This is a genomic window from Streptomyces sp. NPDC015346, assembly GCF_043078785.1.
GTDB lineage: Bacteria > Actinomycetota > Actinomycetes > Streptomycetales > Streptomycetaceae > Streptomyces.
Genome location: NZ_JBIBTW010000004.1, coordinates 523,722 through 579,433, shown reverse-complemented (window position 1 = coordinate 579,433; position 55,712 = coordinate 523,722). Strand labels below are relative to the sequence as shown.

The 55,712-nt window shown below is 72.6% G+C and carries 49 protein-coding genes and 1 pseudogene (1 of these 50 only partly in view); 28 read left to right on the top strand and 22 right to left on the bottom strand.

The window, feature by feature from the left end; all coding sequences use genetic code 11:
• The first annotated feature begins 84 nt into the window (after window positions 1-84).
• On the top strand, window positions 85-1,122 hold the full coding sequence (locus tag ACF06X_RS17785) for an isopenicillin N synthase family dioxygenase (protein ID WP_392288179.1): 1,038 nt from the start codon (window positions 85-87) through the stop codon (window positions 1,120-1,122).
• Here the strand turns inward: ACF06X_RS17785 and ACF06X_RS17780 are convergent.
• Window positions 1,101-2,201: a citrate synthase 2 gene (locus ACF06X_RS17780; RefSeq protein WP_392288178.1), complete on the bottom strand. Its 1,101-nt coding sequence runs from the start codon at window positions 2,199-2,201 to the stop codon at window positions 1,101-1,103. The genes ACF06X_RS17785 and ACF06X_RS17780 overlap by 22 nt on opposite strands.
• 222 nt (window positions 2,202-2,423) lie before the next feature.
• Between ACF06X_RS17780 and pdxH the strand changes: the two genes are divergently transcribed.
• Complete coding sequence (gene pdxH, locus ACF06X_RS17775; protein ID WP_392288439.1) at window positions 2,424-3,080, top strand: pyridoxamine 5'-phosphate oxidase; 657 nt, start codon at window positions 2,424-2,426, stop codon at window positions 3,078-3,080.
• Window positions 3,081-3,105: 25 nt separating this feature from the next.
• Here the strand turns inward: pdxH and ACF06X_RS17770 are convergent, their stop codons facing one another.
• Window positions 3,106-3,984 (bottom strand): winged helix-turn-helix transcriptional regulator, encoded by an 879-nt coding sequence (locus tag ACF06X_RS17770; protein ID WP_392288438.1) that lies wholly within the window; start codon window positions 3,982-3,984, stop codon window positions 3,106-3,108.
• 148 nt (window positions 3,985-4,132) lie between these two features.
• Here ACF06X_RS17770 and ACF06X_RS17765 point away from each other — a divergent pair, with 148 nt between their 5' ends.
• The 4 genes from ACF06X_RS17765 (at window position 4,133) to ACF06X_RS17750 (ending at window position 8,615) form a co-directional block, all read left to right on the top strand.
• On the top strand, window positions 4,133-4,936 hold the full coding sequence (locus ACF06X_RS17765; RefSeq protein ID WP_392288177.1) for an ABC transporter permease: 804 nt from the start codon (window positions 4,133-4,135) through the stop codon (window positions 4,934-4,936).
• Window positions 4,936-5,928 carry an ABC transporter ATP-binding protein gene (locus ACF06X_RS17760; RefSeq protein WP_392288176.1) on the top strand — a complete coding sequence of 331 codons (993 nt, stop codon included), beginning with the start codon at window positions 4,936-4,938 and terminating at the stop codon, window positions 5,926-5,928. Before ACF06X_RS17765 ends, ACF06X_RS17760 begins: the two co-directional genes overlap by 1 nt.
• A complete protein-coding gene (locus tag ACF06X_RS17755; protein WP_392288175.1) occupies window positions 5,925-6,794 on the top strand; it encodes an ABC transporter permease in 870 nt (289 codons plus the stop codon). Before ACF06X_RS17760 ends, ACF06X_RS17755 begins: the two co-directional genes overlap by 4 nt.
• A gap of 447 nt (window positions 6,795-7,241) precedes the next feature.
• Window positions 7,242-8,615, top strand: a complete 1,374-nt coding sequence (locus tag ACF06X_RS17750) for a PAS domain-containing protein (protein WP_392288174.1) — start codon at window positions 7,242-7,244, stop codon at window positions 8,613-8,615.
• Between the two features lie 42 nt (window positions 8,616-8,657).
• Here the strand turns inward: ACF06X_RS17750 and ACF06X_RS17745 are convergent, their stop codons facing one another.
• From ACF06X_RS17745 to ACF06X_RS17730, 4 genes are read right to left on the bottom strand one after another with little or no spacing between them, the layout of a single operon-like run.
• Window positions 8,658-9,884 (bottom strand): ABC transporter permease, encoded by a 1,227-nt coding sequence (locus ACF06X_RS17745; protein ID WP_392288173.1) that lies wholly within the window; start codon window positions 9,882-9,884, stop codon window positions 8,658-8,660.
• Entirely contained in the window at window positions 9,884-10,711 is an 828-nt protein-coding gene (locus ACF06X_RS17740; protein WP_392288172.1) for an ABC transporter ATP-binding protein, read from the bottom strand. The genes ACF06X_RS17745 and ACF06X_RS17740 overlap by 1 nt, the downstream gene beginning before the upstream one ends.
• Window positions 10,708-11,787, bottom strand: coding sequence for a peptidoglycan-binding protein (locus ACF06X_RS17735; protein ID WP_392288171.1), 1,080 nt, complete (start codon window positions 11,785-11,787; stop codon window positions 10,708-10,710). Before ACF06X_RS17735 ends, ACF06X_RS17740 begins: the two co-directional genes overlap by 4 nt.
• Complete coding sequence (locus tag ACF06X_RS17730; RefSeq protein WP_392288170.1) at window positions 11,784-12,275, bottom strand: hypothetical protein; 492 nt, start codon at window positions 12,273-12,275, stop codon at window positions 11,784-11,786. Before ACF06X_RS17730 ends, ACF06X_RS17735 begins: the two co-directional genes overlap by 4 nt.
• An 88-nt stretch (window positions 12,276-12,363) precedes the next feature.
• Between ACF06X_RS17730 and ACF06X_RS17725 the strand changes: the two genes are divergently transcribed.
• Both ACF06X_RS17725 and ACF06X_RS17720 read left to right on the top strand, forming a co-directional pair.
• Entirely contained in the window at window positions 12,364-13,071 is a 708-nt protein-coding gene (locus ACF06X_RS17725; RefSeq protein ID WP_392288169.1) for a response regulator transcription factor, read from the top strand.
• 14 nt (window positions 13,072-13,085) lie between these two features.
• Window positions 13,086-14,276: an ATP-binding protein gene (locus ACF06X_RS17720; RefSeq protein ID WP_392288437.1), complete on the top strand. Its 1,191-nt coding sequence runs from the start codon at window positions 13,086-13,088 to the stop codon at window positions 14,274-14,276.
• 34 nt (window positions 14,277-14,310) lie between these two features.
• Here ACF06X_RS17720 and ACF06X_RS17715 read toward each other — a convergent pair whose 3' ends face one another.
• A complete protein-coding gene (locus tag ACF06X_RS17715) occupies window positions 14,311-15,078 on the bottom strand; it encodes an SIS domain-containing protein (RefSeq protein WP_392288168.1) in 768 nt (255 codons plus the stop codon).
• A 150-nt stretch (window positions 15,079-15,228) separates the two neighbouring features.
• On the opposite strand from ACF06X_RS17715, the gene ACF06X_RS17710 reads away from it, so the two are divergent.
• From ACF06X_RS17710 to ACF06X_RS17695, 4 genes are all read left to right on the top strand, one after another.
• Complete coding sequence (locus ACF06X_RS17710; protein WP_392288167.1) at window positions 15,229-15,921, top strand: metal-dependent transcriptional regulator; 693 nt, start codon at window positions 15,229-15,231, stop codon at window positions 15,919-15,921.
• A 593-nt stretch (window positions 15,922-16,514) separates the two neighbouring features.
• On the top strand, window positions 16,515-17,435 hold the full coding sequence (locus ACF06X_RS17705) for an alpha/beta fold hydrolase (RefSeq protein WP_392288166.1): 921 nt from the start codon (window positions 16,515-16,517) through the stop codon (window positions 17,433-17,435).
• Window positions 17,436-17,553: 118 nt separating this feature from the next.
• The gene (locus ACF06X_RS17700) at window positions 17,554-18,765 is read left to right on the top strand and encodes an FG-GAP-like repeat-containing protein (protein ID WP_392288165.1); all 1,212 of its coding nucleotides are present in this window, start codon (window positions 17,554-17,556) and stop codon (window positions 18,763-18,765) included.
• 146 nt (window positions 18,766-18,911) lie between these two features.
• Window positions 18,912-20,135 carry an FG-GAP-like repeat-containing protein gene (locus tag ACF06X_RS17695; protein ID WP_392288164.1) on the top strand — a complete coding sequence of 408 codons (1,224 nt, stop codon included), beginning with the start codon at window positions 18,912-18,914 and terminating at the stop codon, window positions 20,133-20,135.
• A gap of 55 nt (window positions 20,136-20,190) precedes the next feature.
• On the opposite strand, the gene ACF06X_RS17690 is transcribed toward ACF06X_RS17695, so the two are convergent.
• Complete coding sequence (locus ACF06X_RS17690; RefSeq protein WP_392288163.1) at window positions 20,191-21,702, bottom strand: serine/threonine-protein kinase; 1,512 nt, start codon at window positions 21,700-21,702, stop codon at window positions 20,191-20,193.
• Between the two features lie 245 nt (window positions 21,703-21,947).
• Here ACF06X_RS17690 and helR point away from each other — a divergent pair, with 245 nt between their 5' ends.
• Window positions 21,948-24,116, top strand: a complete 2,169-nt coding sequence (helR, locus tag ACF06X_RS17685) for an RNA polymerase recycling motor ATPase HelR (RefSeq protein ID WP_392288162.1) — start codon at window positions 21,948-21,950, stop codon at window positions 24,114-24,116.
• 139 nt (window positions 24,117-24,255) lie between these two features.
• Here helR and ACF06X_RS17680 read toward each other — a convergent pair whose 3' ends face one another.
• The 5 genes from ACF06X_RS17680 to ACF06X_RS17660 form a co-directional block, all read right to left on the bottom strand.
• Entirely contained in the window at window positions 24,256-24,711 is a 456-nt protein-coding gene (locus ACF06X_RS17680; RefSeq protein WP_392288161.1) for a subtilase-type protease inhibitor, read from the bottom strand.
• 322 nt (window positions 24,712-25,033) lie between these two features.
• Window positions 25,034-25,948, bottom strand: a complete 915-nt coding sequence (locus tag ACF06X_RS17675; RefSeq protein ID WP_392288160.1) for an endonuclease/exonuclease/phosphatase family protein — start codon at window positions 25,946-25,948, stop codon at window positions 25,034-25,036.
• Between the two features lie 115 nt (window positions 25,949-26,063).
• A complete protein-coding gene (locus ACF06X_RS17670) occupies window positions 26,064-27,728 on the bottom strand; it encodes a transporter (RefSeq protein WP_392288159.1) in 1,665 nt (554 codons plus the stop codon).
• Complete coding sequence (locus ACF06X_RS17665) at window positions 27,725-28,570, bottom strand: ABC transporter ATP-binding protein (RefSeq protein WP_392288158.1); 846 nt, start codon at window positions 28,568-28,570, stop codon at window positions 27,725-27,727. The genes ACF06X_RS17670 and ACF06X_RS17665 overlap by 4 nt, the downstream gene beginning before the upstream one ends.
• Window positions 28,571-28,640: 70 nt before the next feature.
• A complete protein-coding gene (locus tag ACF06X_RS17660) occupies window positions 28,641-29,306 on the bottom strand; it encodes a bifunctional DNA primase/polymerase (protein ID WP_392288157.1) in 666 nt (221 codons plus the stop codon).
• Between the two features lie 279 nt (window positions 29,307-29,585).
• On the opposite strand from ACF06X_RS17660, the gene ACF06X_RS17655 reads away from it, so the two are divergent.
• Both ACF06X_RS17655 and ACF06X_RS17650 read left to right on the top strand, forming a co-directional pair.
• Window positions 29,586-30,968 carry a transcriptional regulator gene (locus tag ACF06X_RS17655; protein WP_392288156.1) on the top strand — a complete coding sequence of 461 codons (1,383 nt, stop codon included), beginning with the start codon at window positions 29,586-29,588 and terminating at the stop codon, window positions 30,966-30,968.
• Between the two features lie 162 nt (window positions 30,969-31,130).
• Window positions 31,131-32,570, top strand: a complete 1,440-nt coding sequence (locus ACF06X_RS17650; RefSeq protein ID WP_392288155.1) for a hypothetical protein — start codon at window positions 31,131-31,133, stop codon at window positions 32,568-32,570.
• A 25-nt stretch (window positions 32,571-32,595) separates the two neighbouring features.
• Here ACF06X_RS17650 and ACF06X_RS17645 read toward each other — a convergent pair whose 3' ends face one another.
• Window positions 32,596-33,396: a class I SAM-dependent methyltransferase gene (locus tag ACF06X_RS17645; protein WP_392288154.1), complete on the bottom strand. Its 801-nt coding sequence runs from the start codon at window positions 33,394-33,396 to the stop codon at window positions 32,596-32,598.
• A 51-nt stretch (window positions 33,397-33,447) separates the two neighbouring features.
• Window positions 33,448-34,734 carry an ABC transporter substrate-binding protein gene (locus ACF06X_RS17640; protein ID WP_392288436.1) on the bottom strand — a complete coding sequence of 429 codons (1,287 nt, stop codon included), beginning with the start codon at window positions 34,732-34,734 and terminating at the stop codon, window positions 33,448-33,450.
• Window positions 34,735-34,915: 181 nt separating this feature from the next.
• Between ACF06X_RS17640 and ACF06X_RS17635 the strand changes: the two genes are divergently transcribed.
• Both ACF06X_RS17635 and purU read left to right on the top strand, forming a co-directional pair.
• Entirely contained in the window at window positions 34,916-35,362 is a 447-nt protein-coding gene (locus tag ACF06X_RS17635) for a hypothetical protein (protein WP_392288435.1), read from the top strand.
• A gap of 46 nt (window positions 35,363-35,408) precedes the next feature.
• Window positions 35,409-36,260, top strand: coding sequence for a formyltetrahydrofolate deformylase (purU, locus tag ACF06X_RS17630; protein ID WP_392288153.1), 852 nt, complete (start codon window positions 35,409-35,411; stop codon window positions 36,258-36,260).
• Window positions 36,261-36,293: 33 nt separating this feature from the next.
• Here purU and ACF06X_RS17625 read toward each other — a convergent pair whose 3' ends face one another.
• Entirely contained in the window at window positions 36,294-37,655 is a 1,362-nt protein-coding gene (locus ACF06X_RS17625) for a zf-HC2 domain-containing protein (protein WP_392288152.1), read from the bottom strand.
• A complete protein-coding gene (locus tag ACF06X_RS17620; protein WP_392288151.1) occupies window positions 37,652-38,233 on the bottom strand; it encodes a sigma-70 family RNA polymerase sigma factor in 582 nt (193 codons plus the stop codon). The genes ACF06X_RS17625 and ACF06X_RS17620 overlap by 4 nt, the downstream gene beginning before the upstream one ends.
• A gap of 242 nt (window positions 38,234-38,475) precedes the next feature.
• Here ACF06X_RS17620 and ACF06X_RS17615 point away from each other — a divergent pair.
• Window positions 38,476-38,841, top strand: a pseudogene (locus ACF06X_RS17615) (STAS domain-containing protein); the annotation flags it as partial.
• 118 nt (window positions 38,842-38,959) lie between these two features.
• On the top strand, window positions 38,960-39,493 hold the full coding sequence (locus ACF06X_RS17610) for an EF-hand domain-containing protein (protein ID WP_392288150.1): 534 nt from the start codon (window positions 38,960-38,962) through the stop codon (window positions 39,491-39,493).
• Window positions 39,494-39,538: 45 nt separating this feature from the next.
• Here the strand turns inward: ACF06X_RS17610 and ACF06X_RS17605 are convergent, their stop codons facing one another.
• On the bottom strand, window positions 39,539-41,059 hold the full coding sequence (locus ACF06X_RS17605) for a class I adenylate-forming enzyme family protein (protein WP_392288149.1): 1,521 nt from the start codon (window positions 41,057-41,059) through the stop codon (window positions 39,539-39,541).
• Window positions 41,060-41,192: 133 nt separating this feature from the next.
• Here ACF06X_RS17605 and ACF06X_RS17600 point away from each other — a divergent pair, with 133 nt between their 5' ends.
• The 4 genes from ACF06X_RS17600 to ACF06X_RS17585 all read left to right on the top strand — a co-directional run bounded on the left by ACF06X_RS17600 (window position 41,193) and on the right by ACF06X_RS17585 (window position 45,418).
• Entirely contained in the window at window positions 41,193-42,383 is a 1,191-nt protein-coding gene (locus ACF06X_RS17600; RefSeq protein WP_392288148.1) for an amidohydrolase family protein, read from the top strand.
• Window positions 42,383-43,573: an acyl-CoA dehydrogenase family protein gene (locus ACF06X_RS17595; protein WP_392288147.1), complete on the top strand. Its 1,191-nt coding sequence runs from the start codon at window positions 42,383-42,385 to the stop codon at window positions 43,571-43,573. Before ACF06X_RS17600 ends, ACF06X_RS17595 begins: the two co-directional genes overlap by 1 nt.
• A gap of 7 nt (window positions 43,574-43,580) precedes the next feature.
• Window positions 43,581-44,537 (top strand): acyl-CoA dehydrogenase family protein, encoded by a 957-nt coding sequence (locus tag ACF06X_RS17590; RefSeq protein WP_392288146.1) that lies wholly within the window; start codon window positions 43,581-43,583, stop codon window positions 44,535-44,537.
• A gap of 386 nt (window positions 44,538-44,923) precedes the next feature.
• Window positions 44,924-45,418, top strand: coding sequence for an ATP-binding protein (locus ACF06X_RS17585; protein ID WP_392288145.1), 495 nt, complete (start codon window positions 44,924-44,926; stop codon window positions 45,416-45,418).
• Window positions 45,419-45,632: 214 nt separating this feature from the next.
• Here ACF06X_RS17585 and ACF06X_RS17580 read toward each other — a convergent pair whose 3' ends face one another.
• Entirely contained in the window at window positions 45,633-46,571 is a 939-nt protein-coding gene (locus tag ACF06X_RS17580) for a cyclase family protein (protein ID WP_392288144.1), read from the bottom strand.
• A 99-nt stretch (window positions 46,572-46,670) separates the two neighbouring features.
• Here ACF06X_RS17580 and ACF06X_RS17575 point away from each other — a divergent pair, with 99 nt between their 5' ends.
• From ACF06X_RS17575 to ACF06X_RS17565, 3 genes are all read left to right on the top strand, one after another.
• Window positions 46,671-47,585 carry an SDR family oxidoreductase gene (locus tag ACF06X_RS17575; protein WP_392288143.1) on the top strand — a complete coding sequence of 305 codons (915 nt, stop codon included), beginning with the start codon at window positions 46,671-46,673 and terminating at the stop codon, window positions 47,583-47,585.
• A 342-nt stretch (window positions 47,586-47,927) separates the two neighbouring features.
• Window positions 47,928-48,977, top strand: coding sequence for a Zn-dependent alcohol dehydrogenase (locus tag ACF06X_RS17570; protein ID WP_392288142.1), 1,050 nt, complete (start codon window positions 47,928-47,930; stop codon window positions 48,975-48,977).
• A 45-nt stretch (window positions 48,978-49,022) separates the two neighbouring features.
• Window positions 49,023-50,237, top strand: coding sequence for an MFS transporter (locus ACF06X_RS17565; RefSeq protein ID WP_392288141.1), 1,215 nt, complete (start codon window positions 49,023-49,025; stop codon window positions 50,235-50,237).
• Here ACF06X_RS17565 and ACF06X_RS17560 read toward each other — a convergent pair.
• Window positions 50,201-51,172, bottom strand: coding sequence for a GlxA family transcriptional regulator (locus tag ACF06X_RS17560; protein ID WP_392288140.1), 972 nt, complete (start codon window positions 51,170-51,172; stop codon window positions 50,201-50,203). The genes ACF06X_RS17565 and ACF06X_RS17560 overlap by 37 nt on opposite strands.
• Before the next feature lie 148 nt (window positions 51,173-51,320).
• Between ACF06X_RS17560 and ACF06X_RS17555 the strand changes: the two genes are divergently transcribed.
• Both ACF06X_RS17555 and ACF06X_RS17550 read left to right on the top strand, forming a co-directional pair.
• Window positions 51,321-52,529 (top strand): MFS transporter, encoded by a 1,209-nt coding sequence (locus ACF06X_RS17555; protein ID WP_392288434.1) that lies wholly within the window; start codon window positions 51,321-51,323, stop codon window positions 52,527-52,529.
• 79 nt (window positions 52,530-52,608) lie between these two features.
• Window positions 52,609-53,961 carry an MFS transporter gene (locus tag ACF06X_RS17550; protein ID WP_392288433.1) on the top strand — a complete coding sequence of 451 codons (1,353 nt, stop codon included), beginning with the start codon at window positions 52,609-52,611 and terminating at the stop codon, window positions 53,959-53,961.
• On the opposite strand, the gene ACF06X_RS17545 is transcribed toward ACF06X_RS17550, so the two are convergent.
• Window positions 53,951-54,577 (bottom strand): flavin reductase family protein, encoded by a 627-nt coding sequence (locus ACF06X_RS17545; protein ID WP_392288139.1) that lies wholly within the window; start codon window positions 54,575-54,577, stop codon window positions 53,951-53,953. The two genes, ACF06X_RS17550 and ACF06X_RS17545, sit on opposite strands and share 11 nt — an antisense overlap.
• 56 nt (window positions 54,578-54,633) lie before the next feature.
• Window positions 54,634-55,712, bottom strand: partial view of a hypothetical protein gene (locus ACF06X_RS17540; protein ID WP_392288138.1) — the 3' portion only. It continues 76 nt past the right edge of the window; only the last 1,079 of its 1,155 coding nucleotides appear in the window; its start codon lies beyond the right edge, outside the window; it ends in the stop codon at window positions 54,634-54,636.

Below are 55,712 nucleotides of genomic sequence, written 5' to 3'. Positions count from 1 at the left end.
ACCGACGCCCACCCACCCCGGTCCTCCGGCACACACCCCGCCGAACGCCGACCGGGCCCCGTACACCCCACGCGGACGCACACCATGACCTATACGTCGCAGCTCCCCATCGTCGACCTCGCCGCCGCCGACCGCGGCCCCCAGGCCCGCCGGCTCCTCCACGCCCAGCTGCACTCCGCCGCCCACGATGTCGGCTTCTTCCAGCTCGTCGGGCACGGCGTCACCGATGCCGAGACCCGGGCGCTCACCTCCGCCATGCGGGCGTTCTTCGCGCTGCCCGAGGCCGACCGGCTCGCCATCGACAACATCAACTCACCGCACTTCCGCGGCTACACCCGCATCGGCGACGAGCGCACCGGCGGCGCCCGCGACTGGCGCGACCAGCTCGACATCGGCGCCGAACGCCCCGCGCACGTGCCAGGCCCCGGCGAACCCCCGTACTGGTGGCTCCAGGGCCCCAACCAGTGGCCCGCCGCGCTCCCCGAGCTCCGCCTCGCCGCCCTCAACTGGGTCGAGCGCCTCAGCGGGGTCGCCGAGCGGCTGCTGCACGAGCTGCTCGTCTCGATCGGCGCCCCCGCCGACTTCTACGACGACATCTTCGGCGCCCACGCCCACCCGCACCTCAAGCTGGTGCGCTACCCGGGAAGCGCGGGCGACGGCGCCGACCAGGGCGTCGGCGCCCACAAGGACTACGGCTTCCTCACCCTGCTCCTCCAGGACCACGTCGGCGGCCTGCAGGTGGAGCGGGAGGACGGGGTCTTCCACGACGTACCGCCGCTGCCCGGCGCGTTCGTCGTCAACCTCGGCGAGCTCCTCGAAGTGGCGACGAACGGCTATCTCCGCGCCACCAACCACCGGGTGGTGTCCCCGCCCGGCGCGACGGAGCGCTACTCCGTCCCGTTCTTCTACAACCCGCGGCTCGACGCCCGCATCGCCCCGCTGGCCTTCCCGTACGCCGGGGCGGCGCCCGGCGTCACGGCCGACCCGGCGAACCCGCTGTTCGCCGAGTACGGCCGTAACGAGCTGAAGGGCAAGCTCCGCGCCCATCCGCTGGTCGCGGCCCGCCACCACGCGGACCTGCTGCTGAACGATTCTGCGGATCAGCCCGCGATGTCGCGGTAACCCTCGATCTCCTGGACGTCGCGCCGGCCAGGGCCGATGTACCGCGCCGACGGCCGCACCAGCCGGCCCGTGCGCTTCTGCTCCAGGATGTGCGCCGACCAGCCCGCCGTACGGGCGCAGCTGAACATCGACGTGAACATGTGCGCCGGGACCTCGGCGAAGTCCAGCACGATCGCCGCCCAGAACTCCACGTTCGTCGCGAGGACGCGGTCCGGGCGGCGGTTGTGCAGCTCCTCCAGAGCCGCCTTCTCCAGCGCCTCCGCGACCTCGAACCGCGGCGCCGCCAGCTCGCGCGCCGTACGGCGCAGGACGCGGGCGCGCGGGTCCTCGGCGCGGTAGACGCGGTGGCCGAAGCCCATCAGGCGCTCGCCCTGGTCCAGGGCCTTCTTCACGTACCCCACCGCGTCGCCGGTCCGCTCGATCTCCTCGATCATGCCGAGGACGCGGGACGGGGCGCCGCCGTGCAGCGGCCCGGACATGGCACCCACGGCGCCGCTCAGCGCCGCCGCCACGTCGGCGCCGGTCGAGGCGATGACGCGCGCGGTGAACGTGGAGGCGTTCATGCCGTGCTCGGCGGCCGAGGTCCAGTACGCGTCGACGGCCTTGACGTGCTTGGGGTCCGGCTCGCCGCGCCAGCGGATCATGAACCGCTCGACGACCGACTGCGCCTTGTCGATCTCGCTCTGCGGCACCATCGGCAGGCCCTGACCGCGCGCCGACTGGGCGACGTACGACAGCGCCATGACGGCGGCCCGGGCGAGGTCGTCGCGGGCCTGCTCGACGTCGATGTCGAGGAGCGGTTTGAGGCCCCACACCGGCGCGAGCATGGCGAGCGCGGACTGGACGTCGACCCGGATGTCACCGGAGTGCACCGGGATCGGGAACGGCTCGGCCGGCGGCAGACCGGGGTTGAACGCCCCGTCGACCAGCAGGCCCCACACGTTGCCGAACGAGACCTGACCGACCAGATCCTCGATGTCGACGCCGCGGTACCGGAGCGCGCCGCCCTCCTTGTCCGGTTCGGCGATCTCCGTTTCGAACGCGACGACTCCCTCGAGTCCGGGTACGAAGTCGGACATCAGGCGGCTCCTCTATCGATGATCAATCATCCGGCGGGGTCGGTGGGCGGAAAGTAACAGTCATCCAGCCGAAGAGTCTGTACGGTTCCGATGATGCGGGGAAGCGTGACATCCGGCACACTGCGCCGATTCGGCGAGAGAGGATTAACGGCACGGGGTGCCGGGCAGACTGGCCCGCTGCGGCAGGATGGCCCTGTGACCGACGCTCTCGATCCCGCCGACATGCGCGAGCAGTACCGGACCCCGCAGCTGACCGTGGCCGACCTCGCCCCCGAACCGATCGAACAGTTCACGCGCTGGTTCAAGGAGACCGCCACCAATCCGGCGATCCACGAGCCGAACGCGATGGTCGTCTCGACGGCCACCACCGACGGCCGGCCGTCCTCCCGGACGGTGCTGCTCAAGCACTACGACGAGGCGGGGTTCGTCTTCTACACGAACTACGGCTCCCGCAAGGGCGGCGAGCTGGCGGCCAATCCGTACATCTCGCTCCTCTTCCCCTGGCATCCACTGGCCCGCCAGGTCATCGTCACCGGCCGGGCGCTCCGCACCGGCCGTGACGAGACGGTCGCGTACTTCCGCACCCGCCCGCACGGCTCCCAGCTCGGCGCCTGGGCCAGCCACCAGTCCTCCGTGATCGGCTCCCGGGAGGAACTCCTCGCGCGCTACGAGGAGTTGGCGGCACGCTACCCGGAGGGCACGCAGGTCCCGGTGCCGCCGGAGTGGGGCGGCTTCCGGGTGGTGCCGGAGACGGTGGAGTTCTGGCAGGGCCACGAGAACCGCCTGCACGACCGGCTCCGGTACGTGCGGCAGGGCGCGGGGGACGAGGCGGGGGACGGCTCGGGGGACGACTGGCGGGTGGAGCGCCTGTCACCGTGAGGCGCCCGTCGCCCGGAGGCGCCTGTCACCGTGAGGCGCTGAGCGCCTCCGTCAGCGCCGTCTCGACCGCGTGCGGGATGTCCGTGACCGGGAACTGCGTGTGCCGTACGGTCCGCTCCCGGTCCACGACGACGACCGCGCGCCTGAGCCGGAGCGCCTGCCCGGCACGGAAGGTCGGCAGCCGCAGAGCCGCCGCGAGACGCGCGTCCATGTCGGAGAGGAGCGGGAAGGGGATCTCCTCGGCGGCGGCGAAGGCCCGCTGTTCGTCGGGCCGCTGGGTCGAGACCCCGTGGACCGCGATCCCGGCCGCCGTGAACCTGTCGTACGCGTCCCTGAACAGCCGGTTCTCCAGGGTGCAGCCGGCCGCCCCGGGGATGGCGTCCCAGTCGTCCGGCAGCGGGCTCGGCCGCCCGGTCGCCGGATAGCAGAAGAGCACGGTGGCGGCGGCGTCCGGATCGACCGGGTCCCGCTCCTCGCCGGTGTGCGCGGGCAGGGTCAGCCGGGGCAGCCGCGTGCCCGGCAGCTCGTGGAGGCGGCGGGCCTCGGCGCTGTGCTCGTCGGCCGAGCCGGTGAGGGTGCCGTCGCCGAGCAGCCAGCGGTCGGCCCAGTCCTGCATCGAGACCAGGACGGGGAGCAGGGCGCGCCCGGTCGCGCTGAGCCGGTACTCGTAACGCACCGGCCCCTCCTGGTACGGCACCTTGTCGAGCACGCCGCTGTCGACCAGGTGGTTGAGCCGCTCGGTGAGGACCTTGCGGGAGATGTCCAGCTCGCGCTGGAGCTCGTCGAAGCGGTGCCTGCCACGCGCCGTCTCCCGTACGAGGAGCAGGCTCCACCAGTCGCCGACGACGGCGGCGGCCTGGGCGATCGCACAGGCGGCGTCGCGCTCGGGCACGGCTCGGGCCATGGACTCCTCCAGCGGTCGGGTGGTCGGCGGGTCGGTGGTGGTTCGGGTGGCCGTCCCATCTTGCGCCATACAGCGAGTTCCCGATAGAAACTCACTACACCCACTCTAAGTTCCCAATGGAAACTCACTCGGGGGAGGGACCGCTTCCATGCCCATCGCCTGGGCGACCGCCTGGCGCACCTGGCAGATGACCCGCCGCGCCTACCCATGGACGTACGCCGTCGGCACCGTCCTGCCCGCGGCGCTCGCCATCTCGCTCGCCTACCTCGGCTACCACGCCATCGGCGGCGGCACCGTCGCCGACGACTTCGAGCGGGGCAGCGGCACCACCGCCTACCTCGCGTACGTCGTCGTCGGCGCGACCGCCTTCCAGTTCACCGTCCGGCTCATCCTCTGGTCCGCCAAGGCCCTCATCACCGAACAGCGCCAGGGCACCCTCGGCGCCCTCCTCGTCGCCCCCGCCGGCCGCCTCCCGTACCTGCTCGGCTTCACCGCCTTCGCGGTCCTCAGCAGCCTCGTCGAGTTCCTCACCCTGGGCGTGGTGATCGCCGCCCTCGGCATCTCCGTCCCCGTCTCCTCGGCCGCCGGCGCGCTGCTCGGCGCGCTCGGGCTGATCGCCGCCGTCTTCGCGGTCTCGGTCGGCCTCGGCGGCCTGATGATCGCGGCGGGCGAGGCCCACATCTCGCAGAACACCGTCTTCATCGTCCTCGGCCTGGTCGGCGGTTTCACCTTCCCCCGCGACTACCTGCCCCTCTGGGCCCAGTGGTTCGCCGAACTCCTCCCCACCACCTCGGCCATGGACGTCCTGCACGGCGCGTTCACCGGCGGCCAGTCGCTCCCCGACCTGCTGCCGAGACTCGGCGTCTGCGGCCTGCTCACCGCCGCCTACCTCCTCCTCGGACTGCTCTACCTGCCACGGGCCGAGGCCCGGGCCGTGGAAAGGACGTACTGATGACGACTCCGATCAAGGCCGCCATCGAGGTCCGCGCCCTGCGCAAGGAATTCCCCGTACGGGACAAGGGGCTCTTCGGCCGCCGTGGCGTCAAACGCGCCGTCGACGGCCTCGACCTCCACATCCCGCGCGGCCGCATCACCGGCCTCCTCGGCCTCAACGGCGCCGGGAAGACCACCACCATCAAGACCGTCGCCACCCTCCTGCGCCCCACCTCGGGCCGGGTGACCGTCGACGGCCTCGACACCGTCACCGACGCCCGCGAAGTACGCCGCCGCATCAACCTCATCGCCGGCGGCGAGCGCATGGTCTACACCCGCATGACCGGACGCGAGAACCTCTGGTACTTCGGCCAGCTCTACGACGTCCCCCAGCACGAACTGCGCCCCCGCATCGACGACCTGCTCGCCCTCGTCGGCCTCACCGACGCGGCCGACACCATGGTCGAGCGCTACTCCCGGGGCATGACCCAGCGCCTCGCCATCGCCCGCGGACTCGTCAACCGCCCCGCCTACCTGCTCCTCGACGAACCGACGCTCGGCCTCGACGCCCCCATCGCCCGCGACCTGCGCCGCGTCGTGGCCCGCCTCGCCGAGGAGGGCACGGGGGTCCTCCTCACCTCCCACTACCTCGCGGAGGTCGAGGAGCTCTGCGGCCGTGTGTACGTGATCTCGGGGGGCCGCCACCTCGCCGCCGGCAGCCCGGCGGAACTGAAGGCCGCGACCGGAACCCACCGTACGATCCGCCTGACGGTGACGACCCCGAGCGCGGCCACGGCGGCGGTGGCGACCCGCTTCGGCGCCGACCGCGAACTGCTCCCCACCGGGGCCGAGTTGATCACCCTGCGCCACCCGGACGACCTGGCGGGCCCGCTGGCCGCGGCGGTCGTCGGGGCGGGCGGCTCGATCGGCGGCCTGGAGATCGCGGAGGCCAGCCTGGAGGACGCGATCCTGGCCCTCGCGGACGGCTCGCGCGAGGTGGCACCGGCATGAGCCACGCCCTGACGCGCGCTCTGACGCACACCCTGACGCGCGACCTGACGCACGCCGGCCGGATCTTCGCCGCCGAGGCCCTGAAACAGCACCGCCGCCTCTTCGGCCAGCCCATCGTCGTCTTCTCGATGCTCGTCTGGCCCGTCCTCCAACTGGCCACCACCTACTACACCCTGCGCCCCGTCGCCACCGCCTCCCCGGCTGCCGCGAACTGGCCGCTCGCCGCCGACCCCGACCGCCTCCTCGCCTTCCTGGCCACCGGCACCCTCGCGTACGCCTTCTTCTTCTCCCTCGTCCAGTCGGCCTGGCACCTCTCCTTCGAACGCACCACCGGCACCCTGGAACTCCTCTTCCTCTCCCCGGCCGGCCGCCTCACCCTGATGCTCGCCAACGGCGCCGGCGCGCTCCTCCAGAACGCCTGGCTCCTGACCTGCTTCACCGTCGCCGCCTTGACCGGCTTCGGCACCCTCTCCGTCGCGGCCTGGTGGATGTACGGCATCGTCTTCCTGGCCCTGCTGATCCCGGCCGCCGCGTGGGGCGCGTTCCTCAACAGCCTGCTGGTCTTCTCCCGCGACTCGGCCTTCCTCTACACGATCCTCGACGAACCCCTCTGGTTCGTCTCGGGCGTCCGCCTCCCCCACTTCGCCCTGCCGGCGGCGATCCAGGTGGTGGGCGCGGTCTTCCCCCTGACGGGCAGCCTGATCGCCGTTCGAGGAGCCCTCCTCGAACACCGGACCCTCACCGACCTCGCCCCGACCCTCGCCGCCCTCACGGCCCTGAGCGCCCTGCTCCTGGCAGCGGCCTCACTCATCCTCCGCCTGGGCGAAGCCCGCTCCCGGCGCACGGGCAAACTGGGTCTCGCCTGAGGGCGCCCACGCGCCCACGCGCACCCGGTCAGCCCGGTGGCTGTGTGCCGCGGGGCCCCGGAAACGCGGACGACCCGTGGGCCTTGGTCCCGTCCGCTCGAGTTCGGACGGGAGCCGGCCGGACTTACCGGCGGCCCACGGGTCGGGTGACTGCGTTGTTGTCGGCAGACGGCCTGCCGAGATGCACGATGTGCGACGGCAGGCCTTAGCCCGCAGTCACCTCACGAGTCCGAAAAGAAACCATGTTTTCGGATCACCTCCTTTCAACGTGTGCCCCCACCCTAAGAAGCGACCGGCGAGGCCTCAAGCGATTTATGAGACGAGTCCGCTCGTTTCCGGGGCGCAACGATTTCGTTGAAGCGGGTGTGTCGTGCGTCACGTTCCAGTTGAATTGGGCTCGGGGCGTGCGGGTGCACGCGCGTACACCGTCCTGACAGGGGGTCCGGGATGAGTGCTTCCACGAGTGAGGCCGCGCGGCGGGCGGCCGACGGGCAGGGGCCCGGGGCGGACCTGCTCGCCGCGTTGCTGGACGGGATGGACGCGGCGCTCTGCGCCTTCGACGCGGACGGGACCGTCACCCACTGGAACCGCGAGGCCGAGCGGATCCTCGGCTGGTCCGCCCAGGAGGCCGTCGGGCGGCGCGGGTTCGAGGGGTGGGCGGCGCGCAGGACCGACGCGGCCGAGGCGTTGGCGCGGCTGATGGCGGCGATGGAGGCGCCCGGCCGGCTGGTGCACGAGTTCGCGCTGCTGCGGAAGGACGGCGGCAGGGTTCTCGTACGGACGCAGTCGGCGGGCGTGCGCGGGCCGGACGGTGCCCCGGCCGGGGTGTACTGCGCCTTCAGCGAGGTGCACGCGCAGATCGATCTGGAGCGGTCGATCGCGCTCAGCGAGGCGTTGTTCGAGGACGCCTCCTGGGGTGTCGTCCTGGTCGACGTCGATCTGCGGCCCACCGTCGTCAACGGGCACGCCGCCCGCGCGATGGGGGCCGGCCGCACGACTCTCCTCGGGCGGCCGCTCGGCGAGTTGGTCGCGCAGGGCGTGGAGGAGTTGGAGGGCGCCCTCCAGCACGTGCTGGCGGAGGGCGCGCCGCGGGCGCTCGCCGAGGTGTGGGTGACCCTGCGGACCGCGGAGGGCGAGCGGCGCCGGTGCTGGCGCAGCGGGTTCGTGCGGCTGTCGTCGCCGTTGTCCGAGGAGCCGGTGCCGTTGGGCGTGGGGTGGCTCTTCCAGGACGTCACGGAGGAGCGGCTCGCGGAGCAGGAGGCGGACCGGCTGCGGTTCCGGTACAGCCAGCTGCACCGGGCCGGTGCGGCGGCGGCCGAGTGCGAGGACCCGATGGAGGCGGCGACCGTCCTGCTGGACTTCGCCCTGGCCGGCTTCGCCGACCACGCGCTCCTCGACCTCGCGGCGGGCGAGCGGCGCCTCGTCCGCGTCGCCGCCACCCCGGCCGGTGTGCCCGGCCCGGTCGTCCCCGTCGCGGGCGGTGGCATTCCGGTGCGCTATCCCTCCGGCCACCCCGTCCTCCAGGCGGTCTCCCGTACGGGCCCGGTGCGGGTTTCGGCCTCCGCCGCGACGCCGCAGGGCGCCGAGGAGTGGGCCGTGGAACGCCACTGGCCCCGCGACGCCGTCCACGCGCTGTGCCTCCCGCTGCGCAGCCGGGGCCGCACAGTGGGCGCGGTGACCTTCCTCCGCGCCGCGTCCCGTACGGCCTTCGAGCGGCCGGACGCGGTGTACGCGGAGACGGTGGCGGTACGGGTAGCGGCCTCCCTGGACCTGGCGGGGGCGGGGGACGAGGAGCCGGGAGGCGGTACGGGACGGGCATAGCCCCGGCCCACCACCAAGCCCCCTACGTCCCCCGGCGCCCCGCTACGCCGCCTGCAGCGCCAGCGTCGGCGACAGTCGCGACGCCCGTACCGCCGGATACAGCCCGGCCACCGTGCCGATCACCAGCGTCGCGCCGAAGCCGCCGGCCACCGCCCACGGCGGCACCACCCACGGCAGCCCGCCCGTGTACGCGTACACGCCCGTCGCCGCGCCCCCGAGCGCCACGCCCGCCAGCCCGCCGAGCCCCGACAGCATCAGGGACTCCGTCACGAACTGGATCCTGATCTGCCCCTTCGTCGCCCCCAAGGAGCGCCGCAGGCCGATCTCGTGGCGGCGCTCCAACACTGAGATGATCATGGTGTTGGCGACGCCGACCCCGCCCACCAGCAGGGCGATCCCGCCGAGCCCCAGCAGCAGGGTCGAGAAGGCGCCTTCGGTGGCCGCCTTGGCCTGGAGGGCCGCGGACGGGTCGCCGACCTGGACGTTCTGCGGGTTGCGCGGGTCGATGGTCGGGGCGAGCAGCTTCTGGACCGTCCGTACGGACGCGTCCGTGGACCGCTCGTACACCGCCGTCGGATGCCCGTCGAAGCCGAGGAGTTCCTGGGCGCCCTCCCAGCCGACCAGCGCCGAGCGTTCGATCTCGGGGGAGAGCGGCAGCGGTTCGAGGATGCCGACGACGGTGAAGTAGCGGTCGTCGACCCAGACCTGCTGCCCGGGCCGGGTGATGCCGAGCCGCTCGGCGGCGACATGGCCGAGGACCACGGACGGATAGCGGCCGTTGGCCGCGTTCAGCCACGTACCGGCCGACGTCCTGCCGCGCAGGACGTCCAGCAGCCCCTCCGTGGCCGCCCTGACCGCGATTCCGCCCGTCTCGCCCTCGGGGATCTTCTCGGAGCGCCGGACCGTACGGTCCAGGTCGCCGGTCGCGCCGGCCTTCTCGACGCCCTCGATCCGGCCCACCATCCCCACCGCGTCCTTGGGCAGCTTGACCTTCTCCCCGCTGAACATCCCCTGGCCCGGCTGAGCCACCAGCATGTTCGTGCCGAGCGCGTCGAGCTGCCGGATCAACTGGGCCTGGCTGGAGGCGGAGATGCCGACGACCGCGATCATCGTGGCGATCCCGATGGCGATCCCGAGCGCCGACAGCACGACCCGCACGGGCCGGCTGCGGAGCCCGGCCGAGCCGACGTGGAGCACGTCGCGCGGCCCGAGCCGGGCGGCCTTCAGGCCACGTGCGCGCCTACCGGGTGTACCTCTTGTACGGGGCATCAGACCGCGACCTTTCCGCGTGCTCCGCGTGCCGTGTCCGCCACCACCCGGCCGTCGCGGATACGGACCTGGCGCGGCAGCCGCCCCGCGATCTCCGCGTCGTGGGTGATGACCGCGATCGTCGCGCCCTCGGCGTTGAGGCCGTGCAGCAGCTCCATGACGGCCTCGCCGGACGCCGAGTCCAGCGCGCCCGTCGGCTCGTCGGCGAGGAGCAGGTCGGGTTCGCCGACGACCGCGCGGGCGATGGCGACGCGCTGCTTCTGCCCGCCGGACAGCTCGTGCGGCCGGTGCTTCATCCGGTCGGCGAGCCCGACCCGGGCCAGGGCGTCGGCGGCCATCGACCGCCGCTTGGCCCGGGGGAGCCCGGAGTACAGCAGCCCCTCGGCGACGTTCTCCAGCGCGCCGACGCCGGGCACCAGATGGAACGACTGGAACACGAAGCCGATGTGGCGGGAGCGGAGCGCGGAGAGCCGGCGGTCCGCCAGCGACGCCACGTCATGGCCGGCGATCTCCACGGTCCCGGCGCTGGGCCGGTCGAGCGTGCCGACGATGTGCAGCAGGGTGGACTTGCCGGAGCCGGACGGGCCGACGATGCCGAGCAGTTCCCCCTCCTCGACGGTGAGGTCCACCCCGTCGAGGGCGCGCACACCCCCGGCGTACTCCTTGGTGACCCCGGAGAGCCGTACGACGGTCGTGGGGCCGGTCAGTCCGCGCGGCGGTTCGGGAGGCACGCCCGGAGGCGCTTCCCGGGGCACGCCCGGCGGCGCTTCCGGGGGCACGCCCTGCGGCGGTTCCGGCGGCACGCCCGGTGGCATGGCAGTCGTCATGCGGACGGCACCCCGATCTTCATGCCCTCGCGCAGACCCTCGCCGCTGATCTCGACGCGGCCCTGGCCGAACATGCCGAGCTCCACCGCCACGTCCCGCGCCTTCCCGTCCTCGACGACCTGGACGCCGAAACCGCCGCCGGGCAGGGCGAGCAGCGCGTTCACGGGTACGGAGAGGACGTTCCTCCGGGTCTCGCCGGTGAGGTCGACGGTGACCGGGGACTGGTCGAGGCCCTGGACCTTCTCCGGCGCGTCGAAGGAGACCGTGACGTCGATCTTCGGGGTCCTGTCCTGCGGATCGTCGCCCGCCGAGGCGGTCTTCCCGGCCGACGACACCTTCCCCGGCGCCCGTGTCCCGTCCGGGAGCTGTACGGAGACCCGGGTGCCGGGCTTCGCCAGACCGGCGTCCGCGACGGGGATCTTGAACCGTACGACCCGCTCGGAGCCGGTCACGGTGAGCACCGGCCGGCCGGGCCCCACCTGGTCGCCGAGGGCCGCGCCCGCCTCCTTGACCCGTACCGCGCTGCCGGCGAAGGCGATCGCGTCCGTTCCCACCGTGCCGGTCCGCTTCAGGTCGTGGGACTTCTGCCAGCGCTTGACGGCCTCGGCGGTCTTCGCCGTGAACTCCTCGTCGACGGTGAAGCCGGTGTAGCCGAGGGCGGCGAGGTTCTCCTCCAGCTGCCGGACGTCCTTGCCCTCGTCGCCCGTCTTGAGGGTCCGGTACATGGGCTCGGCGCCGTACATCAGCCGGACGGGCCGGCCGTCGACCTCGTACAGCCGCTCGTCCCGCTCGACGGTGGAGCCGGTCGGGGCGATCCAGTTGAGCGTGCCGGCCGGGCCGGCGTTGATCTTCCGCTCGCCGAGGTGGCCGAGGGTGCCGTCCTGCTGGGAGCTGTCGCTGAGGTCGCCACGCGTGAGCGGCGTCGTGGCGGGCGGCAGCCCCGACGCCCTACCCGAGTCCGCTCCGGTGGCGGAGACGCGTTCCTTCTCGGGGGCGCCCAGGGCGGTGACGGCCGCGCCCGCCCCCGCGACGGCGATGATCGCGACCACGGCGGCCACGAGCCCGCGCCGGCTCATCGCGTCACGCTCTCGCAGGCCTTGGAGGCCTTTTCGAACTTCGTCTTCTCCGCGCCCTGCGGCATCGGCCGCGCCGGGGCCATGGCGCCACCGCCCTCGAACTTCGGGTCGGGCATGTCGAAGCCGTTCTTGCGCATGCACTGCGCGTACTTGATCATCTTGTCCTTGTCGGCCTGGGTCAGCTCCTTGCCCATGCCGGCTCCGCCCTTGTCGCGGCAGGCCTTGAACGCCTTCTCCATCTTCTCCTTGGACATGCCGTCGCCGCCGATGGTCAGGCCGACGCCCTCCTCGCCCGGCTTCGGCTCGGGCACGTCCAAGCCCTGCTCGCGCAGACACTTGCGGTGCTCAAGGGCCTGGTCGGCCTTCTTGCCCTCCTCGCTCACGGTCGTCGCTTCGGGCTTCTCGCCGGAGCAGGCGGTGGTGAGGAGCGAGAGGGCGGCCAGCGAGGCGGCCGCGGCGGTCATGGTGAGGTTCCGTCGAATCGTCATGGGCGGGAGCGTGCCGGGAGGCGGTGTTTCGTTTCTCTCAGCGGAGGGGTTAACAGAGAGGAAAGGTCCCTTCCGGTACACAGGGCCCATGCGCGTACTGGTGGTGGAGGACGAGGCCTTTCTCGCCGAGATGATCGCCGAGGGTCTGCGCCGCGACGCGCTCGCCGTGGACGTGGCGGCCGACGGCCTCGAAGCGCTGCGGAAGATGCGGTTCGGGGAGTACGACGTCCTCGTCCTCGATCGTGACCTGCCCGGACTCCACGGTGACGACGTGTGCCGCCGGGTGGTCGAGCAGCGGTTGATGACCCGCGTCCTGATGCTGACGGCGGCGGGCACGGTACGGGACCGGGTCGACGGCCTCGGCCTCGGCGCCGACGACTACCTGGCCAAGCCCTTCGCGTACGACGAGCTGCTCGCCCGCGTCCTCGCGCTCGGCCGGCGCGCCCGGCCCGCGCTGCCTCCGGTCCTGGAGCGGGCCGGGATCGTCCTCGACACCGCCCGCCGCCAGGCGAGCCGCGACGGACGGCATCTGCACCTGTCGAGGAAGGAGTTCGCGGTCCTTGAGGCGCTGCTGCGCGCGGAGGGGGCGGTGGTCAGCGGCGAGGACCTGATCGAGCAGGTGTGGGAGGAGCACACCAGCTACCGCACGAACGCGGTACGGGTGACGCTGAGCAAGCTACGGGCCAAGCTGGGGGAGCCGCCGGTGGTCGAGACGGTGCAGGGCGTCGGCTACCGGATCACGTCCGTCCCGCCGAGCGGCCGGTCAGGCGGCCCGTCGACCGGTCGTACGTCATGAACGCCGGTCGCGTCATGAACGGCGAACGGGCCCGGCTGACGGCCCTGTACGGCGGGCTGCTGCTGCTCGCGGGCGTGCTGCTCACCGGGGTGGTGTATCTCCTGGTGAAGGAGGGCCTCTACTCGTCGATCAGCGTCGCCGTCAACGGAGCCGTACCCGCCCGGCGGATGGACGGCCTGCCGACGGCGAGCGCGTCACCCCTCTGGGAGCGGGCCAGGGTCGCGAGCCCCGGGCCGGTCCCGCCGTCCGCCGTCGAGGGGCTCGCGGTGACCCGGACGGTCAGCGACGCGGCCGAGAGCGCCGCGCTCGAGCGGCTGCTGACGGTCTCGCTGCTGGTCCTCGCCGCGTACGCCCTGCTCTCCGTCGTCCTCGCCTGGTGGATGGCGGGCCGGGTCCTGCGGCCGGTCGCACTGATCACCGACACGGCCCGCCGCCTGTCGGGCGAGAACCTGCACGAGCGGATCGCGCTGGAGGGGCCGCCGGGGGAGCTGAAGCGGCTCGCGGACACCTTCGACGGGATGCTCGGCCGGATGGAACAGCTCGTCTCGGCCCAGCAGCGGTTCGCGGCGAACGCGGCGCACGAGCTGCGCACCCCGGTGGCCGTCCAGCGGGCTGCGGCCGAGATCGGGCTCGCGGGGGAGCCGTCCCCGGAGCGGGTCGCCCGGATCCGGTCGAAGCTCATCGAGGTCGCCGACGACAGCGAGCGGATGATCGAGGGCCTGCTGCTGCTCGCCGCCTCCGACCAGGGGCTGCGGGAGCGCCGACCGGTGGCGGTGCACGAGGTCGCGCGCGAGGCGGTGGACGCGCTGGCCGCCGAGGCGGCGGAGCGCGGGGTGAGCGTCTCGGTCGACGCCCGGCCCCTGACGGTCGACGGCGACCCGGTGCTCCTGGACCGGCTGATCCACAACCTGGTCGCGAACGGCCTGCGCCACAACGTCCCGGACGGCCGCGTGGAACTCCGTACGGGATCCGGCGCGATCGAGGTCGTCAACACCGGCCCGGTCGTCCCCGCCGACACCGTCCCGCTGCTCTTCGAACCCTTCCGGCGCCTGACGGCCCGCACGCACGGGCCGGGTGAGGGCGCCGGCCTCGGCCTGTCGATCGTCGACGCGATCGCCCGCGCCCACGGCGCGACGGCGACGGCGACGGCGAACGCGAACGCGGAGGGCGGCGGCCTGACGGTCCGCGTGAGCTTCGGCCCGTAGCGCGCCGCCGGCCGCGGTGTTTCCAGCGGTGTTTCTAGTGGCGGAAGAAGATCCGGTCGCGGTACTCGTTCATCACACGCCCGTTCCACTCGTGGCCGCCGTCCACGTTGCCGGAGCGCAGCAGCGGCGGCTCGATGCCGAGGCGGACCATCTCCTCGGCCGCCGCGGCCATCACGGCCTGCATCAGGGCGCTGGTGACGACCGTGGAGGCCGGGGCGAACGGCGCCTCGATCCCCTCGTGGGTGAGTTCCGCGTCCCCGACGGCGATCTTGGAGTCGAGGACGATGTCGCAGTGGTCCTTCAGGAAGGTCCCCGAGACGTGCCGGGGCTTCGTCTCCGTCGCGTACGCCACCGACGTCACGCCGATCACGGTGAGGCCGAGCGCCCGCGCGTTCATCGCCATCTCCACGGGCAGGGCGTTGCGGCCGGAGAGCGAGACGATGATCAGTACGTCTCCGGCCTTGGCGGGCGAGGAGTCGAGGACCGCGCCCGCGAGGCCGTCCACCCGTTCCAGGGCGGAGCCGAGTGTGGCGGGCATGACGTCGACGCCGACGACGCCGGGCACCGCGAGCAGGTTCATCAGGGCGAGTCCGCCCGCCCGGTAGACGACGTCCTGGGCGGCCAGCGAGGAGTGTCCGGCGCCGAAGGCGAAGAGGCGGCCGCCGGCGGCGACGGCTTCGGCGATCGCGGTGCCGGCGGCGGCGATCTCCTCGGCGTCCTCGTCGCGGACCCGCCGCAGCAGGCCGATGGCGGCGTCGAAGAACTGCCCGGCCAGCTTGGACTCGCGCGCGCTGTCGCCCATTCCCGAAGCTCCTTCTCGCTGGTGTCGCGGATCACGGTGCGGTCTGGACCATTGCTCTGTCAATACCGCCCTGTCCGGGCGCGGCACGGTTGTCGGTGGGATGCGTCAGAATTGGTGCAGGGCCAGCGCACGACTCATCGAGGGGCACGTATGTCCGGACTGATCGACACCACGGAGATGTATCTCCGCACCATCCTCGAGCTCGAAGAGGAAGGCGTGGTCCCCATGCGCGCCCGGATCGCGGAGAGGCTCGACCAGAGCGGCCCCACGGTGAGCCAGACGGTGGCCCGGATGGAGCGTGACGGCCTGGTGACCGTGGCGGGCGACCGTCATCTCGAGCTGACGGAGGAGGGCCGCCGTCTCGCCACGCGCGTGATGCGCAAGCACCGGCTCGCCGAGTGTCTGCTCGTCGACGTGATCGGCCTGGAGTGGGAGCAGGTCCACGCGGAGGCCTGCCGCTGGGAGCACGTGATGAGCGAGGCCGTGGAGCGGCGCGTTCTCGAGCTGCTGCGGCACCCGACGGAGTCGCCGTACGGCAATCCGATCCCGGGTCTGGAGGAGCTGGGCGAGAAGGCCGAGGCCGAGGCGTTCCTGGACGACAGCATGGTGTCGCTGGCCGAGCTGGACCCCGGCCAGGAGGGCAAGACGGTGATCGTCCGCCGGATCGGTGAGCCGATCCAGACGGATGCCCAGCTGATGTACACACTGCGGCGGGCGGGCGTGCAGCCCGGTTCCGTGGTGAGCGTGACGGAGTCGGCGGGCGGCATCCTCGTCGGCAGCAGCGGCGAGGCGGCCGAGCTGGACGCCGACGTCGCGGCGCACGTCTTCGTCGCGAAGCGCTAGACGGAGCGCCGGACCGAGCGCCGGACCGGGCGCCGGGCCGGGCTCCAGGGCGGTGTTCCGGGCGGGGCCGTCAGGCCCTTCGGCCCCCGACAGCGGAACCGCCGCCCTTCCGTGCCGCTCAGTGCCGCCCCGTGCCCGCCCCTTCCGTGCCGCCCCTTCCGTGCCGTCCCTTCCGTGCCGTGGTAGTGCGCCGTCGCACTCCGCGGCCCGATTTACGGCGGAATCACCACGCTGCCACCCCTCGGCGTGCCAGTCTTGGTTCAGCCGTACGGCCGGGGAGGGTGTGCGATGCAGGCGTCCGGGGTGGTGCGTCTTCAGGCAGAGGGCCCCGGCGCCCATGGGCGCCGGGGCCTGTCCTCCCCTGTGCTGACCCGGAGCCCCGAGCTCCCAGGGTCATTCCCTCGGACCGTTTTTCCCCGAGCGGTCCGCCTCCCGCTGAAGATCTCCCCTCGGCGGCGCGCGTCAATCCTTGAGCGCTGTCACTCGAACGAGGGGTGTTACGCGGCAGAACCGCATTTTCGAATACAGGTTCGATAGTCTGGCGCAGCTCGACACGCTCGACACGCTCGATGGGAAGAGGGGGTGCCAGGGAAATGGTCCGACGTCTCGACGTGACCGGAGCCGACGGCGTACGCCTGGCTGCCTGGGAGTTCACGGAGCAGGGGCAGAGGCAGGGGCAGGGAAAGGCCCGCGTGCCGGCCCGCCGGGGAGGGGATCGCGATCCCCAGGCGCGGGCCGGGAGCTCCGCGGTGTTACTGCTCCACGGCCTCATGGGGCGCGCCTCCCACTGGGCCCCCACCGCCCGCTGGCTCGCCGCACGCCACCGGACGGTCGCGCTCGACCAGCGGGGTCACGGCGGCAGCGACAAGCCCGCCGCGGGACCCTTCACCCGCGAGGCGTACGTCGCCGACGCCGCCGCGGCGATCGAGCAGCTCGGCCTCGGGCCGGTCACCCTCATCGGCCACTCCATGGGCGCACTGACCGCCTGGCAGCTCGCCGCCGAGCGGGCGGACCTGGTGCGAGCCCTGGTCATCTGCGACATGCGGGCCTCGGCGCTCGGGGCGGCCTCGCAGCGCGAGTGGCAGGACTGGTTCCGCCGCTGGCCCGTGCCCTTCGCCTCGCTCGCGGACGTACGGAAGTGGTTCGCCGAGGACGACCCCTGGCTCGAGCGGCCGAACCCGGCCCGCGGCGAGTTCTTCGCCGAGGTGATGACCGAGGGCCCCGACGGCTGGTACCCGGTCTTCGATCCCGCCCAGATGCTGACCTCCCGCGCCACCTGGGTCCACGACGCCCACTGGGACTCCCTCGCCCAGGTCCGCTGCCCCACCCTCGTCGTCCGCGGCCTGGACGGCGAACTGGGCCGCGCGGAGGCCCAGGAAATGGTCCGCGTCCTCCCCCACGGGGCCTACGCCGAGATCCCGGACGCCGGCCACCTCCTCCACTACGAACGCGCCCACGCGGACTCCTGGCGCGCCGCGATCGACCCCTTCCTGACCGGCGTCCTCACGTCCTGACGTCCTGAGGCCCTGACCGAAGTCGCGGGCGGAGCGACGGCTACCGTACGCCTGTACATATGGCGGCGCGTGGAGCGTTCAGAACGTCCGCACGCGCCGGGTCAGGGAGGGGAACGTATTGCGCACCACTTTTCTGAGAGGTCTGGCCACGGTAGTGAGCCTCGCCTCTCTCGGCGTTCTCGGCGCGGCCGCGACGCCCGCCCAGGCCGCGGCCGGCGACTGCCCGACGGGCTACTTCTGCGCCTGGAAGAGCGAGAGCGCCACGGGGGAGATGTACAAGACCAACACCAGCAGGGCGACGCTGGGCACGTGGGACAACAAGTTCCGCTCGTACACCAACCGCACGTCGATGTACGCCTGCCTCTACGAGGACGCGAATTACGGCCTCGGGAACGGCTACGCGAGGGCGGAACCCGACAGCCCGGGCGAGTGGTCCGCCGGTCCCACGGCGTCGATCAGCTCGCTGAAGTTCGTCCGCACCGAGCGGGAGTGCGGCCACCCGGCCTACCCCCGGTGGTACGCGGAGACCGCGCCCAAGGCGGCGGGCTTCGGTGACATGAACGCCGACCGGAAGGCCGACGTCCTGGTCCGGGACAAGGTTGGCCGCCTCTGGTTCCTCCCCGGCGACGGCACGGGCCGCATGGTCGGGAGCGGTGGCTGGAACGGCATGAACGCCTTCACCCGGCACGGCGACCTGAGCCGTGACGGCCGGGAGGACCTGCTCGCCCGCGAGGCGTCCACCGGAAAGCTGTGGCTCTACCCCGGCACGGGCTCGGGCGCCGTCGGCGCGCGCAAGCTGCTCGGCAGCGGCGGCTGGAACGCCATGAACCGGATCACCGCCTTCGGAGACCTGACCGGAGACGCCCGAGCGGATCTCCTCACGGTCGAGAAGTCCACCGGGAAGCTCTGGCTCTACCCCGGCACCAGTACGGGTGGCCTCGGCGCCCGCAAGCTCCTGGGCAGCGGCTGGAACGGCATGAACGCCCTCGTTCCGGCGGGGGACATGAACAGCGACGGCCGAGCCGACCTGGTCGCCCGCGAGGCGTCCACCGGAAAGCTGTGGCTCTACCCCGGCAGGGCCGGATACTTCGGGGGCCGCGTCCTGATCGGATCCGGCGGCTGGAACGCCATGGACTCCTTCATCGCCGTCGGTGACTTCACCGGCGACGGCCGTGCTGACCTGGCCACCGTCACCAATGACCGTTACACCATCGACGGAAGCCCCGGACACTTGGGCTGGCTCGTCACGTACGCCGGTCGCGGTAACGGCGCGCTGGCGTCGGGCACGCGCTCCGACGGCGAGTGGTGGGGCCTGAACGGCGCCTTCTGAACCACCGCGTGCAGAGGCCCCCACCCTGTGAAGGGCGGGGGCCTCTGCGCGAGACGGCCCCCGCGCGGGGGAGTGTCAGAGCGGCACGGTACGGTGCCTCCGCGGCGCGTCGAGGACCTCTCCGCGCCGTCTCTGGGAGGGAATGAATGCGCGCAACTCTGCTGCGGCGCGTGGCCGCGGCGGCCACGACGCTGGGGCTCACCTCGCTCGCTCTGCTCGGCGCGGGCGCGCCGGCGCAGGCCGCGGCCAGCGACTGCCCGTCGGGTTACTTCTGTGCCTGGAAGACCGACGACGCCAGCGGCACGATGTACAAGACGAACGTGAACGCGGCGACGCTGGGCACCTGGGACAACACGTTCCGCTCGGTCTCCAACCGCTCGTCCAAGTTCGTCTGCCTCTACGACGAGCCGAACTACGGCGAGGGCGGCAACGGCGCCGGTGTGATGGAGCCCGACCCCGCGGGCACCGAGTGGGGCGGCCCCGGAAGCGACACCGTCAGCTCCGTCAAGTTCGTCACCGCCGAGCGGGACTGCGTCCTGCCGCCGTACCCGGAGTGGTACTCCGAGCCGTCGCCGAAGGCGGCGGGCTTCGGTGACATGAACGCCGACAAGCGTGCGGACGTCATGGTCCGGGACAAGGCGGGGCGCCTGTGGTTCCTGCCCGGTGACAACTCGGGGAAGCTCGTCGGCACGGGCGGCTGGAACGCCTTCAACGCCCTCATCCGGCACGGCGACTACAGCGGTGACGGCCGAGAGGACGTGATCGCCCGCGAGACGGCCACCGGAAAGCTGTGGCTGTACCCCGGCACCGGAACCGGCACGCTCGGCAGTCGCAAGCTGATCGGCACCGGCGGCTGGAACGCCATGAGCCGGATGATCGGCTTCGGCGACCTGAACGGCGACAGCCGCTCGGACTTCATCGCCGTGGAGAAGTCCACCGGCAAGCTGTGGCTCTACCCCGGCACCAGCGCGGGCACCCTCGGTCCCCGTGTGCTCCTGGGCAGCGGCGGCTGGAACGGCATGAACGCCCTGATCGGCGCGGGTGACATGAACGGCGACGGCCGTAACGACCTGGTCGCCCGCGAGGCCTCCACCGGCAAGCTCTGGTTCTACCCGGGCAAGGTCAGCGCCTTCGGGGCCCGCGTCATGATCGGCTCCGGCGGCTGGAACGCCATGGAGACGATCCTCGGTATCGGTGACTTCACCGGCGACGGCCGCAACGACATCGCCGCCATCAGCAACGTCAACTACTCCAGCGACGAGTGCGGGGCGGACGGCTGCCTGGTCAAGTACGCCGGCACCGGAACCGGCGGCGTGCAGCCGGGTGGGGTGTACGCCGTGGACTGGTGGGACCTGAACGGCGCCTTCTGATCCAGCGGTAGCGCGTCGAGGGCCTCTACCCCCCGGGGGTGGAGGCCCTTACGCGTCAGGGCTGCTGGGCGATCGGGGTGCGGATGTCGTCGCGTATCTTGCGGGTCTCCGCCGCCGCCAGTTCGAGTGAGTCGGCTGCCGGGGTGAACCCGATCGCGACGGTGGTGTTGTCGTCGCCCCAGGCGCACACGGTCCGTTGGTCCACCGTCGTGCAGCGGAACCCGACGTCCGAGCCGGTGACGCTGATCGTTCGGGCCGGCTCGCTGACGTTCTCGTTGCCCGATACGGTCATGGCATCGATCAGGGCGTCTCGCTCGAGCTCGGGGAACAGGTACCGACCGGATGAGCCGTATACCTCCACCTTCTGGAACTCGGGCGCCTCACCGGTGCCGACGTACGTGGCGGAGTGGTGCAACTCGTCCCTCTGACCCCACCTGTCCGGCTGCGGGTCCGTGAAGTTGGTGCCCTCGGGGTCGCGCCGGTAGGCGCCCGCCGCCAACGTGTCGGGTGTGGTGAGCTCGTACGTGGCCTTGGGAAAGCTGGAAACGTAGATGCCGTAGCCCGCGCCTCCGAGCACGACCAGGGCCCCGGCCACAGCGGCAGCGAGCCGTCCCCTGCGCTTCCCCGCCGGTGCGGCAGCCGGCGTGGCAGTCGGCCCGACAGTCGGTGCGGCACTCGCCGCGGCTGCCCGCCTGGCGGTCTGCGTCGGCGCGGCGGACACGGCCGGGGGAGCCGGCATGGTCGGCGTGTACCCGGCCGCATCGGGCGTCGGCGTCTGGACGGCGGTGTCCGGCGCGAACAGGTCCAACAGCCCCTTCGGCGTAGGCCGTTGTGCCGGGTCCTTGGCCAGACAGGCGGCGACCACCGGACGCAGGCCCTCAGGCACGGCCGACAGGTCCGGCGGCTCGTGCACGGCCCGGTACATCAGCATCACCGGGGTGCCCTCGCCGAACGCGTCACCGCCGGCCGCCGCGACCAGCACCGCGCCCAGCGCGAACACATCGGCCGCGGCGCCGACTTCGAGACCCTGAGCCTGCTCGGGGGCCAGGAAACCAGGCGTGCCGAAGGCCGCTCCGGTGGAGGTCAGCCGGGTCGACTCCAGGGCCCGGGCGATACCGAAGTCGAGGACCCGGGGGCCGTCGTCGGCCATGATGATGTTGCCCGGCTTGAGGTCGCGGTGAATGAGGCCGCAGGAGTGGATGGCCTGCAGTGCCTCCGCCAACGCCGCGCCGAGCAGCCGCAGTCGGGCCTCGTCCATCGGACCTTCTGCGGCGAGCAGCCCCGACAGCGTCGGCCCCGCGATGTAGGCGGTCGCCAGCCAGGGCGCCGCCGCGTCCGGGTCGGCGTCGACGACCTGCGCGGTGTGGAACCCGCCGACCCTGCGGGCGGCTTCGACCTCCGCGCGGAACCGGGCCCGGAAATGCGGATCCGCGGCCAGCTCGGGGCGGGCCACCTTGACGGCCACGGTGCGTCCACCCCGGGAACGGGCCAGATACACCGTCCCCATGCCGCCCGCGCCCAGCTCACGCTCCACGGTGTAATCGCCGATACGCTCCGGCAGGTCCACGCCGTCCCCCCACGCCCCCGTTGGAATACCACGGGTCAGTATGGCCGACCCTCGAAGCGGAGGATCGATGGGAGCGAAATCGATGCGAAGAGCATCGGAAGAGGATCGATGCGAGAGGCGTACAAGACGAGGCCAAGGAGGCGTACCCACTCCTTGCCACTCTTAACGTATAGCGCACAGGGGGCCTTGCGGCAAGGCCCCCGTCATGCCTCAGAATCACTCGCCTCAGGCCAGGACCTGCGGAAATGGGGATTCAAGACGTGCGTGTGACGACCAGTGTGTTCGACCTTCCCGGGCGTCTCGCGGCCAAGGCCGACGCGAAGCTGATCGCCGGCGACGAGCAGCACTTCGCCGCCATCGCCGAGAGCCTCGACCAGGCGATCGCCGAACTGTCCGACCGGCTCGACGCCGTGCGCAAGGCGCCCGGTGGCGTCGGCCGGGAGGCGATGGAGCGGGACATGGAGGTCCATCGGCTGACCGCTCGGCTGCGGGCCCTGCGCCGCTTCGGCCTTGACCTGTGTCTCGGGCGCGTGGTCGGCGCCGACGACCCCGAGCCGGTCTACATCGGGCGGCTCGGGCTCACCGACAGCGAGGGGCGCCGGCTGCTGCTCGACTGGCGTTCCCCCGCCGCCGAGCCGTTCTTCGCGGCGACCCACGCCAACCCGATGGGTCTGGCGAGCCGCCGCCGGTACCGCTGGACCCGGGGGCGGATCAGCGACTACTGGGACGAGGTGTTCACCGCCGACGGGCTCGAAGGGCACGCGGCGCTCGACGACCAGTCCGCGTTCATCGCGAGCCTGGGCAGCGAGCGTTCGCCCCGCATGCGGGACGTGCTCGCCACCATCCAGGCCGACCAGGACGCCATCATCCGGGCGGGGTCCCGTGGCGCTCTCGTCGTCGACGGCGGCCCCGGTACGGGAAAGACGGTCGTGGCGCTGCACCGTTCCGCGTACCTCCTCTACTCCGACCCGCGCCTCGGCCACCGTCGCGGCGGCGTGCTCTTCGTCGGTCCGCACCAGCCGTACCTCGCCTACGTCGCCGATGTCCTGCCCAGCCTCGGCGAGGAGGGCGTGCGGACCTGCACCGTGCGGGACCTCGTCCCGGAGGGTGCGGCGGCGGGGAGCGAGAGCGATCCGGAGGTGGCGCGCCTGAAGTCGTCCGCCGACATGGTGAAGGCGATCGAGAAGGCCGTCAGGTTCTACGAGACGCCACCCACCGAGGGGATGGCGGTCACGACCCCGTGGTCCGAGGTCTGGCTGAGCGCCGACGACTGGGCCGAGGCGTTCGAGGCGGTGGAGCCCGGCACTCCGCACAACGAGGCGCGGGACCAGATCTGGGAGGAGCTGGTCACGATCCTGATGGACAAGCACGAGGGCGAGGTCTCGCCCGACCTGTTCCGCAAGGCGCTGCTGCACGACGAGGAGCTGGTCGGGACCCTGGGCCGCGCCTGGCCGCTGCTTGAGGCGGCCGACCTGGTCGGTGACTTGTGGTCCGTACCCGCCTACCTGCGGATGTGCGCTCCCTGGCTGAGCCCCGACGAGGTGCGCCGGCTGCGGCGCGCGGACGCCCAGGCCTGGACGGTGTCCGACCTGCCGCTCCTGGACGCGGCCCGGCAGCGGCTCGGCGACCCGGAGGCGTCACGGCGCAGGCGTCGGCAGGAGGCGTCTCTGGCCGCCGAGCGTGAGCGCATGGCCGGGGTCATCGACAACGTGCTCGCGGCCGACGACGACGGCGAGGGCGCGGTGACGATGCTGCGCGGGCAGGACCTGCGGGAGAGCCTGGTCGACGAGACCGTGCTGCCCGCCGCCGATCCGGAGCCGCTGGCCGGCCCGTTCGCGCACATCGTCGTGGACGAGGCGCAGGAACTCACCGACGCGGAGTGGCAGATGCTGCTGCTCCGCTGCCCGTCCCGCAGCTTCACCATCGTCGGCGACCGCGCGCAGGCCCGGCACGGGTTCACGGAGTCGTGGCGGGAACGGCTGGAGCGGGTCGGGTTCGACCGTATCGACGTGACCTCGCTGAGCGTCAACTACCGCACCCCGGAGGAGGTCATGGCGGAGGCCGAGCCGGTCATCCGCGCGGTGCTGCCGGACGCCAACGTGCCGACCTCCATCCGCGCGAGCGGCATCCCCGTCGTCCACGGGGCGGTCGAGGAGCTGGACTCGGTCCTGGAGGCCTGGCTTGACGCGCACGAGGACGGGACCCTCTGCGTCATCGGCACGGGTGACATCGGAGAGGGCACGTTCCGGGAGAGGCCCCGCGTGCGTTCGCTGACACCGGAGCTGTCGAAGGGGCTCGAGTTCGACCTGGTCGTCCTCGTCGACCCGGAGTCGTTCGGCGAGGGCGTCGAAGGAGCGGTCGACCGCTATGTCGCCATGACGAGGGCGACCCGGCAGCTCGTCGTCCTCACCTAGGGGTGTCCCCCTGGGCGCCGAGTGCCGCCCAGGTCGCGGGCAGACGCGCGGGCCCCCACCCGAGGGCGGGGGCCCGCGCCGCTTCCGAGGGGACGGCCTCGGAGTTCTCGGTGGCCGGAGCCAGAAGGGGTGGCCGGGGTCAGAAGGAGAGGACGGTGCTCTCGGCGACCTTCGACCGCATCTCGCACGGGTTGCCGTACGTGGCCGACCAGCTGATCCGCCGGCCCTCCCACACGCCGTCACCGGTGACCGTGACCGGGTCCCACTCGCGCGTGCAGGGGCGGTCGGCCGGTAAGGCGGCGAGCCGGGCCAGGTCGCCGTCGGCGGCGGCCAGTTCGGCGCAGGCCTCGGCGGGCGACGGGTGGCTGCCTCCCGGCAGCGGCGCGCACTCCAGGGTCACCGCGCGCTGGACCGTGGCGGTCGCGGCGGACTCCCCCTGGCCGACCGTCAGCACGATCGCCGACGGTGGGTAGAGGGAGGCCGGCTGGGCGGCGGGCTCGGCGTACGCGCTGCCCGTGAGGGCGGTACCGACGAACGCGAGGCCGGTCGCGGTGGCGACGGCGGTGGCGGCACGTGTGCTGCGGAGGTAACGCACGAAATAACTCCTTTTCGGATGCGGGTGCGATTGCGGAAGGGAGTCTTGTCGGAGCTGAGCGTGATCGCACATCCGCCGCTGTTTTCCGGCCGCTCCCGTTCCGTATCGCTCCCGCGACCCCGACCGACTGGTCGTTCGGGCAGTTGAGGAGGGGTGTGCCCCGCCGCCCCAGCTTCCCCGGCGGCGAGGAACTCCTCAGTGGTACAAGCTCGAACGACCATCTGACCTGCGACTTCCGAAAATTGGTTCACCCCTGGAACATTTGTCGCACCGCCCGGTCGACCGGAAGGCCACGGTTCGGACCGGCCGCCCGGCCGCCCGGCTACTCCCAGGCGGCCGCGCCCCGCAGGAGGTTGTGGTCCGACATGTTCGGCGTCTTGCCCATGGCGTCGCCCTGCACGAGCTTGAAGTGGTCCGCCGAGACGAAGATGTAGTCCAGCTTCCCGTTGGGGTGCGTCGTCTCTCCGGAGCGGCAGTACGTGCCGGTGCAGCCGGGGGTGAAGTAGTCCCGGTCGGTCTCGTCGACCTCGCCGTAGCGGCCCGTCCCGCCCTGGAACCCGTAGAACTCGCTCGTCTCGGGGCTCACCGGGGCCGCGTTGAAGTCGCCCGCCAGGATCACCGGCAGGGTCCCCGCCCACGCGTCGACCTGCGCGCGGACCGCCTTGGCCTGCGCCAGACGGCCGGCGTCGCCCTTGTGCGACAGGTGGGTCACGCAGGAGAGCGTCGGGCGCCCCTCGACCGCGCCCTTGGCGCAGAGCAGGCCTCGCGGGTTGCCGTCCTCCGGGTTGGCCGGCAGCGCCGCCCGAAGGCGCACCACGGAGTCGGTCCTGACGAAGACCGCCATCCCGATGCGTACGTCCGCGCCCCACTTGTCGCACCCCTCGGGCGCGGTGTTCCTGGCGTACCACGCGGGCGCGTAGCCGGTCAGCCGGTCGCGCAGGGCGGCGAACTGCCCGTAACAGACCTCGGTGAGCATGAGGGAGTCCGTGGACCAGTGGTCCATGGCGGTCTCGATCGTCGTGGCCCAGTCGTCCGGTGTGACACCGGTGTGCGCGCAGGAGGCGCCGCAGGCGTTGTAGGTCAGCATCCGCACGGAGGGCGCGGTCGACGGCGAGACGATGTCGGCCCGGGCGGCCGAGGACACTCCAAAGGTCATCAGCAGGACGGCGGCGGCGATCGCCGCCACCCGCCGGACGGCTCTGCGCGGGGAGGATACGGAAGGCTTGGACACGTTCACCGGGTCTTCCTGTGCGTCAGACGCGCCGGTACGGCGCACGATTGGCCGTCACAGTGTCGTCCAGGGGGCGGTGCACCGGCCTGCGGCACACCGCCCCCGCCCCCCGCCTCCCCGCTCAGCCCTTGCTGACCGCCGTCAGGATCTCCGGCAGCCGGCCCGCCGTCCGTGGCGCCGCCAGCTTCAGGCCCGCCCACGCGAGCAGCACGCCGTAGAGCGTGCCGCCGGGCAGCAGGAGCCACAGCAGGGACTCCTCGTCCGCGAGGTGGAGGTAGACCGTCGCCCCGATCACCGGCGCGCACAGCAGCGCCGCCGCGAGCATGCCGCCGAGGATCGAGAGCCAGGCCAGACCGCCCTGCCCCGGAGCGACGTTCTTGTACGCGCTGTCCTGCGGGATCGAGTACGGGAAGGAGGCCGAGGCCACCGCTCCCGTCGCCAGCATCGCGCCGAGCAGGGCGAAGGCCACGCCCAACGCGTCCGGCAGCGACGACCAGTCGCCGAGGACCGCCGCCGTCCCCGCCGTCACCACGGCCGTGTACGGCAGCGTGATCACCAGCAGGGCGAGGGCGCGCGCCCGCAGCTCCGCGTACGCGTCCGCCGGGGTCGAGATCGTCTGCGCGACCATCCAGAACGCCGAGGTGTCCTGCCCGAACTGGTTGTACATCTGGATGCCGAGCATGCCCGAGGCGAAGCACGCGAAGTAGACCGAGCCGGTGCCCTGGAAGGCGTTGAAGATCGGCACGATCGCCCCGATCGCGAGCGAACTGATCCACGCGGCCTTCGTCTTCGGGTCACGCCACACGTAGCGCAGACTGCGCTCCATCACCGTGCCCGTACGCCCGCCCGGCAGCAGCCGGGCCAGCAGACCCGTACCGCTCCGGTCGCGCGCACCGGACGCGGAGGCGGCGCCGATCGTCGAGCCGTCCGGCGTCGTCATCAGCTTCACCAGGCTCCGCTGCCACCAGTACACGAGCGCCGCCAGGGCGGCCGCGGTCAGCAGCAGTCGCGCCGCCGCGACCGCGTAGTCGCCCTCGTTCGCCGAGTCCACCGCCGCGATCGCCGAGGCCGGCGGCAGCCAGCCGACGACCGCCGCCGCCGGTTCGAGGGAGGAGAGGCCGCCGGCCCGGCTGAGCCGCTGGGCGCCGAAGTTGACCAGCTGGATGCCGACCGCGATGACCAGACCGCTCAGGACGGCCAGGTCACGGCCCTTGCGCGAGGTCAGCAGCCGTACGTTGGCCGCCGCGACCGCCCGCGAAAGCGCCACGCACACCAGGACCACCAGCGGCACCGCCACCACCGCCGCGACGACACCCGCCGCGCCCCGCGCCAGCGCGAGGCCACCCGCGCCCAGCGCTATGCAGACCGTGAACAGGGGCCCGATGCCGATCAGCGAGGCGACGAGCAGCGCCCGCACCAGGGGCCGGGGCCGCAGCGGCAGCATCACGAGCCGGGACGGGTCGAGCGTCTCGTCCCCGCCCGGCACGAACAGCGGCATCACCGCCCACGAGAGCGCGAGCACGGCCGTCAGCAGCACCGCGATCGAGTCCGCGGCCGCGCTGCCCCGCATCAGCACGAAGGCGAGCAGCATGGCCGCCGCGAAGACGGCCGTGACGACGATCGAGGTGACGTACACGGCGGTACGGCCCGCCGACTGCCGCAGTCCGTTGCGCAGCAGCGACAGCTTGAGCCGTACGAAGACGGCGGTGAGGGAAGGGGACGCGGGGGACCCCGGGGAAGCCGGGGACGCGGAAGGGGCCGGGGACTCCGGGGTGGCCGTGGTCATCGGGCGCCGCCTCCGCCCAGCCAGTCCAGCGAGTCCCCGGCGGCCTCGCGGCCGCCCGCGCCCACCAGTTCCAGGAACGCGGCCTGCAGCGACGGCGCGTCGCCCCGTACGGACGCGAGCGGGCCCTGCGCCCGGATCGTGCCGGCGGCCATCACCGCGACCCAGTCGCACAGCGACTCCACCAGCTCCATCACATGGCTGGAGAAGACGACGGTCGCGCCCGAGCCGGTGTAGCGCTCCAGGACACCGCGGATGGTCTGCGCCGACACCGGGTCGACACCCTCGAACGGCTCGTCGAGGAAGAGGACTTCGGGGTTGTGCAGGAGCGCCGCCGCGAGCCCGATCTTCTTGCGCATACCGGTCGAGTAGTCCACGACCAGCTTGTTCTGCGCGCCCGCCAGGTCCAGGACGTCGAGCAGCTGGTCGGCGCGCTTGTCGACCTCGGCACCGGGCAGCCCCCGCAGCCGCCCGCTGTACGCGAGGAGTTCACGGCCCGAGAGCCGCTCGAAGAGCCGCAGTCCCTCCGGCAGGATCCCGATCCGGGCCTTGACCTCGGCGACCGACTCGGGGTCGCGCCACACGTCGTGCCCGGCGACCAGGACCCGCCCGTGGTCCGGCCGCAGCAGGCCGGTGATCATGGAGAGGGTGGTGGTCTTGCCGGCGCCGTTGGGCCCGACGAGCCCGATGAACCTGCCCGCCGGAAGGACGAGGTCGATGCCGTTCACCGCGATCTGCTGCCCGAAGCGCTTCCACAGCCCCTCGACGCGGACGGCGGGCACCGCACCGCCGTCCGGTGCGTCGCCCGCCATGTCGTACGTTCCGTCAAATGCCTGGTCAGGCATGTCCCGTCAACCCCTTGGTGGTCCCCGTATCGGTACGGCCACACCCTAAGGGGCACGTGTCGGGGGTGGCCTACGGCCTGCGGGACCTCGCGGCCGCCGCCTCCCGGCCGCAGGCGTACGCGAGGGGACTGATCAGCTCCTCCGCGTCGGGCAGCCAGCGGTTCGCCGGAGTGGGCCGCCGCGCCCACTGCACGGCCCCCTGCCCGCCGACCCGGGTGGGCGGCGCCGCGACGTAGTGGCCCTCGCCCCGCGTGATCAGGTCGATGGAGGCCGGGGCCCAGCCCAGCTTGCGGACCAGGTCGGGGACCTTGGTGGCGGCGCCGGGCAGGACGAAGAAGAACATCCGGCGGTCCGGGGCGCAGGTCACCGGGCCGAGCGTCAGCTCCATGCGCTCCATCCGGGCCAGCGCCAGGAAGCCGGCCGACTCCGGCACGTCGATCGCGTCGAAGGTACGGCCCGTCGGCAGCAGGATCGAGGCCTTGGGCTGCTTCGACCACATGCGCCGCGCCCCGACGGCGCTCCCCGTCGCCTGGGTCGACCAGTCGGGCCTGGCCGGGTGCGCGCCGGGCGTGGCACAGCTCTCGACCCCGCAGGAGCAGCGTTCCCTGCCCTCCACGGCCTCCAGCCAGGTGCCGGGGAACACGTCCCAGTGCCGCTCTTCCGCATACCGCACGGCGCAGTCAAGCAGCTGCTCTCCTCGCTGCTTGGGGATGTGTGCGGCTTCCGTGACTCCCATGGTCTCTTCCACGGTGAACTCAACTCCCGCCGTCACCTGGGGTTACGGGCGGGGTGAAGAGCGGTGTGGCGCATCGATCCTGCATGGCGGGGCGCATGGGTGCACGGACGGGGGCGCGCGTGCGGCCGGGGAGCGGCGGAGGGGTAGCCACACGTGGGGGATCGGCCACCGGACCGTGGTCGAAGCGTCCGGTTTCGCGTGTTCACATCGGCATTGACCGGATATCCACCGGGCAGTGATCAGTTCTCTCGCCCGCACACCGGCCTCAGGGGGTACTTCATGGCGGCCAGACCACTCGTCGCTCGTCAGCCGAACGAAAGACTGCAGGCGCTCATCCAGGAGGCGGGGTGTTCCAACGCCGGCCTCGCCCGCAGGGTGAACATGGTCGGCGCGGAGCGCGGCCTCGACCTGCGGTACGACAAGACGTCGGTCGCGCGCTGGCTGCGCGGGCAGCAGCCGCGCGGCCGGGCGCCGGGGATCATCGCCGAGGCGCTGGGCCGGAAGCTGGGCCGGACGGTCACGATCGACGAGATCGGCATGGCGAACGGCAAGAACCTGGCCGCCGGGGTCGGGCTGCAGTTCGCGCCGACGGTGCTCGGCGCGATCGAGCAGGTCTGCGAGCTGTGGCGCAGCGACGTGGGGCGCCGGGACTTCCTCTCCGGTTCGACGGTGGCGGCCTCCGCCCTCGTCGAGCCGAGCCGGGACTGGCTGATCACGGGCGCGGACGCGCAGGTGGCCCGGTCGGCCGGGGCGCGGGTGGGCCGCTCGGACGTGGCGGCGGTCCGGGCGATGACCGAGGCGCTGGTCGACCTGGACCGCAGGTTCGGCTCCGGGCACGTCCGGCCGGTGGTGGTGCACTACCTCAACAGCGTGGTCGCCGGGCTGCTTTCGGGGTCGTACCGCGAGGCGGTCGGCCGACAGCTGTTCGCGGCGGTGGCGCGGCTCACGGAGCTGGCCGGATACATGGCGGTGGACACCGGACAGCCGGGGCTCGCCCAGCGGTACTACATCCAGGCCCTGCGCCTCGCGCAGGCGGCGGGCGACCGGGGGTACGGCGGGTATGTGCTCGCGGCCTCGATGAGTCATCTCGCCGCCCAGCTCGGAAACCCCCGGGAGATCGCCCAGTTGGCGCGGGCGGCGCAGGAGGGGTCGCGCGGGCGGGTCTCACCGCGGGCCGAGGCGATGTTCTACGCGGCGGAGGCCCGGGGGCACGCCCTGCTCGGGGATGCCCACTCCTTCGCGGCGGTCGCGGGCCGTGCCGTAAGGGCCCTTGAGCAGGCCGATCCGGAGTCGGGCGACGACCCGGAGTGGATCGCGCACTTCGACCACGCCTATCTCGCGGACGAACTGGCTCACTGCCACCGCGACCTCGGGCAGGCGGAGGAGGCGGCCCGGGCGGCCGAGGAGTCCCTGGACGGTCATCCGCCCACCCGCGCGCGGCGCCGGGCGATCGGCCTGGTCCTGCTCGCCTCGGCGCAGGTCCAGCGGCGGGAGGTGGAGCAGGCCTGCCACACCGGCACGCGGGCCCTGGAGCTCCTGGCGACGCTGCGGTCCTCGCGCGGGGCGGAGTATCTGGACGACCTGAAGGAACGGCTGGCGCCGTACGGACGGGAGCCCGCGGTCCAGGAGTTCGGGTCGCGCCTGGCGCTGCACGCGGCGTGAGGGAGTGAGGAGTCGCCCCGGCCCGGAAGGAGGTGTGTCGGCAGGGTGGTGGCGGGCGGGTTCGTCGTGGGTCTGTAACCGGTCTCACACGTGTGTGCGCGGCGCCGGACGCACCCGGTAGCGTGAACCGACGATTCCGTAGGTCCATCAGTAGGAGTCCCGGTGACGCAAAGCGGACAGGGTCCGGAGCCGCAGTATCCGGCGGTGCGGCCCACGCACGAAGGTGTCGTGCTGCCCGCCGAGGGTGGCGTGGAGACCGGCCCGGCCGCAGGCCCGGCCGGAGGGCAGCCGTGGGGCGGCGCCTGGGGCCCCAGCGGGGCGCCGCAGGGGCAGGGTGCGCAGCCCCTGCCTCCGGCGCAGCCGCTGCCGCCCGAGACCGTGCCGGGCGGCGCCTCGGACATGCAGGCGACGCAGTACATCGCGCCCGTCCCGCCGCAGAGCGCGCCGCAGGCCGCCGGTCCCGGGCCGCTGCCCGGGCCGATGCCGGGCTCCATACCCGGCGCGTACCCGCCGCAGGGCGGGTACGGCTACCCTCCGGCCGCCGCCGACATGCAGGCGACCCAGCACATCCCGCCCGTCGCCCCGCAGGGCGGTTCGGACACCCAGTTCCTCGGCACCGGGCCGCTGCACCAGCAGGCCGCCTCGGCCCAGCAGCCCGTACCCGGTCAGCAGCCCGCCGGCGCCTCCGACGCGACGCAGTACATCGCTCCCGTACCGCCGCAGATGCCCGGGGAGCGGCAGCCGCCCGCGGAGTTCGACAACCTCTTCCGCAGCGACGCGACGCAGCACATGCAGCAGCCGCCGCACATGGCGCAGCCGCCCCGGCAGCCGCAGCAACAGGGCTACCCGCAGCAGCAGTTCGCCCCCCACACTCCACACCCGCACACGCCTCCGCCGCAGCCGTCGCCGTTCCAGGACGCCTATCCGCAGGACGGCTACCAGGACGGGTACGACGACGCTCCCGCGCCGCGCCGCAAGTCGCCCGCCGTGCTGATCGCCGCCGTCGTCGTCGGCTGCGCGATCGTCGGCCTCGGCGCCGGGGCGCTGCTCAGTGGCAAGGACGAGGACAAGGACAAGGACCCGGGCCAGACCGTGGCGGCCAGTTCGAGCGCCCCCGTCGACACCTCGACCGAGAAGCCCGCGGACCCCGCCGAACCGCAGGCGCAGGCGCTCGACAAGCTGCTCGCCGACAGCAACAACAGCCGTGAGGCGGTGATCCGTTCGGTCGAGGCCATCAAGCAGTGCAAGAACCTCGACCAGGCCGCCGCCGATCTGCGCGGCGCCGCCGAGCAGCGCCGCGGTCTGGTGACCCGGCTGCAGGGCCTGACGGTCGACAAGCTGCCGCGGAACGCGGCGCTGTCGGCCTCCCTCACCAAGGCGTGGCAGGCCTCGGCGTCCGCCGACGACCACTACGCCGCCTGGGCCGACCAGATGAAGGGCAAGAAGGCGTGCAAGGGCGGCAAGGCCCGGAGCACCAACCACGCGGTCGAGGCGCACAAGAAGAGCGGCGAGGCCACGACCGCCAAGAAGGAGGCGGCCGCGCTGTGGAACCCGACCGCCGAGAAGTACGGCCTGCCGAAGCGGACCCCCACGCAGCTGTGACCGCGTAGGGCCGTAGGGCCTCAGGTCAGTGACCGGCGCCGGCCTTGACCGCTTTCGTGGCGAAGTAGCCGGAGAGCCAGCCGGCGGTGGCCTCCGAGTGGTGCGGTGCCTCGGCGAAGCCGGTGATGGCGAAGCCCGCCGCGATCTGCCCGGCGATCTGCTCGGTGAGCGTGTGGCTGTACTCCACCGGCGCGTCGAGGCCCCACAGCCGTTCCCGCTCGGCGGGCTCCAGGTGGGTGAGGTCGCTGTAGGGCAGGCGGTGGCGCACCACCAGCTCGCCGCGCGCCTCCAAGGACTCGGCGTCGAAGAGGTAGACGTCCGGGTTGAGGAAGCCGGACAGCAGCGTCCCGCCGGGGCGCAGCACGCGGTGGCACTCGCGCCAGACCGGCCCCAGCTCCGGGATGAACAGGTTGGAGACCGGGTGGACGACAAGGTCGAACGAGGCGTCCGGGAACGGGCTCAGGTCGCGCGCGTCGCCGAGCACGGTGCGTAGGTCGAGCCCGTCCCGCGCCGCGACCATCTCGTCCTGCGCCAGCTGGCGGGGCGAGTTGTCGAAGACGGTCACCCGCGCGCCCGCCGCGGCCAGCACCGGACCCTGCTGTCCGCCGCCGGAGGCGAGGCAGAGCACGTCGCGACCGGCGATCTCCGGCGGGAACCAGGTCGGGTCGACCGGCTCGTACCCGATCAGGACGATGGACCACTGGCCGGCCCGCGCCTTCGCGATCACCTCGGGGCCGACCGGGCGTGACCACTCGTTGCCCGCCTCCACCTCGCGGTCCCAGGCGAGGCGGTTGTGCGCGACGGGGTCGACGGGAGTCTGGCTCATACGCCGTACCGTAGTCGCACGGGATCCAAGGCGCCGCCGATCGACAGGCCTTCAGGGGGCGGTGAGGACGGTTTCGCCTACGTCGACGAAACCGGGCTTCTGGGCCACGAGCCGCCCCTGGCGGACCACTTGGAAGGTCACCTGGTGGTTGACGATCCTCGGGAAGCGGGGGGCGCCGAGCATGTCCTCGTACCGCCAGCGCAGTTCGGGCGTGAGGCCGCCCGTGTCGATGGTGACCCCCCGGTCGAGGGCGTGCGAGACGGCGCCCGCCGTGATCGTGTCCCGGTCGAGCGACTCGATCACCTTCTTGAGGACGGTGTACGCGATCCAGGTCGTCTGCACGCCCGCGTCGGCCGGGTCGACCCGGTTGTCGGCGAACGCGTGCCGCTGGATCACCTTGCGCATCGGCGCCCACCGCGCGTCGTTCGCCTCCGGGTACCAGCCGGTGACGTACGCGCCCTCGAAGGGGCTGCGCGCCCCGCCCGTACGGTCGATGACGGGCTGGCTGACGCTGCCGAGCACGGAGGAGATCCGCACGGCGTCGACGCTGTCGTCGTCCGTGTTCCTCTCGTCCTCGGGCTCGGGCTCGGGCAGGCGGCGGAAGGAGTCGAAGAACGTCTGGGTGCGCTCGCCCAGGACGGCGGCGACGCAGCCGTCCTCGCGGCCGGCCTTGGTCCGCGCCCGGCCCGCCTGCTGGGTGTACTCACCGGCGTCCTCGACCGCCGGGATGTCGGTGGCGCCGCCGTGCCGGCTCTTGCGCAGGCCGGAGTTGAGGAGGTCGGGCAGCTTGTCGCCGGCCAGGGTGTCGGGCCGGACGAGGGAGACCTTTCGGCAGGACTCGGCGAGCTGCATGCCGTGGCCGGCCATGAGCGAGGCCTGGCCGCCGTTGACGGGATAGGAGAGCGGGCTGGTGAACTCGTCCTCGGAGATGCCGTAGCCGCCGATGTACGGGATGCCCGCCGCCTCCAGGGGCGCCATGAAGGCGCGCCCGTTCTGGCTGTAGGAGCCGACGACGGCGACGACCTTCTCGCGGACGGCCCGGCGGGCGCAGGCCGCGGCGCCGGCGGAGGTGTTCTGTTCGTTGCAGGTGAGGATGCGGAGCTCGTGGCCGTCGATGCCGCCGGACGCGTTGGCCCAGCGGGCGTAGGCCTGGGCCATGGCGGGCATGCCCGGCATGTTGGTGGCCCGCGTGCCGTCGGGGGCCCAGGTCATCACCGTGACGGGCTCCCTGGATCCCCCCGTGGTCCCAGGGAGCACGCCGCAGCCGGTGAGCAGCGACGCCCCGGCCGCCGCCGTCGTGACACATGCGAGGAGTGAGGTCAGTCGCCTACCGGTCATGGGCATGCACAATTCCGCCTCACGGGTAACGCGGGAGTGAGCATGGTTCAACGCTGGGTGACGCGCAGGTGAATTACGGGGGCCGGTCGGCGGGCCGGTTCGGGGAACGTACGATCGAAACGTGTCCAGTCCTGTCTCCGGTTCGGTGAACTCTTCCCGTCGCGGCCGTCGCTCCTCCACCATGGGCGACATGCCGCTCAACGACATGCCGTGGTGGCGCTGGCGCAGCAACGTGCGCTCGGCGCTGCACATGCTCTCCGACCCCGGGTTCCACGAGACCACCTGGCTGGCCGGTCACGACGGGTACGGCGACGTCACCGACGCCGTCTACCGCCTCGTCGAGGACACCTGGCTGGACAACTGGTCCGCCGAGAAGTACGTCGGCACGATATTCCGCGACTCGGGCGAGGCCGCCCTGGTGGACGTGGCCGTGCTGCGCGTGCTGCGGATCATGCACCAGGTCGGTCCCGACGCTCCGTTCTCCGCCTACATGGAGCACCACGGGTGGCCGGAGGCCGTACGGGCCGCCCGCGAGGCACACGTACGGATGGCGTCGGCGGACGGCGAGGACCCGGACACGCCCCCGCGCTCGCTGGACGTGCTCCGTATCATGACGCGGTCCGCCTGACGGACGGGGGCCCTGACCGCCCGGCCGGATATGGCACCCTACGAGGATGACTGACCAGTACGTCCTCACGCTCTCCTGCCCGGACAAACAGGGCATCGTGCACGCCGTGTCGAGCTATCTCTTCATCACCGGCTGCAACATCGAGGACAGCCAGCAGTTCGGAGACCGGGACACGGGTCTCTTCTTCATGCGGGTGCACTTCTCGGCCGAGGCCCCGGTCACCGTGGAGAAGCTGCGGGCGAGCTTCGCGGCGGTGGGCGACTCGTTCGCGATGGACTGGCAGATCAACCGCGCCGACGAGCGCATGCGGGTCGTGCTGATGGTGTCGAAGTTCGGGCACTGCCTGAACGATCTCCTCTTCCGCTCCCGGATCGGGGCGCTGCCGGTCGACATCGTCGCGGTTGTCTCCAACCACACGGACTTCGCGGAGCTGGTGGGCTCGTACGACATTCCGTTCCGGCACATTCCGGTCACCAAGGAGAACAAGCCGCAGGCCGAGGCCGAGCTGCTCGACCTGGTGCGCGAGCAGAAGGTCGAGCTGGTGGTCCTCGCCCGCTACATGCAGGTGCTCTCCGACGACCTGTGCAAGCAGCTGTCGGGCCGGATCATCAATATCCACCACTCCTTCCTGCCGAGCTTCAAGGGCGCCAAGCCCTACCACCAGGCGCACGCGCGCGGCGTGAAGCTGATCGGCGCGACGGCCCACTACGTGACGGCCGACCTCGATGAGGGCCCGATCATCGAGCAGGAGGTCGAGCGGGTCGGCCACGAGGTCACCCCCGACCAGCTGGTGGCCATCGGCCGCGACGTGGAGTGCCAGGCACTGGCCCGCGCGGTGAAGTGGCACGCGGAGCGCCGCATCCTGCTCAACGGCCGCCGGACCGTCGTCTTCACGTAACTCACGTAGCTCACATAACTCGCGTAACGCCTGTCACAGCCTGCTGAGCGAGGCCGCCGCGAAGAGGACGTCCCGGATCGCCTCGCGGTCGCCGTCCTGCCCGGCGGCGGCCTCCTCCGGCGGGACATGGCCCGCGACGAGCTGGCAGAACTCGACGCCGTCCATCGCCACCTGGGCGACCGCCCGGTCCGGGGAGCCGACGGCGGCCGGGGAGTCCAGGGCGATGTACCAGTGGCCGCCACCCGAGCCCTCGACCTCCAGGTGGAGCGAGCGGCCGGGGGCGCCCGCCGCGACCAGATGGCGCGGTGGGGCGGCGAGACCCGCGCGGCGCCGGCCGGCCAGGGCCGCCGGGAGCAGCCGGGCCGCCAGGTCGATCATGCCGTGCAGATGGGCGCCGCTCGGCGGCTCGTACGGATACGCCACCGCGTGCGCTATGTCGTCCGCGTGCACCCAGCACTCGAAGGCCCGCTCGAGGAGCGAGTCCCGCATCGGCAGCGCGAAGTCCCCGTACGTCACCGTCAGGTCCGCGACACCGCGTCCCGCGAACGACACCGTACGGATCAGCGTGTGGCTCTGGTCGCGCCACGGCTCGCGCACCGCGCGCGTCGGCGGATGGTCCGCGCCCTGCCAGTACGCCTCCGTGCGCTCCGCCGGCGACGCCTCTCCCATCCCCGGGCCCAGCGGGTCGTCCAGGCCGAGCGCCGTCGACACCAGGCCGTCCACCGTCATCAGGTGCCCGATCACCCCGGCGACGGTCGTCCTGCGGCTCGCCGGCCGCTCGGCCTCGAACCACTTCAGGCGCACCGGGGCGTGCCACTCCGACTCGCCGATGTCCCGCAGCAGCGCGTCGAGCCGGGCCGTCTCGGCGTCGTACGGACACGCCCAGTCGGGCACCGGGATACGGGCGGGGCGCCGGCCCAGGCAGTTCTCCAGGACGCGGGAGCGCAGCAGCGGGTCGAGGTCGAGGTCCCGGTCGGCGTGGAGCAGCCCGACCGCGTCCCGCAGCCGCAGCGCCTCGTCCGCGCACGGGGCGCACTCGGTGAGATGGGCCTCGACGGCCTGTGTCTCCTCCGCCGAGCAGGCGGACAGCGCCCAGGCCCCGAGGAGGGACTTGAGCACAGCGTGCGACGGAGGCACGGGGGCCGAGGGAGGCGTCGGTTCCTCGGCGCGCGCCGGCTCGTCGACCCGCGCCGGCGTCGGTTCCTCGACCCGCGCCGGCTCGTCGGCCTCTGCCCGCGTCGGGTCCTCCGTCTCCACGGGCCGTACGGGCTGTACGGGTTCCTCCGGCCGCGTCCCCGCCGCCGACAGGTTCGCGTGGTCGTCCGCCGCCCACCGGGGGCCCGGTATCCAGGGAGCGCGTGCGACCTCCTCCGGGTCGCCGTTCGCCCCGCTCACCACGCGCGTCCGGGGCCGGGCGGTGAGGACCCCTCCAGCGGGCGGGTGTTCGCCGTCGACAGCAACTGCAGCCCGAGCCGCAGCCTCCGCCGCGCCTCGTCCTCCGTCACCCCGAGATCCGCCGCCGTCTGGCGGTAGTCGCGCCGCTGGAAATAGGCCAGTTCCAGAGCGGCGCGCAACGGCGCGGGCATCGACGTCACGATGTAGTCCGCGCGGGCCGCGACCGAGGCCCGGCGGACCTTCTGCTCCAGCTCCTCCGCCGAGCCCTTACCGGTCTCGGCGTACGCCGTCGCCTCCGTCTGCCGCAGCCGGTGGACGGCCTGGCGCTGGGTCAGCCGGGCGATCCAGGAGCGCAGATTGCCCTGCTTGGGGTCGTACGCGTCGGGGTTCTCCCAGATGTAGCCGAACACCTCGCGGGTGACCAGGTCGGCGGCGCTCTCGTCGTCGAGCACGCGGTGGGCGAGGCTGTGCACGAGCGACGCGAAGCGGTCGTACAGCTCTCCGAGCGCGGCGGCCTCACCGCGCGCCAACCGCTGCTGCATCCGGCGGTCCCAGCGCGGTGGTGTGTCCTTCGCCATACGAAGCCCTCCCACGTGCTCTTCGGCGCTCTCCAGTGCTCTTCGGTGGCCCTCCGGTCCGAGTCCACTGTCCAAAGTAGTGCGCCCCACCGACAGCGCACTCTCCTTTGAGGCAAGTACGCCCCCAGGAGACCGCGGGTGGTAGGGAAAGCGCCACCTTTCACGCGAGGGGTTTGGTTCCGCGGTCGCGGGGCAGCGGGAGGGGACAGGAAGCACAGCCTCCGTTTCGAAGGGCGCGATCTGTGACGCTCCATGTCGGCGAAGACGAGCAAGGCCCCTGGACCGTGCTGCATGTCCGGGGCGAACTGGACCTGGTGAGTTCGCCCCTGGTCCGCAGACGTGTGCACGACGCCGTCGCCGGCGGCCGTCACGACGTGGTCCTCGATCTCGCGGGCGTCGAGTTCTGCGACTCCAGCGGGGTGGGCGTGCTGATCGCCTCCCGCCGTCTGATGCGCTCCTGCGGCGGTCGGCTGCGCCTCGTCCTGCCCGCGCGCGGCGCCCTGGAGGGCTCGCACGTCAACCGGGTCCTGGCCGCGCTCGGCGTCCGGCGGCTCTTCGACGTGTACGCGGACGCCGCCGACGCGGTCGACGAGCGGGCCCGGCCCCTGCCGGTGGAGTGCCTCGCCGGGCAGACGGCGTCGGTCCCCGAGCAGCCCTCCCCCTCGCGAAGGCTGGCCGCTCCGCCCCTCTCGGCATAGCGGGCCTCCGCGTCGTAAGGTCGCGCACATGGAGCCCATGGAACCCGAGCAGGAATCGGAACAGCCGCCCGAGCAGCTCTACCGGCGCCGGATCGCCTCCCGCTTCGCCGCGTTCGACCAGGACGGTGACGGGACCATCTCGCGCGAGGACTTCACGACGGCGGCGAAACGGCTGCTGACCGAGTTCGACACGTCCTTCCGCTGCGACAAGGGCCAGGCGCTGGTGACCGGCGCCGAGGCGTTCTGGCAGGGCATGGCGGGGATCGCCGACATCGACGGCGACCAGCGCGTCAGCCAGCAGGAGTTCGTCGGCGGCGCGGTCAAGCGGCTGCACGACCACCCCGACCGCTTCGCCGAGATCGCCCGCCCCTTTCTGCACGCCCTGCTGGTCCTCGCCCCCACCCGGCCCGAGGTGGAACGCGCGCTGCGCGCCCTCGGGATCGCCCCGGAGGCGGCGGCGCTGAGCGCCGCCTCCCTGCCGACCGACGACGCGGGTGCGGTCGAGGAGGAGGCGGCCGTGACGGCGTTCGCCCGCTACTTCATGACGGAGGAGCCTTCATGACGGAGGAGCCTTCATGACGGAGGAGCCTTCATGACGGAGGAGCGCTCATGACGGAGGAGCGCCCGTCACGGAGTAGCGCTCCCGCAGCTTGTACTTGAGGACCTTGCGGAGCGTGTCGTTGCGCGGCAGGGCCTCCACCACCTCCAGCTGTTCCGGCAGCTTGTGGACGGAGAGGCCCGCCGCGCGCAGGAAGTCCGTCACCGCGGTGAGGGTCAGGGCCGGGGCGCCGGGCGGCTGCTCGACGACGGCACAGACGCGTTCGCCGCGCTCGGGGTCGGGGAGTCCGATGACGGCCGCGTCGCCGACCGCCGGGTGACGGTGGAGGAGGTCCTCGATCTCCTTGGCGGAGATGTTCTCCCCCTTGCGGATGATGATGTCCTTGATGCGGCCGGTGAGGACGAGATGGCCGCTCGGCGTCAGATGCCCCACGTCGCCGGTGATGAGGAAGCCGTCCTCGTCGAAGGCGGCGGCCGTCTGCGCCGGGTCGAGATAACCCTGGCAGACCGCCTCGCCCCGGAGCCGCACCTCGCCGCCCTCGGCGATCCGTATCTCCATGCCCTCCGGCGGCCGGCCCTCCGTCGTCGCCAGGTTCTCGGCCGTGTCGTCCGGTGAGCCCATCGTGATCATCGGCACCTCGGTCATGCCGTAGCCGTGGGTGAGCGCGCAGCCCATCTCCCGTACCACCGCGTGGTAGATCTCCGGGGGTTTCGGCGCCCCGCCGCCCGCGAGCAGCCGCAGGGTGGGGATGATTGGCTCGCCCGGCTGTTTGCGCTGCTCGGCGAGGAACATCGCGTAGAAGGCGGTGGACCCGCCCGCCACGGTGACCCCGTGCCTGCGGTACTCCTCCAGGGCTTCGGGCAGCGCGAACTGTTCGAACATCACCGCGGGGAACCCGTACAGCAGGAGCATCACCGTGTAGTCGGGCCCGGCGATATGGGCGTACGGGAAGGCCATCGAACCCACGTCGTCGTCGGTCAGCTTCAGCGCGTGGGCGAGGCAGGAGCCGCCCGCGATGAGGGAGCGGTCGGTGTGCAGGACGCCCTTGGGGTCGGAGGTGGTGCCCGAGGTCCAGTAGATCCAGCGCACGTCCGTCCCGGAGGCGGGCGGTGGCGGCAGGACGGCCGGGTCGCCGTCGGGCAGGGAGTCGTACGCCTCGAAGACCCCGCGCGCGCCGAGCCGCCGGGCCATCGCGGTGTGGTCGAAGCCGCGCCACACGCCCGGGACGGCGAAGAACTCGGCCTTCGACTCGCGCAGCGCGAAGCCGACCTCCCGGTCCCGGTAGAAGGGGATGACGGGCGACTGCACGGCGCCGATGCGGGCCAGGGCGAAGGTGAGGACCGCGGTCTCGATCCGGGTCGGCAGCTGCCAGGCGACGACGGTCCCGGGCCGGACCCCCATGTCGTACAGCCCGGCGGCGCACCGCTCGGCGCGGTCGTGCAGGGCGCCGAAGGTGAGGGTCCGGTCCCCCTGGAGCAGGACGGGCCGGTCGGGGCTGAGGGCGGCGCGGCGGTCGACGAGCTCCCAGAGGGTGCGGGACTCGCCCAGGGCGTGTGCGGTGTCGGTCACGACGACTCCCTTAACTGACCATCCGTCAGATCGTGCGGAGAGCGTAGAGGGCCGGTCCTTGTCGGTCCAGGGGTGCGGGGATAGCCTGAGGTCGAAGCCGTATCTGACGGTCCATCAGAAAGACGGAGGGGTCATGACGGAACTGCCCCGCATCATCAGCGTCGACGACCATGTGATCGAGCCCGCGCACCTCTTCGAGACCTGGCTGCCCGCCAAGTACCGCGACCGGGGGCCGAGGCCCCTCACCGCCGGGATCGGGGAGCTCGCCTACGTCGGCGGGAAGTACCAGATCACGATGGACCCCGACGGCCCGCCCACCGACTGGTGGATCTACGAGGACCTGAAGTTCCCGTACAAGCGCAACATCGCCGCCGTCGGCTTCGACCGCGACGACATGACCCTGGAGGGCATCACCCGCGCGGAGATGCGGCCCGGCTGCTGGGACCCCGTCGAGCGCCTCAAGGACATGGACCTCAACCACGTCGAGGCCTCGCTCTGCTTCCCGACCTTCCCCCGCTTCTGCGGCCAGACCTTCGCCGAGGCGCACGACAAGGAGGTCGCCCTCGCCTGCGTCCGCGCCTACAACGACTGGATGGTCGAGGAGTGGTGCGGCGACAGCGGCGGCCGGCTCATCCCGCTCTGCATCATCCCGCTCTGGGACATCGACCTCGCGGTCGCCGAGATCCGCCGCAACGCCGCCCGGGGCGTGAAGGCCGTCACCTTCTCCGAGATCCCGACCTACCTGGGGCTTCCGTCCATCCACTCCGGCTACTGGGACCCCTTCTTCGCCGTCTGCCAGGAGACCGGCACCGTCGTCAACATGCACATCGGGTCGTCCTCCCAGATGCCCGCCGCTTCTCCCGACGCCCCGCCCGCCGTCCAGGCGTCCCTCAGCTTCAACAACGCCATGGCCTCGATGATGGACTTCCTCTTCAGCGGCGTCCTGGTGCAGTTCCCGGCCCTCAAGCTCGCCTACAGCGAGGGCCAGATGGGCTGGATCCCGTACGCCCTCGAACGCGCCGACGACGTGTGGGAGGAGCACCGCGCCTGGGGCGGCGTCCGCGACCTGATCCCCGAGCCGCCGTCCACCTACTACTACCGGCAGATGTTCTGCTGCTTCTTCCGCGACAAGCACGGCATCGCCTCGCTCGACGTCGTCGGCCGGGACAACGCCACCTTCGAGACCGACTACCCGCACGTCGACTCCACCTTCCCGCACACCAAGGAGGTGGCCCTCGACCACGTCAAGGGACTCGACGACGAGACCGTCTACAAACTGATGCGCGGCAACGCCATCCGCATGCTCGGCCTGGGCATCGTCTGATGGACCTCGCGTACAGCGCGGAGGAGGAGGAGTTCCGGGCCGGGCTGCGGAAGTGGCTCGCCTCCGCCCTGCCCGCCCTGCCCCCGCGCCCGGACCCGCGGGACTGGCCGGCCCGGCGCGCGTACGACTGCGGGTGGCAGCGCAGGCTGTACGACGCCGGTTACGCGGACGTCCACTGGGACGCCTCCCCGACCCGGCGGCTGATCTTCCTGGAGGAGACCGAGCGGGCCGGGGCGCCGTACGTCGGCGCCAACTTCGTGGGCCTGCTGCACGCCGGGCCCACGATCGCGGCGGAGGGCACGCCGGCGCAGCGCGACCGGTGGCTGCCGCCGGTGCTGCGCGGCGACGAGGTGTGGTGCCAGGGCTTCAGCGAGCCCGACGCCGGCTCCGACCTCGCCGCGCTCAGGACGAGGGCTGTCCGGGACGGGGACGCGTACGTCGTCACCGGGCAGAAGATCTGGACCTCGCACGCCGAGGTCGCCGACTGGTGCGAACTGCTCGTGCGCACCGACGCGTCGGCGCCCCGGCACCGGGGGATCACCTGGCTCGCGATGCCCATGGACGCTCCCGGCATCACGGTCCGGCCCCTGCGGACCCTCGCCGGTTCGACGGAGTTCGCCGAGGTCTTCCTCGACGAGGTCCGCGTCCCGGTCGAGAACCGGGTCGGCGAGGAGAACGACGGCTGGCGGGTCACGATGGTGACCCTGTCGTTCGAGCGGGGCACCGCCTTCGTCGGTGAGGTCGTCGCCTGCCGCCGCGTCCTCGCCGAACTGGCCCGCGCGGCCCGGGCGAGCGGCGCCTGGGACGACGACGTGCTGCGCCGCCGGCTCGGCAGGCTGAGCGCCGAGTTCCGGGCGCTGTGGCGGCTCACGCAGTGGAACGTGAGCGAGGCGGAGGGCGGGGGCCGGGGCGGGACGACGGGTCGCGCGCGTCCGGGTCGGGTGACGGGTCCGGCGACGGGCGGGGTGCCGGGCATCGGCGGCTCCGTCTTCAAGCTGCGCTACTCGCACGCCCGCCAGGAGCTGTACGACACGGCCGCCGCCGTCCTCGGCCCGGACGCGCTCGACCTGGGGCGCGAGTGGAACCTGGACCGGCTGTCCTCGCTCTCGTACACGATCGCCGCCGGCACCTCCCAGATCCAGCGCAACATCGTCGCCGAGCGGATCCTCGGCCTGCCGAAGGGGCGGTGACCCACCCATGGACTTCCGGCTCACGGAGGACCAGAAGGCGTTGAAGGCGGGGGTACGGGCGCTTCTCGAGCGCCGCTTCGACCGGGCGGCGCTCCGGGCGGCCGTCGAGGCCGGCGGCACCCTGGACCGGGCGCTGTGGCGGGAGCTGGGCGCGGCCGGATTCTTCGCGCTACGGCTGCCGGAGGCGGAGGGAGGCGTGGGCCTCGGCCTGCCGGAGGCGGTGCTCGTCTTCGAGGAGGCGGGGCGGGTGTTGTTGCCGGGGCCGTTGGTGGCGACACACCTGGCGGCGGGAGAGGTGCCGGGGGCGGCGGAGGGGAAGACGGTCGTGACCCGCGCCGACGGGGCGCTCGTGGACTGGCTCGACGAGGCGGACGTGGTCCTGAGGGAGGCGACGGGCGCCGCCGCCGTGCGGCCGGAGGACCCGCTGCCCGTCCCCGTGCGGTCGGTGGACCCGCTGACGCCCCTGCACCGCTTGCCCGGCCCCGCGGGCGGAGGCGCCCGCTCGTCAGGCCCCGCGGGCGGCTGGGGACCATGGGCCGCGACGGCGGCCCTGCTGACCGCCGCCGAGCAGCTCGGGAGCGCCGGGCGCACCACCGAGACGGCCGTCGCCCACGCCCGTACCAGGGAGCAGTTCGGGCAGCCGGTCGGCGCCTTCCAGGCGGTCAAGCACCTGTGTGCCGAGATGCTCGTACGAACAGAGGTCGCCCGCGCCGCCGTCTACGCGGCGGCCGTCACCGCCGACCCGGTCGAGATCGCCGGCGCCAAACTCCTCGCCGACGAGGCCGCGGTGCGCTGCGCCCGCGACTGCCTGCAGGTGCACGGCGGCATGGGCTTCACCTGGGAGGCGGACGTCCATCTCCACCTGAAGCGGGCCTGGGTGCGGGCCGAGCGGTGGCTCCCGGCCGCCGCGGCCGAGGAGATGGAGGCGGCCGCGCTCGGCGAGGAGGCGGCGGGGACGGCCTGAGGGGTCACGGAACGTCGATATCGGGTTGTGTCCTTCGGCCGGGTCGTCACGGCCCGGAGTCGGGGCCTCGCTCCGGTACTCTCCGTGGGATGCGAGTGGTTGTGAACCCGGATAGCCCCGGTGTTGCCCGTGCGGCGGCTCCGGAGCCGGGAATGCCCGCCGCTCGCGCCCCCTGGAGGCGTTTCACGCCCTCCTGTTCGACTCCCCGCAGCGTGCGTCGCACAGTATGGACCATGCGTACTCCTTCGCGCTGGAATATGCCCGAAGCGCTTGTTGCGGTGACTGTACGTCAACCATGCTGTCCCACAAGGGAATCACGTTCCGTAAGGACGTCGATGGCTGTGGGGCGCGAGGCGATGTGTCCGCCGGTTCGGATGGTGTGAACGGTGCAGGTGCTTCAGGTTCAGTTGGAGGTCGGGCCGGACCCGGCGGAGGTGGGACGAGCCCGGCGATGGGCGCGTTCGAGGCTCGCAGGATCGGGCATAGGGGATGACGAGCCGCTGACCGACACGCTGGTGCTGCTCATCTCCGAGCTGGTCACCAACGCGGTGGTCCACACGGGGTGTCCGGCCGTGCTGCGGATGCTGTTCGCCGCCGGCTGTCCCGAGGCCGAGCCCGGGACGGTACGGGTGGAGGTCGCCGACGCGAGCGACCGGCCCCCGCGACCGCGCCACGCCGAGGGCGAGGACACCAACGGGCGGGGCCTGGAGCTGGTGGACGGCCTGGCCGACCGGTGGGGCTGGCAGCGCGAGGGCGCGGGCAAGAGCATCTGGTGCGAGGTGGACCGTACGGTCCCGGAACCGGCCCCGGTCCCGGTCCCGGCGGCACCGTCACCGGCACCGGCACCCGCGGCGGCCGTTTCCGCCTCGGCGCGCTGTTGACGGTTCGTGCCGATTTGTTCACTCTAGGGTGAGCGATTCGTCGTGAGGGGACGACGAGGGAGCGCGTGCGTCGTGCTGCCCTCGACGAGCACGGGTCGCGGCAGGGTGGCGGCTGTCCGTGCCGTGCTCGGGGCGCGCGCGAGTGCGCCGCCACCCGCGAGACCTTCCGCAGAGACCTCCCGCGCGGAGTTTTCGCGAGAGTTTTCGCGAGGGTTCACAGCAATGCGACCGGGGCCACCGGTGTGCCCGTACCGCCCACGAAGGGCTCGGGCATCGCGGAGAGCAGAAAGGCGTACCGCCCGCTCTGTGCACAGGCTGTGGACAGACTTTCCAGATTCCAGTTCTGACCCTGGAGCATCCCCATCTCGACGAGGTCGAGCGCGTGCACGGGCAGCCAGAGGTTCTCGATCTCGGGCGGGAAGATCTCGAAGGTGAGCGTGTCGTTGGCGACGGCGGCGACATCGCGGGCGTGGAACCACTCGGGCGTACGGATCGACAGGCCCGGGGAGGGGAAGGCGTACCCGTGCCTGTCCCCGGCGAGGTACGCGCGCATCTGCCCGGTCCGTACGAGAACGATGTCGCCGGCCCGTACGGTCACCCGGCCGAATTCCGCCGCCTCGTCCAGGTCTTCCGGGGTCACGGCGTGGTCGCCAGGCAGCCGGTCCAGGCCCTTGGCGGCCGCCACGTCGAGCAGGACGCCACGGCTCACGAGGTGGCGGGCGGTGTGGATGCCGCTGAACTCGGAGCGGCCGTGCGGGGTGATCGTGGCGGCCGGCCGGCCGTTGTAGATCTTGCCGGAGTGGGAGACGTGGGTGAGCGCGTCCCAGTGGGTGGCCGCCTGCAGCCCGAAGGTCACGGCGTCGTCGCTGGTGGCGACGGTGCCGGGGCCGAAGAGCTCCTGGTTGATCTGGACCATGACGTGGAGCGGGTTGACCCGGCCGGGGATCATGCCGGTCTGCACGCCGTCCTGCTTCAGGTCGAGGGCCAGGGGGACGCGCTGCCCGGAGACGACGGTCCGTACCGCCTCCCGTACCACCTCGTCGGTGATCAGGTTGAGGGTGCCTATCTCGTCGTCCCGGCCCCAACGTCCCCAGTTGTTCACGCGCTTGGCGATGTCGTGGAACTCCGGCGGGAGGGAGGAGGGAAGTGACATCGGGGCCTCCGGGGTCTTGTTCTCCGGTATCTGACGGGTCGTAGAATCCAGCTACGGTGAATCTAACGGACCGTCAGAAAATGCGGGAAGGGGCCGGGCGTGGGGAACTTCTTGGCAGGCAAGGTCGTCGCCGTGACGGGGGCGGGGCGGGGGATCGGCCGGGCGGTCGCCCTCGCGTGCGCGGCGGAGGGCGCGAAGGTCGTCGTCAACGACTACGGGGTCTCCATCGAGGGCGGGGAGCCGACGAGCGAGATCGCCGAGGCCGTCGTCAAGGAGATCGAGGCGGCGGGCGGGTCGGCGGTGGCCGTCGCCGACGACATCTCGACGATGGCGGGCGGCGCGCGGGTGGTGGAGACGGCGCTGGAGTCGTACGGGCGGATCGACGGGGTCGTGTGCGTGGCGGGCATCCTGCGCGAGCGAATGCTCTTCAACATGTCGGAGGAGGAGTGGGACCCGGTCGTCGCCACGCACCTGAAGGGGACGTTCACGGTCTTCCGGGCGGCGAGCGCGGTGATGCGCAAGCAGGGCGGCGGCACGCTGATCGGCTTCACCAGCGGCAACCACCAGGGCTCGGTGGCCCAGGCCAACTACGCGGCGGCGAAGGGCGGCATCATCTCGCTGGTGCGGTCGGCGGCGCTCGGCCTGCACAAGTACGGGGTCACGGCGAACGCGGTGGCGCCGGTGGCGCGGACGCGGATGTCGGCGAACGTGCCGATGGAGCTGAAGGAGATCGGCGAGCCGGAGGACGTGGCGGCGCTCGTCGTCTACCTGCTCTCGGAGCGGGCGCGGGCGGAGCAGATCACGGGCCAGGTCTACACGATCGCGGGCCCGAAGATCGCGGTGTGGGCGCAGCCGCGGGAACTGCGGGCGGGTTACGCGGAGTCGGGCGCCTGGACGCCGGAACGGATCGCGGACTTTCTGCCGGGGACGGTGGGGGTGGATCCGATGCCGATGCTGGCGCGCCTGGAGGAGATGGCGCGAGCGGCGGCGGAGGGCTCCCGCCCGAACGCGTAGCGGCGGCCCCGCACCCTCACCGTTGTGGGCAACTGTTCCGCAGGGCGGAACGGGTGGGCACAACCCACGACGGCGCCGCACCTGTGGTGACCGCACGGCCCGGGAGCCTGGGCCCGGCAAGGGCGCCGTCCGTTGTGCCCACCCGTTCCGCCCCAGCGGAACGGATGCCCACAACGGGGTGGGGCGGGGTGGGTCCGCGCCGGCGGAACGAATGCCCACAACGGTGGTGGGCGGAGGGTGGGGCCGCCCAGAGGGAGGGTGGGGCCGCTCAGCGGGACGAAGGTCCGCAACGGGGTGGCGAGGTGCGGCAGGTGCCTCGCTCCCGAGACAAGGGAGACGTACATGCGTGGAGTGGTGTTCGACGGGACGCACGTGCAGGTCGTGGACGATCTGGAGGTGCGGGAGCCCGGACCCGGGGAAGTCGGGGTTGCCGTGCGGGCCGCCGGGGTGTGTCACAGCGATCTGGCCGTCGTCGACGGCACCATCCCCTTCCCCGTCCCCGTCGTCCTCGGCCACGAGGGCGCCGGCGTCGTCGAAGCCGTCGGACCCGGTGTCACCCATGTCGCCCCCGGCGACCACGTCGCCCTCTCCACCCTCGCCAACTGCGGCGCCTGCGCCGACTGCGACCGTGGCCGCCCCACCATGTGCCGCAAGGCGATCGGCAGGCCCGGGCAGCCCTTCTCACGGGCCGGGCGGCCCCTCTTCCAGTTCGCGTCGAACTCCTCCTTCGCCGAGCGGACCGTCGTCAAGGCCGTCCAGGCGGTGAAGATCTCCTCCGACATCCCCCTCACCTCCGCCGCCCTCATGGGCTGCGGCGTCCTCACCGGCGTCGGAGCCGTCCTCAACCGCGCCAAGGTCGACCGCGGCGAGAGCGTCGTCGTCATCGGCACCGGGGGCATCGGCCTCAACGTCCTCCAGGGCGCCCGGCTCGCCGGCGCGCTCACCATCGTCGCCGTCGACACCAACCCCGCCAAGGAGGCCGCCGCACGGCGGTTCGGCGCCACGCACTTCCTCACCAGCGCCGACGGAGTGCGCGACATCCTCCCCACCGGCGCCGACCACGTCTTCGAGTGCGTCGGGCACACCGGCCTCGTCCGGGCCGCCGTCGACCTGCTCGACCGGCACGGACAGGCGGTCCTCCTCGGCATGACGGCGCCCACCGCCGAGGCGAGCTTCCCGCCCGCCGCGATGTTCCTCGACAAGTCGATCCTCGGCTGCCGTTACGGCTCCTCCCGCCCGCAGAAGGACATCGCCCTCTACGCCGAGCTGTACCGCCAGGGCCGGCTCCTCCTCGACGAACTCGTCACCACGACCTACCCCGTGGAGGACTTCGCCAAGGCGGTGGAGGACGCCGAACAGGGGCGCGTCGCGCGCGGAGTCCTCACCTTCTAGCGGCTTTCACCGGTGATCGGGTGAGCGGCCGATACGGTCGTGACCATGGCGTACCGCGAGCTCCTCACCCGCCCCGTCCTCGCCTGGTCGGCCGTCGCCCTGGCCGCCCGGCTGCCGGTGGCGATGGCACCGCTGGCGGTCGTGTTCCTGGTCCGGGAGCGGCCGGGCGGCTACACCCTCGGGGCGGTGCTCGCCGCCGCGTACGTCATCGGCGAGATCGTCGCCGCCCCCGTCCTCGGCATCCGGCTGAACGCCGAGCGGGCCCGCCCGCATCTGGCGATCGGGCTCGTGGTGGGCGCCGCCGGCTTCGCCGGGCTCGGCCTCGCCGCCGACGCGCACCCCGTCGTCCTCGGCCTGCTCGCCTTCCTCGCCGGGGCCGGTCCCGCCGCCTCCCCCGGCGCGCTGCGCGCCATGCTCACCAGCCTGGTCCCGGAGAAGGACGTCACCCAGGCGCTCTCCATCGAGTCCGTGCAGACCTTCGTCATCTGGGCGGTCGCACCCGCACTGGTGACCGGCCTGGCGCTGGGCGTCGACCCCGCCGTGCCGCTGCTGCTCCAGGGCGCACTGATGGCCGCCTCCGTGGCCGGACTGTGGGCGCTGCCGCCCGGCTGGCGGGCCGAGAGCCACGAGCAGGGCGGGGAGTCGATGCGGCGCGTCCTGCTGCGGGCCTGGCCGGTGTACGTCATGGGCGCCGGCAGCCTGACCCTGCTGGCGCTCGCCGAGCTGATCCTGCCCGCCCTCCTCGAACAGCGGCAGATCGGCATCGGCTGGGCGGGCCCGCTCCTCGCCGGCTTCGCGATCGGCTCGGCGGTGGGCGCGTTCGTCTACGGCCTGCGGAGCGGCTGGCCCGGCCGGCTGCCGGTGCAGTCCCTCGTGCTCATCCTCGGCGTCGCCGCGGGCGTCGCCCTGATGGCCGTGCTGCCCTCCGTGGGCGCCATAGCCGTCGCCCTGGTCCTGGCCGGCCTCCTCCAGGCCCCGGCCATGCTCACCCGCAACCTGGCTCTGCGTCAGATCCTGCCACCGAGTGCCCTGGCAGCCGGCTACTCGGTCATGTACGCGGCCGTCGGCACCGGTTACGCGGCGAGCGGCTCACTCGCCGGCGGTCTGCTGAAGGTGGTGGCCCCCTCGACCGCCATCCTCTGCGGCGTCGGCCTGACCCTGCTCCTGACCGGGATCGGCGCGGTGGGGGAGCGGCGGATCGAGAGCGCCGGACATCCGGCCGCTCAGCCGACCGCGCCCGCGCGGAAGGTGCGGCGGTAGGTCGTCGGGGTGACGCCGATGGCCGCCTGGAGGTGGGAGCGGAGCGACTGGGGGGTGCCGAAACCGGCGTCGCGCGCCACCTGGTCGACCGGGAGATCCGTCGACTCCAGGAGGTGCCGGGCCCGCTCCACGCGCTGCTGGGTGAGCCACTGACCGGGGCTGACGCCGACCTCCTCCCGGAAGCGGCGCGTGAACGTCCGTACGCTCATCGACTCCCGTACCGCCAGATCCCGCAGCTGGATCGGCTCGTGCAGATGCGCGAGCGCCCAGGCGCGGGCGGTCGTGGTGGTCGCGCAGCCGGGCTCGGGGAGCGGGCGGGCTATGTACTGGGCCTGTCCGCCGGCGCGGTGCGGCGGTACGACGGTCCTGCGGGCCACCTCGTTGGCGACGGCCGTCCCGTGGTCCCGGCGCACGATGTGCAGGCACAGGTCGATCCCGGCGGCGACGCCCGCCGAGGTCAGCACGTCCCCGTCGTCGACGAACAGGACGTCGGCGTCGACCCGTACGCTCGGGAAGAGCCGCTGGAAGTGCTGGGCCGAGGCCCAGTGCGTGGTGGCCGGGCGCCCGTCGAGGTAGCCGGCGGCGGCCAGGACGTACCCGCCCGTGCAGATGGAGACGAGCCGCGTACCGGGCCGGATGTGCGCGAGCGCGGCGGCCAGCTCGTCGGTCAGCCTGCCCTCCTCGTAGACCGGCCCGAGTTCGTACGAGGCCGGGACGACCACCGTGTCCGCCGTCGCCAGCGCCTCCGGTCCGTGCTCGACGTGGACGGCGAAGTCGGCGTCGGTGGGGACCGGGCCGGCGACCGGGGCGCAGGTCACGATCGAGTACAGCGGCCGGCCCTCGGGGTCCTTGGCGCGGCCGAAGATCCGGTGCGGAATGCCCAGCTCGAAGGGGAGCAGACCCGGCAGGGCGAGGACGGCTATACGGTGCGGCACGGTCAGTTCCCTCGCATCCCTTCGGAGATCCCTTCGGAGATCCCCTCCGAAATCCCTTTGTGGTCCAGACCACTTGCTGCTAGAAGTCGGACCCGTGACGGACAAGCAATCGGAGCACTACCCGTACAAGTCTGAGGTCCGGGACGCCATTCCCGTACCGACCGGGGCCCCGGCCCTCTGGAACCGTAACTTCCGGCTCTTCTTCGTGGCCCGGGCCGCCGCCGTCTTCGGCGAGGGCACGGTGCCCGTCGCCCTCGCCGCGGGGCTCCTCGGCGCCGGGCACTCCGGCTCCTCCGTCGGTTACGCCCTCGGCGCCTGGATCGGCCCCTTCGCGCTCTTCGTCGTCTTCGGCGGCGTCCTCGCCGACCGCTTCACCGCCCGCCGGATGATGATCGTCGCGGATGTGCTGCGGCTGCCCGGAGCGGCCGTCCTCGCCGTCTCCTTCGCCGCCGGCGGTCCGCCGCTGTGGGCGGTGTATGCCCTCTCCGCCGTCAGCGGTGTCGGTGCCGCGCTCTTCCAGCCCGGGGTCGCCTCCACCATCCCGCGCATCGCCCCCGACGTGCAGCGCGCCAACGCCGTCCTGCGGGTCGTCGAGTCCCTGATGACCATGGCGGGCCCGGCGGTCGCCGGCCTCCTCGTCGCGCTCTCCGGCGCGGGTGCCGCCTTCGCCGCCAACGGCCTGACCTTCGCCGTCAGCGCCCTCTGCCTCGGCCTGATGCGGATACCGTCCGCGCCGCAGGACACGGCGGCACGCGGCTCGCTCGGCTCCGAAATGGCCGTCGGCTGGCGGGAGTTCCGGGCCAGGAGCTGGCTGTGGGGGGTCATCGCGATCTGGACCGTCTACGGACTCACGGTCGCGGGACCGCTGGTGCCGCTGACCGCCACCCTGGTGACCGGGGAGCACGGCTCGGCGGCGTACGGCGTGCTGATGGCGGTCAACGGCGCGGGCAGCGCGGTCGGCGGGCTCCTCGCCCTGCGGCTGCGCCCGCGCCGCCCGCTGGCGGCGGGGGCGGTGGCGCTGCTCGGCCTGCCGGTGAACCTCCTCCTGCTCGGTTCCGGGGCGTCCGTGACCGTCCTCGGGGTGGGGCAGCTCCTGGGCGGGGCCGCGTTCGCGTTCTGGCTGGTGATGTGGTCGACGTCGGTCCAGACGCATGTGCCGCAGGACGCGCTGAACCGCATGCACGCCTACGACGTGGCCGGATCGCTGCTGATGATGGCGGCGGGCCGGGCGCTCGCGGGGCCGGTGGCGGAGGCGGTGGGGACGGAGGAGGTCCTGCTGGCGGGAGCGGGGATCTCGGTCCTTGTGGTGGTGGCGCTGCTGGTGGTGCGGCCGATCAGGACGTTGCCACGGGTGTAGCGCGGCCAAGGCCGTCTCGTGTCCCGATTCTTGTGAAAGCTGGCATCCGGGCCAATGGTCGGGCCGGGTGCCGCTCGCGATGCTGTGTGACGTGACCGAGACAGCCAAGACCTCCGCGACGCCTCCCGCCCTGCCCCGTACGCCCCGTACACCTCGCACACCCGGTACGCCTCGCACGCCGCGAGTCCACCGCGCCTGGTTCGTCGCGGCCGTCACCTTCGTCACGATCATCGGCGCCGCGGCCTTCGCCTCCCTGCCCGGGCTGCTGATCGAACCGCTGCACAGCGAGTTCGACTGGTCGCGCGGCACGATCGGCTTCGCGGTTTCGGTGAACCTCGCGCTCTACGGCCTGACGGCGCCGTTCGCCGCCGCCCTGATGGACCGGTTCGGCATCCGGCGGGTCGTCGCGGTCGCGCTGAGCGTGATCGCGCTCGGCTCGCTGCTCACCGTGTGGATGACGGCGGCCTGGCAGCTCGTGCTGTTCTGGGGCGTCCTCGTCGGGCTCGGCAGCGGTTCGATGGCGCTGGCGTTCGCGGCCACCGTGACCAACCGGTGGTTCGTGGCCCGGCGCGGGCTCGTGACCGGCATCCTGACGGCGGCCGGCGCCTCCGGTCAGCTCGTCTTCCTGCCCCTGCTGTCCTGGCTCGTCGAGAACCACGGCTGGCGGCCCGCCTCGGTGACCGTCGCGCTCTGCGCCCTCGTGATCGTCCCCTTCGTGTGGCTGCTGCTGCGCGACCACCCGGCGGACGTCGGCCTCGCGCCGTACGGAGCGGCGGAGTTCGTGCCCAAGCCCGGGCCGGTCCAGGGCGCCGCCCGCCGCGCGGTGACCGTCCTCCTCAAGGCGGCCCGCACCGGCCCCTTCTGGCTTCTCGCCGGCACCTTCGCGATCTGCGGCGCCTCGACCAACGGCCTGGTCAGGACCCACTTCGTGCCGGCCGCCCACGACCACGGCATGCCGATCACCGCGGCGGCCTCGCTGCTCGCCGTGATCGGGGTCTTCGACGTCGTCGGCACGATCGCCTCCGGCTGGTTCACCGACCGCTTCGAGTCGCGGCGGCTGCTGGCCACGTACTACGCGCTGCGCGGGGTGTCGCTGCTCTTCCTGCCGATGCTCCTCGCCCCGTCCGTCCACCCGCCGATGGTCTTCTTCATCGTCTTCTACGGTCTGGACTGGGTGGCCACGGTCCCGCCGACGATCGCGCTGTGCCGCGAGCACTACGGCGAGGACAGCGCGATCGTCTTCGGCTGGGTCCTCGCCTCCCACCAGGTGGGCGCGGCGGTGGTCGCCTTCGCGGGCGGCCTGGCGCGGGACGCCTTCGGCTCGTACGACGTGGTCTGGTACGCCTCGGGCGCGCTGTGCGCGGCGGCGGCCCTGATGGCCCTGGTGATCCGCCGCCGCCCGACGCTCCCGGAGCCGTCGCTCACGCGCTGAACCGGCCGAACCGCCCCCGGTGGAAGAGCAGCGGCGCGCCCTCCGCCTCCGCCCCCAGGGCCTCCACCCGCCCCACCACGATGAGATGGTCGCCCCCCGTGTGCACCTGGGCGATCGTGCAGTCGACCCAGGCGGGTGCGCCCTCCAGGCGCGGCGAGCCCGTCACCGGGGCCGGGACGTACCCCACCCCCGCGAACTTGTCCGCGCCGCTCTTCGCGAACCCCAGGCACAGCCGCTCCTGGTCCGCCCCGAGGATGTTCACGCAGAAGACCCCGGCCCGGGCGATGCGGGGCCAGGTGGTCGAGGTGCGCGCCACCATGAAGGCGATCAGGGGCGGGTCGAGGGAGAGGGAGGCGAAGGACTGGCAGGCGAATCCGGCCGGGCCTTCGGGTCCGGGTCCGGGTCCGGGGGCGGGGGCGGGGGCGGTCACGACGGTGACGCCGCTGGCGAAGTGCCCGAGGACCCGGCGGAACTCGGCCGGGTCCACGGGCAGCCGTTCGTCCTCCCGTACCGCCCGCAGCCGTGGCCGTGGCCCGGAGGGCGGATCCACGGCCGTGGGCGATCCGGCCGACCTGAGGTATCGGACGGCGGTGGCCGCCATCCCCGCGTGTCCCATCACACGACCATTGAAGCTGACGTGCCGTCAGATAGGAACCCTCGGGCCGGCCTCGGTCAGATCAGGGCGTCCTTGTACGCGATGTTCACGCGGCGGTCGCCCGACTCGCCCGAGGCGAAGCCGAACGTCAGCCGGGGAAGGTAGGCACCGGCCCGGGCGGGGTCCGGGACGAGCATGATGTTCATGCCCTCGGGCTCCCGGAAGGTGAGGCTCTTCAGCGCGCGGGTGAGGGCGCGCTCCGAGACCCCGGTGTTCAGGTCGACCCGGGTGATGTGGGTGGTGCCCACGTCCGTCGTGTCGGTCGGCCCACCGGAGGCGTAGGCCTCGCCCTCGTACATGTACATGTAGGAGCCGTAGAGGCAGAAGCCCTGCGCGTCGTACACCGGCCGGGGCAGGTCCGCGAAGTGGTGCAGCGGCGCGCCGAGCGGGGCGGCGACCGCGGTGTCCAGGTCCCAGACCGCGCACTGCAGCTGACCGTTGCGGTTGAAGCGCACCAGCACCCGGCGGTGGTGCATGTCGACGACCGGCCGCGGCGCGGTCAGGGTGGTGCCCGCGCCCGGGAGCTTGAGCGGGTCGGGCGTACGGTCCTTGAAGTTCATGGCCGTACGGTCCTCCGGGTCGTCCCAGTGGAAGCTGCGCGGCGGCTGGTCGGCCGCCGGGCCCACGTACTTGATCCGGCACAGCTTGGTGCCGAAGCCCGTGTTGTCCGAGTTCGGCTGCGAGTCGTACTCGATCCAGATGTACGGCGCCGAGCCCACCGCCGTCGTCTCGATGCCGATCTGGGCGCCGTGCCCGAAGCCGCGCAGGTACATCCGCCCGAGCTTGGTCGAGCCGTCCGCGCTCAGCTTGGTGATGGCGATGTCGCCCTCGGCCTTGCGCGTCGCGTACGACACCCCGTCACCCGGGTTGTACATGACCTGGGCGACGTACCAGTGCTTGTTGAGGTGGTCGTAGCCCGCGCACTGCATCACGGTGGGACACCAGGCCTGCTTGTGCATGAACAGGGCGTCCGACGGGTCGGCCAGGTCGAAGGCGAGCGAGGCGGGCAGCGCCGTGGCACCCTCGGCCGCGATCTGGGCCTGCGCCTGGGCCAGGGCCTGCGCCTGCGCCGTCGAGGCGGCGGCGCCGCCGAGGA

Excerpts from the sequence above, each read along its gene's own strand:
- ACF06X_RS17760 (WP_392288176.1), top strand. The coding sequence starts at position 4,936 with ATGACGACTCCGATCAAGGCCGCCATCGAGGTCCGCGCCCTGCGCAAG.
- ACF06X_RS17590 (WP_392288146.1), top strand. The coding sequence starts at position 43,581 with ATGGACTTCCGGCTCACGGAGGACCAGAAGGCGTTGAAGGCGGGGGTA.
- ACF06X_RS17610 (WP_392288150.1), top strand. The coding sequence starts at position 38,960 with ATGGAGCCCATGGAACCCGAGCAGGAATCGGAACAGCCGCCCGAGCAG.
- ACF06X_RS17730 (WP_392288170.1), bottom strand. The coding sequence starts at position 12,275 with ATGACGATTCGACGGAACCTCACCATGACCGCCGCGGCCGCCTCGCTG.
- ACF06X_RS17595 (WP_392288147.1), top strand. The coding sequence starts at position 42,383 with ATGGACCTCGCGTACAGCGCGGAGGAGGAGGAGTTCCGGGCCGGGCTG.
- ACF06X_RS17565 (WP_392288141.1), top strand. The coding sequence starts at position 49,023 with ATGGCGTACCGCGAGCTCCTCACCCGCCCCGTCCTCGCCTGGTCGGCC.
- ACF06X_RS17740 (WP_392288172.1), bottom strand. The coding sequence starts at position 10,711 with ATGACGACTGCCATGCCACCGGGCGTGCCGCCGGAACCGCCGCAGGGC.
- ACF06X_RS17570 (WP_392288142.1), top strand. The coding sequence starts at position 47,928 with ATGCGTGGAGTGGTGTTCGACGGGACGCACGTGCAGGTCGTGGACGAT.
- ACF06X_RS17725 (WP_392288169.1), top strand. The coding sequence starts at position 12,364 with ATGCGCGTACTGGTGGTGGAGGACGAGGCCTTTCTCGCCGAGATGATC.
- ACF06X_RS17695 (WP_392288164.1), top strand. The coding sequence starts at position 18,912 with ATGCGCGCAACTCTGCTGCGGCGCGTGGCCGCGGCGGCCACGACGCTG.
- ACF06X_RS17620 (WP_392288151.1), bottom strand. The coding sequence starts at position 38,233 with ATGGCGAAGGACACACCACCGCGCTGGGACCGCCGGATGCAGCAGCGG.
- ACF06X_RS17750 (WP_392288174.1), top strand. The coding sequence starts at position 7,242 with ATGAGTGCTTCCACGAGTGAGGCCGCGCGGCGGGCGGCCGACGGGCAG.
- ACF06X_RS17545 (WP_392288139.1), bottom strand. The coding sequence starts at position 54,577 with ATGGGACACGCGGGGATGGCGGCCACCGCCGTCCGATACCTCAGGTCG.
- ACF06X_RS17755 (WP_392288175.1), top strand. The coding sequence starts at position 5,925 with ATGAGCCACGCCCTGACGCGCGCTCTGACGCACACCCTGACGCGCGAC.
- ACF06X_RS17655 (WP_392288156.1), top strand. The coding sequence starts at position 29,586 with ATGGCGGCCAGACCACTCGTCGCTCGTCAGCCGAACGAAAGACTGCAG.
- ACF06X_RS17710 (WP_392288167.1), top strand. The coding sequence starts at position 15,229 with ATGTCCGGACTGATCGACACCACGGAGATGTATCTCCGCACCATCCTC.
- helR (WP_392288162.1), top strand. The coding sequence starts at position 21,948 with ATGGGGATTCAAGACGTGCGTGTGACGACCAGTGTGTTCGACCTTCCC.
- purU (WP_392288153.1), top strand. The coding sequence starts at position 35,409 with ATGACTGACCAGTACGTCCTCACGCTCTCCTGCCCGGACAAACAGGGC.
- ACF06X_RS17640 (WP_392288436.1), bottom strand. The coding sequence starts at position 34,734 with ATGACCGGTAGGCGACTGACCTCACTCCTCGCATGTGTCACGACGGCG.
- ACF06X_RS17780 (WP_392288178.1), bottom strand. The coding sequence starts at position 2,201 with ATGTCCGACTTCGTACCCGGACTCGAGGGAGTCGTCGCGTTCGAAACG.
- ACF06X_RS17715 (WP_392288168.1), bottom strand. The coding sequence starts at position 15,078 with ATGGGCGACAGCGCGCGCGAGTCCAAGCTGGCCGGGCAGTTCTTCGAC.
- ACF06X_RS17770 (WP_392288438.1), bottom strand. The coding sequence starts at position 3,984 with ATGGCCCGAGCCGTGCCCGAGCGCGACGCCGCCTGTGCGATCGCCCAG.
- ACF06X_RS17660 (WP_392288157.1), bottom strand. The coding sequence starts at position 29,306 with ATGGGAGTCACGGAAGCCGCACACATCCCCAAGCAGCGAGGAGAGCAG.
- ACF06X_RS17670 (WP_392288159.1), bottom strand. The coding sequence starts at position 27,728 with ATGACCACGGCCACCCCGGAGTCCCCGGCCCCTTCCGCGTCCCCGGCT.
- pdxH (WP_392288439.1), top strand. The coding sequence starts at position 2,424 with ATGCGCGAGCAGTACCGGACCCCGCAGCTGACCGTGGCCGACCTCGCC.
- ACF06X_RS17745 (WP_392288173.1), bottom strand. The coding sequence starts at position 9,884 with ATGCCCCGTACAAGAGGTACACCCGGTAGGCGCGCACGTGGCCTGAAG.
- ACF06X_RS17580 (WP_392288144.1), bottom strand. The coding sequence starts at position 46,571 with ATGTCACTTCCCTCCTCCCTCCCGCCGGAGTTCCACGACATCGCCAAG.
- ACF06X_RS17665 (WP_392288158.1), bottom strand. The coding sequence starts at position 28,570 with ATGCCTGACCAGGCATTTGACGGAACGTACGACATGGCGGGCGACGCA.
- ACF06X_RS17720 (WP_392288437.1), top strand. The coding sequence starts at position 13,086 with ATGAACGGCGAACGGGCCCGGCTGACGGCCCTGTACGGCGGGCTGCTG.
- ACF06X_RS17765 (WP_392288177.1), top strand. The coding sequence starts at position 4,133 with ATGCCCATCGCCTGGGCGACCGCCTGGCGCACCTGGCAGATGACCCGC.
- ACF06X_RS17600 (WP_392288148.1), top strand. The coding sequence starts at position 41,193 with ATGACGGAACTGCCCCGCATCATCAGCGTCGACGACCATGTGATCGAG.
- ACF06X_RS17705 (WP_392288166.1), top strand. The coding sequence starts at position 16,515 with ATGGTCCGACGTCTCGACGTGACCGGAGCCGACGGCGTACGCCTGGCT.
- ACF06X_RS17735 (WP_392288171.1), bottom strand. The coding sequence starts at position 11,787 with ATGAGCCGGCGCGGGCTCGTGGCCGCCGTGGTCGCGATCATCGCCGTC.
- ACF06X_RS17550 (WP_392288433.1), top strand. The coding sequence starts at position 52,609 with ATGCTGTGTGACGTGACCGAGACAGCCAAGACCTCCGCGACGCCTCCC.
- ACF06X_RS17635 (WP_392288435.1), top strand. The coding sequence starts at position 34,916 with ATGGGCGACATGCCGCTCAACGACATGCCGTGGTGGCGCTGGCGCAGC.
- ACF06X_RS17645 (WP_392288154.1), bottom strand. The coding sequence starts at position 33,396 with ATGAGCCAGACTCCCGTCGACCCCGTCGCGCACAACCGCCTCGCCTGG.
- ACF06X_RS17785 (WP_392288179.1), top strand. The coding sequence starts at position 85 with ATGACCTATACGTCGCAGCTCCCCATCGTCGACCTCGCCGCCGCCGAC.